The 45,822-nt window shown below is 62.5% G+C and carries 46 protein-coding genes and 1 pseudogene; 25 read left to right on the top strand and 22 right to left on the bottom strand.

Annotation, left to right across the window (positions count from 1 at the left end; translation table 11 throughout):
• Window positions 1-1,007 (top strand): Asp-tRNA(Asn)/Glu-tRNA(Gln) amidotransferase subunit GatB (gatB, locus tag ACTCHC_RS01000; RefSeq protein WP_463020580.1); only part of this gene is annotated, 1,007 nt, incomplete at its 5' end.
• A 182-nt stretch (window positions 1,008-1,189) separates the two neighbouring features.
• On the top strand, window positions 1,190-1,585 hold the full coding sequence (locus ACTCHC_RS00995; RefSeq protein ID WP_463020579.1) for a DUF4177 domain-containing protein: 396 nt from the start codon (window positions 1,190-1,192) through the stop codon (window positions 1,583-1,585).
• Here the strand turns inward: ACTCHC_RS00995 and ACTCHC_RS00990 are convergent, their stop codons facing one another.
• Entirely contained in the window at window positions 1,586-1,843 is a 258-nt protein-coding gene (locus ACTCHC_RS00990; RefSeq protein ID WP_463020578.1) for a BolA family protein, read from the bottom strand.
• Window positions 1,844-1,916: 73 nt separating this feature from the next.
• Here ACTCHC_RS00990 and ACTCHC_RS00985 point away from each other — a divergent pair, with 73 nt between their 5' ends.
• The gene (locus ACTCHC_RS00985) at window positions 1,917-2,549 is read left to right on the top strand and encodes a J domain-containing protein (protein ID WP_463020577.1); all 633 of its coding nucleotides are present in this window, start codon (window positions 1,917-1,919) and stop codon (window positions 2,547-2,549) included.
• Window positions 2,550-2,561: 12 nt separating this feature from the next.
• Here the strand turns inward: ACTCHC_RS00985 and msrB are convergent, their stop codons facing one another.
• The 4 genes from msrB to ACTCHC_RS00965 all read right to left on the bottom strand — a co-directional run bounded on the left by msrB (window position 2,562) and on the right by ACTCHC_RS00965 (window position 5,033).
• Window positions 2,562-3,032: a peptide-methionine (R)-S-oxide reductase MsrB gene (gene msrB / locus ACTCHC_RS00980; protein ID WP_463020576.1), complete on the bottom strand. Its 471-nt coding sequence runs from the start codon at window positions 3,030-3,032 to the stop codon at window positions 2,562-2,564.
• Between the two features lie 106 nt (window positions 3,033-3,138).
• Window positions 3,139-3,690: a fasciclin domain-containing protein gene (locus tag ACTCHC_RS00975; RefSeq protein ID WP_463020575.1), complete on the bottom strand. Its 552-nt coding sequence runs from the start codon at window positions 3,688-3,690 to the stop codon at window positions 3,139-3,141.
• A gap of 99 nt (window positions 3,691-3,789) precedes the next feature.
• On the bottom strand, window positions 3,790-4,491 hold the full coding sequence (locus ACTCHC_RS00970) for an anti-sigma factor (RefSeq protein ID WP_463020574.1): 702 nt from the start codon (window positions 4,489-4,491) through the stop codon (window positions 3,790-3,792).
• Window positions 4,488-5,033 (bottom strand): sigma-70 family RNA polymerase sigma factor, encoded by a 546-nt coding sequence (locus tag ACTCHC_RS00965; protein ID WP_463020573.1) that lies wholly within the window; start codon window positions 5,031-5,033, stop codon window positions 4,488-4,490. Before ACTCHC_RS00965 ends, ACTCHC_RS00970 begins: the two co-directional genes overlap by 4 nt.
• 174 nt (window positions 5,034-5,207) lie before the next feature.
• Between ACTCHC_RS00965 and cobS the strand changes: the two genes are divergently transcribed.
• The gene (cobS, locus tag ACTCHC_RS00960; protein WP_463020572.1) at window positions 5,208-6,179 is read left to right on the top strand and encodes a cobaltochelatase subunit CobS; all 972 of its coding nucleotides are present in this window, start codon (window positions 5,208-5,210) and stop codon (window positions 6,177-6,179) included.
• Window positions 6,180-6,229: 50 nt separating this feature from the next.
• Here cobS and ACTCHC_RS00955 read toward each other — a convergent pair whose 3' ends face one another.
• Window positions 6,230-6,820, bottom strand: coding sequence for an NADPH-dependent FMN reductase (locus tag ACTCHC_RS00955; protein ID WP_463020571.1), 591 nt, complete (start codon window positions 6,818-6,820; stop codon window positions 6,230-6,232).
• 173 nt (window positions 6,821-6,993) lie between these two features.
• On the opposite strand from ACTCHC_RS00955, the gene cobT reads away from it, so the two are divergent.
• The 3 genes from cobT to ACTCHC_RS00940 all read left to right on the top strand — a co-directional run bounded on the left by cobT (window position 6,994) and on the right by ACTCHC_RS00940 (window position 11,172).
• A complete protein-coding gene (cobT, locus tag ACTCHC_RS00950; RefSeq protein WP_463020570.1) occupies window positions 6,994-8,868 on the top strand; it encodes a cobaltochelatase subunit CobT in 1,875 nt (624 codons plus the stop codon).
• Window positions 8,869-8,921: 53 nt separating this feature from the next.
• On the top strand, window positions 8,922-10,727 hold the full coding sequence (locus tag ACTCHC_RS00945) for an aminopeptidase P family protein (protein ID WP_463020582.1): 1,806 nt from the start codon (window positions 8,922-8,924) through the stop codon (window positions 10,725-10,727).
• 100 nt (window positions 10,728-10,827) lie between these two features.
• A complete protein-coding gene (locus ACTCHC_RS00940; RefSeq protein WP_463020569.1) occupies window positions 10,828-11,172 on the top strand; it encodes a DUF427 domain-containing protein in 345 nt (114 codons plus the stop codon).
• Between the two features lies 1 nt (window position 11,173).
• Here ACTCHC_RS00940 and ACTCHC_RS00935 read toward each other — a convergent pair whose 3' ends face one another.
• The 12 genes and pseudogenes from ACTCHC_RS00935 to coxB form a co-directional block, all read right to left on the bottom strand.
• Window positions 11,174-12,862, bottom strand: coding sequence for a chloride channel protein (locus ACTCHC_RS00935; RefSeq protein ID WP_463020568.1), 1,689 nt, complete (start codon window positions 12,860-12,862; stop codon window positions 11,174-11,176).
• Between the two features lie 84 nt (window positions 12,863-12,946).
• Window positions 12,947-14,401 carry an FAD-binding oxidoreductase gene (locus ACTCHC_RS00930; protein WP_463020567.1) on the bottom strand — a complete coding sequence of 485 codons (1,455 nt, stop codon included), beginning with the start codon at window positions 14,399-14,401 and terminating at the stop codon, window positions 12,947-12,949.
• A 40-nt stretch (window positions 14,402-14,441) separates the two neighbouring features.
• Window positions 14,442-15,263 (bottom strand): MBL fold metallo-hydrolase, encoded by an 822-nt coding sequence (locus tag ACTCHC_RS00925; protein ID WP_463020566.1) that lies wholly within the window; start codon window positions 15,261-15,263, stop codon window positions 14,442-14,444.
• 59 nt (window positions 15,264-15,322) lie between these two features.
• Window positions 15,323-15,907, bottom strand: a complete 585-nt coding sequence (locus tag ACTCHC_RS00920; protein WP_463020565.1) for a GNAT family N-acetyltransferase — start codon at window positions 15,905-15,907, stop codon at window positions 15,323-15,325.
• The gene (locus ACTCHC_RS00915) at window positions 15,907-17,169 is read right to left on the bottom strand and encodes a M16 family metallopeptidase (protein ID WP_463020564.1); all 1,263 of its coding nucleotides are present in this window, start codon (window positions 17,167-17,169) and stop codon (window positions 15,907-15,909) included. The genes ACTCHC_RS00920 and ACTCHC_RS00915 overlap by 1 nt, the downstream gene beginning before the upstream one ends.
• On the bottom strand, window positions 17,166-18,554 hold the full coding sequence (gene thrC, locus ACTCHC_RS00910; RefSeq protein ID WP_463020563.1) for a threonine synthase: 1,389 nt from the start codon (window positions 18,552-18,554) through the stop codon (window positions 17,166-17,168). The genes ACTCHC_RS00915 and thrC overlap by 4 nt, the downstream gene beginning before the upstream one ends.
• A gap of 11 nt (window positions 18,555-18,565) precedes the next feature.
• A complete protein-coding gene (locus ACTCHC_RS00905) occupies window positions 18,566-19,237 on the bottom strand; it encodes an SURF1 family protein (RefSeq protein WP_463020562.1) in 672 nt (223 codons plus the stop codon).
• 101 nt (window positions 19,238-19,338) lie between these two features.
• On the bottom strand, window positions 19,339-20,142 hold the full coding sequence (locus ACTCHC_RS00900) for a cytochrome c oxidase subunit 3 (protein WP_463020561.1): 804 nt from the start codon (window positions 20,140-20,142) through the stop codon (window positions 19,339-19,341).
• A 23-nt stretch (window positions 20,143-20,165) separates the two neighbouring features.
• Entirely contained in the window at window positions 20,166-20,750 is a 585-nt protein-coding gene (locus ACTCHC_RS00895; protein ID WP_463020560.1) for a cytochrome c oxidase assembly protein, read from the bottom strand.
• Window positions 20,747-20,935, bottom strand: a complete 189-nt coding sequence (locus ACTCHC_RS00890) for a hypothetical protein (RefSeq protein ID WP_463020559.1) — start codon at window positions 20,933-20,935, stop codon at window positions 20,747-20,749. Before ACTCHC_RS00890 ends, ACTCHC_RS00895 begins: the two co-directional genes overlap by 4 nt.
• Window positions 20,935-21,869: pseudogene (gene cyoE / locus ACTCHC_RS00885) on the bottom strand (heme o synthase). Before cyoE ends, ACTCHC_RS00890 begins: the two are co-directional and overlap by 1 nt.
• A 55-nt stretch (window positions 21,870-21,924) precedes the next feature.
• The gene (gene coxB, locus ACTCHC_RS00880) at window positions 21,925-22,794 is read right to left on the bottom strand and encodes a cytochrome c oxidase subunit II (protein ID WP_463020558.1); all 870 of its coding nucleotides are present in this window, start codon (window positions 22,792-22,794) and stop codon (window positions 21,925-21,927) included.
• 171 nt (window positions 22,795-22,965) lie between these two features.
• Between coxB and tldD the strand changes: the two genes are divergently transcribed.
• The 5 genes from tldD (at window position 22,966) to ACTCHC_RS00855 (ending at window position 29,733) form a co-directional block, all read left to right on the top strand.
• The gene (gene tldD, locus ACTCHC_RS00875; RefSeq protein WP_463020557.1) at window positions 22,966-24,384 is read left to right on the top strand and encodes a metalloprotease TldD; all 1,419 of its coding nucleotides are present in this window, start codon (window positions 22,966-22,968) and stop codon (window positions 24,382-24,384) included.
• A gap of 110 nt (window positions 24,385-24,494) precedes the next feature.
• Window positions 24,495-25,634, top strand: a complete 1,140-nt coding sequence (dprA, locus tag ACTCHC_RS00870) for a DNA-processing protein DprA (RefSeq protein ID WP_463020556.1) — start codon at window positions 24,495-24,497, stop codon at window positions 25,632-25,634.
• A 174-nt stretch (window positions 25,635-25,808) separates the two neighbouring features.
• Window positions 25,809-28,313 (top strand): type I DNA topoisomerase, encoded by a 2,505-nt coding sequence (gene topA / locus ACTCHC_RS00865; protein WP_463020555.1) that lies wholly within the window; start codon window positions 25,809-25,811, stop codon window positions 28,311-28,313.
• An 81-nt stretch (window positions 28,314-28,394) separates the two neighbouring features.
• A complete protein-coding gene (locus ACTCHC_RS00860) occupies window positions 28,395-29,090 on the top strand; it encodes a CoA transferase subunit A (protein ID WP_463020554.1) in 696 nt (231 codons plus the stop codon).
• A gap of 13 nt (window positions 29,091-29,103) precedes the next feature.
• Window positions 29,104-29,733: a 3-oxoacid CoA-transferase subunit B gene (locus ACTCHC_RS00855; RefSeq protein ID WP_463020553.1), complete on the top strand. Its 630-nt coding sequence runs from the start codon at window positions 29,104-29,106 to the stop codon at window positions 29,731-29,733.
• A gap of 100 nt (window positions 29,734-29,833) precedes the next feature.
• Here ACTCHC_RS00855 and ACTCHC_RS00850 read toward each other — a convergent pair whose 3' ends face one another.
• Window positions 29,834-30,649, bottom strand: a complete 816-nt coding sequence (locus ACTCHC_RS00850; protein WP_463020552.1) for a lytic transglycosylase domain-containing protein — start codon at window positions 30,647-30,649, stop codon at window positions 29,834-29,836.
• Between the two features lie 373 nt (window positions 30,650-31,022).
• Here ACTCHC_RS00850 and ACTCHC_RS00845 point away from each other — a divergent pair, with 373 nt between their 5' ends.
• The 13 genes from ACTCHC_RS00845 (at window position 31,023) to ACTCHC_RS00785 (ending at window position 43,214) form a co-directional block, all read left to right on the top strand.
• The gene (locus tag ACTCHC_RS00845; RefSeq protein WP_463020551.1) at window positions 31,023-31,220 is read left to right on the top strand and encodes a Flp family type IVb pilin; all 198 of its coding nucleotides are present in this window, start codon (window positions 31,023-31,025) and stop codon (window positions 31,218-31,220) included.
• A gap of 208 nt (window positions 31,221-31,428) precedes the next feature.
• Window positions 31,429-31,617, top strand: a complete 189-nt coding sequence (locus ACTCHC_RS00840) for a Flp family type IVb pilin (RefSeq protein WP_463020550.1) — start codon at window positions 31,429-31,431, stop codon at window positions 31,615-31,617.
• Window positions 31,618-31,772: 155 nt separating this feature from the next.
• Window positions 31,773-32,633 (top strand): Flp pilus assembly protein CpaB, encoded by an 861-nt coding sequence (cpaB, locus tag ACTCHC_RS00835; RefSeq protein WP_463020549.1) that lies wholly within the window; start codon window positions 31,773-31,775, stop codon window positions 32,631-32,633.
• 213 nt (window positions 32,634-32,846) lie between these two features.
• Window positions 32,847-34,277 (top strand): type II and III secretion system protein family protein, encoded by a 1,431-nt coding sequence (locus tag ACTCHC_RS00830; RefSeq protein WP_463020548.1) that lies wholly within the window; start codon window positions 32,847-32,849, stop codon window positions 34,275-34,277.
• 5 nt (window positions 34,278-34,282) lie between these two features.
• Complete coding sequence (locus ACTCHC_RS00825) at window positions 34,283-34,942, top strand: OmpA family protein (RefSeq protein ID WP_463020547.1); 660 nt, start codon at window positions 34,283-34,285, stop codon at window positions 34,940-34,942.
• 237 nt (window positions 34,943-35,179) lie between these two features.
• Entirely contained in the window at window positions 35,180-36,442 is a 1,263-nt protein-coding gene (locus ACTCHC_RS00820) for an AAA family ATPase (RefSeq protein ID WP_463020546.1), read from the top strand.
• 29 nt (window positions 36,443-36,471) lie between these two features.
• Entirely contained in the window at window positions 36,472-37,905 is a 1,434-nt protein-coding gene (locus ACTCHC_RS00815) for a CpaF family protein (protein ID WP_463020545.1), read from the top strand.
• Between the two features lie 5 nt (window positions 37,906-37,910).
• A complete protein-coding gene (locus ACTCHC_RS00810) occupies window positions 37,911-38,879 on the top strand; it encodes a type II secretion system F family protein (RefSeq protein WP_463020544.1) in 969 nt (322 codons plus the stop codon).
• Between the two features lie 13 nt (window positions 38,880-38,892).
• On the top strand, window positions 38,893-39,882 hold the full coding sequence (locus tag ACTCHC_RS00805) for a type II secretion system F family protein (protein WP_463020543.1): 990 nt from the start codon (window positions 38,893-38,895) through the stop codon (window positions 39,880-39,882).
• Window positions 39,883-39,889: 7 nt separating this feature from the next.
• On the top strand, window positions 39,890-40,453 hold the full coding sequence (locus ACTCHC_RS00800) for a tetratricopeptide repeat protein (protein WP_463020581.1): 564 nt from the start codon (window positions 39,890-39,892) through the stop codon (window positions 40,451-40,453).
• A gap of 25 nt (window positions 40,454-40,478) precedes the next feature.
• Window positions 40,479-41,333 (top strand): tetratricopeptide repeat protein, encoded by an 855-nt coding sequence (locus ACTCHC_RS00795; RefSeq protein WP_463020542.1) that lies wholly within the window; start codon window positions 40,479-40,481, stop codon window positions 41,331-41,333.
• A 9-nt stretch (window positions 41,334-41,342) separates the two neighbouring features.
• Window positions 41,343-41,840 carry a prepilin peptidase gene (locus ACTCHC_RS00790; RefSeq protein ID WP_463020541.1) on the top strand — a complete coding sequence of 166 codons (498 nt, stop codon included), beginning with the start codon at window positions 41,343-41,345 and terminating at the stop codon, window positions 41,838-41,840.
• A 63-nt stretch (window positions 41,841-41,903) separates the two neighbouring features.
• Complete coding sequence (locus tag ACTCHC_RS00785) at window positions 41,904-43,214, top strand: ATPase (protein ID WP_463020540.1); 1,311 nt, start codon at window positions 41,904-41,906, stop codon at window positions 43,212-43,214.
• A gap of 9 nt (window positions 43,215-43,223) precedes the next feature.
• Here the strand turns inward: ACTCHC_RS00785 and ACTCHC_RS00780 are convergent, their stop codons facing one another.
• From ACTCHC_RS00780 to ACTCHC_RS00770, 3 genes are all read right to left on the bottom strand, one after another.
• Complete coding sequence (locus ACTCHC_RS00780; protein WP_463020539.1) at window positions 43,224-43,967, bottom strand: LytTR family DNA-binding domain-containing protein; 744 nt, start codon at window positions 43,965-43,967, stop codon at window positions 43,224-43,226.
• 123 nt (window positions 43,968-44,090) lie between these two features.
• Window positions 44,091-44,993: a bifunctional methylenetetrahydrofolate dehydrogenase/methenyltetrahydrofolate cyclohydrolase FolD gene (folD, locus tag ACTCHC_RS00775; protein WP_463020538.1), complete on the bottom strand. Its 903-nt coding sequence runs from the start codon at window positions 44,991-44,993 to the stop codon at window positions 44,091-44,093.
• Between the two features lie 64 nt (window positions 44,994-45,057).
• Window positions 45,058-45,663, bottom strand: a complete 606-nt coding sequence (locus tag ACTCHC_RS00770) for an MOSC domain-containing protein (RefSeq protein WP_463020537.1) — start codon at window positions 45,661-45,663, stop codon at window positions 45,058-45,060.
• Window positions 45,664-45,822 lie beyond the last annotated feature (159 nt).

Below are 45,822 nucleotides of genomic sequence, written 5' to 3'. Positions count from 1 at the left end.
TGATGGAAATCGTCAGCCGCCCCGACATCCGCGGCCCCGAAGAGGCTGCCGCCTATGTCGCCAAGCTGCGCCAAATTCTGCGCTATCTGGGCACCTGCGACGGCAACATGCAGAACGGCAACCTGCGGGCGGATGTGAACGTCTCGGTCTGCCGCCCCGGCCAATATGAAAAATATCAGGCCACCCAGGATTTCAGCCATCTGGGCACGCGGTGCGAAATCAAGAACATGAACTCGATGCGGTTCATTCAGCAGGCGATCGAATATGAGGCCCGCCGTCAGATCGCCATTCTGGAGGATGGCGGCCAGATCGTGCAGGAAACCCGCCTGTATGATCCCGACAAGGGCGAAACCCGGTCGATGCGGTCCAAGGAAGAGGCGCATGACTATCGCTATTTCCCCTGCCCCGACCTGTTGCCGCTGGAGATTGAGCAGGGCTGGGTCGATGATATAAAGGCCTCGCTGCCTGAACTGCCGGACGAAAAGAAGGCGCGCTTCGTGCTTGAATTCGGCCTGTCGGAATATGATGCCAGCGTTCTGACCGCCGACACCGCCAATGCCGCCTATTTCGAAGCCGTGGCCCAGGGCCGCGACGGCAAGCTGGCCGCGAACTGGGTGATCAACGAATTGTTCGGCCGCCTGAAAAAGGAAGAACACGACATCACCGAAAGCCCGGTCACGCCCGCCCAGCTGGGCGGCATCATCGACCTGATCACCAAAGGCGATATTTCGGGCAAGATCGCCAAGGACCTGTTCGAGATCGTCTATACCGACGGCGGCGATCCGGTGCAGATCGTGGAAAGCCGCGGCATGAAACAGGTCACTGACATGGGCGCGATCGAAGCGGCGGTGGATGAGATCATCGCCGCCAACCCGGCCCAGGTCGAAAAGGCCAAGCAGAACCCGAAACTGGCAGGCTGGTTCGTGGGCCAGGTGATGAAAGCCACCGGCGGCAAGGCCAATCCGGCGGCGGTGAATGATATCGTGGCGAAGAAACTGGGGCTATAGGGCCGACGCGGGCAACACCGGCCCGACCCGAAGGGAAAAGAAATGACGTTCCTGCCTTGTCACCTTGGCCGAAATACTCCCGCCAGAGGCATTCGCCGCCCGCAGGGACGCCTTGAAAGTCATGCGCCGAAGGCGCACATCATCAGGTTCCACCATCCCAGACTTACGCGCGGGGCGATTGAATGACACAATATGAATACAGGGTCGTGCCGGCCCCCACCCGATGCGACAAGATCAAGGGCGCGAAAACCACCGCCGATCGTTTTGCCCTGACGCTGGGCGGGCTGATGAATGATCTGGGGCGTCAGGGCTGGGAGTATCTGCGCGCCGAAACCCTGCCCTGCGAGGAACGCCGGGGGCTGACCGGGCGCAGCACCACCGAACAGAACGTGCTGATCTTCCGCCGTGCCCTGCCAGACCCTGCACAAACCCCCGGCGCCAGGCCTGCAATCAAGGCGGAAAACACCGCCCCCCCGCAAAAGCCGGCCGATGGCGATGGTGCCGTGACCCCTGCATTGGGGCCTGCCCGGACAAAAACCGTGCCACCACGGCCCGGCAAGGACATCAAGGCGAAATAATCAACCCTCGACCGTCAGCGCCAGCGCGTGAAGCCGGCCCATCACATCGGCCCCCAGCGCGGCATGCACCGCGCGGTGGCGCGCAAGACGGCCCATCCCGGCAAAACCTGGCGCGCGGATCACGACGCGAAAATGGCTTTCGCCGCCCTCGCGATATCCGGCATGGCCCCTGTGGTTTTCGCTTTCGTCGATCACCTGCAGCATTTCGGGGGCAAAGGCCGCGGTCAGCCTTGTGCTTATCTCGTCAGTCAGCGTCATTTTTTGCAATCACCCCTTCATTCCCCGGCGCAATGGTCTAAACTCTCAGGTCCGAGTCGATAAGGTGCTGACCATGTCCAGAAGCGATCCCTTCGGTTTCGATATATCCGTTTCGTCGGATAAAAAAAAGCGCACGCGCGGCAAGCGCGGCATGTCGGGGGCATTCGAAACCTCGACCCGGCGCTGCGAACATGCCGGCTGTGCCGAGCTGGGCCAGTATCGCGCACCCAAATCACCGGATTCCCTGGATGACTATTACTGGTTCTGCAAGGACCATGTGCGGGAATATAACCTGAAATGGAACTTCTTCACCGGCAGCACCGAAGAGGAATTCGAGGCCCAGATGGAAAAGGATCGCGTCTGGGAACGCGAAACCAAACCTTTTGGCAAACCGTCCGAGGAACAGCGCGCCTGGGCGCGATTGGGCGTCGATGACCCGCATCAGGTACTGGGCGAAAACGCTACGCGCAACCCCGGCAAGGGCGGCGGCACCGCGCGCCGCCTGCCCCCTACCGAACGCAAGGCCCTGGATATTCTCGAAGCCAAGGACCATTGGACCAAGGCCGAAATACGCAAGCAATACAAGTCACTGGTCAAGGATCTTCATCCTGACATGAACGGTGGAAACCGCGCCGACGAGGATCGCTTGCAAGAGGTTGTCTGGGCCTGGGACCAGATCAAGGAAAGCCGCAGCTTTCAGGGCTGATATCGCTGCCCCTCAGGCCGCGTTAAAGACCAGCGATACCCCGTTGATACAGTGGCGCTTGCCCGTCGGCTGGGGCCCATCGTCGAATATATGGCCCAGATGGCTGCCGCAACGGCGGCAATGGGCTTCGGTGCGCACGCCGAACAACGACCGGTCCGGCTTGGTTTCAACGGCGCCATCCAGTGCCTGCCAGAAACTGGGCCAGCCGGTGCCGCTGTCGAATTTCGTCGCCGCATCATAGACCGGCAGGTCGCAGCCCCGGCAGTGGAACAGGCCCGGACGCTTTTCATCGTTCAGCGGGCTTGTAAACGGGCGCTCTGTGCCTTCCTGGCGCATGACCTTGTATTCCAGATCCGTCAGCATCGCGCGCCATTGGGCATCGGTGCGGGTTACCTCGAATGCGCCTTCGGCGGCTGTCAGACGGGTGGCGGACAGGCCCAGCAGGCTGGCCGAGGTCAAAGAAAGAAAGGCTCTGCGTTGCATTGTCATATCCTTTGTAACGTCCCCGCCCGGTCAGTCTGACACAGGGCGGGGATGAAATCCCGGCGCGGGGGGCCTGCGCCGGGAAATGTGATCGTCCCGTGATGTCTTACATCTTGGGCAGCAGCACCGCGTCGATCACGTGGATAACACCGTTGGACTGCTCCACATCAGCGATTGTGACCGTCGCCTTGGTGCCGTTTTCATCTTCCAGAACGATCTTGTCGCCCATATAGCTGGCCTGCAGGGTGCAACCGCCCAGCGTGGGCACAGGATGCTTGCCGCCATCATCCTTGATCATGCCTTGCAAGGCATCGGACATCACGGCCTTGCCCACCACGTGACAGGTCAGGATCTTGGTCAGCATCTCCTTGTTTTCCGGCTTCAGCAGGGTTTCGACCGTGCCGTCAGGAAGGGCGGCAAAGGCGTCATTGGTGGGCGCGAAAACGGTGAACGGGCCGTCGCCAGCCAGCGTATCGACCAGCCCGGCCGCCTTGACCGCAGCCACCAGCGTGGTGTGATCGGCCGAATTGACCGCGTTTTCGACGATGTTCTTGTCGGCATACATCGCGGCACCGCCAACCATCGGATTTTCGGCGAAGGCACCACCGGCGGTCAGGGCCAGGGCAGAAGCGGCGAACAGGGTTTTGACGATTTTCATGGCATGTTCCTCTTATCTTGAACCGGACACCACGTCCGGAGATGCAAGGAGCCACGCGGGCGGCGCGATAAAAGTTGCATCACGCCGGTAACATTGTCTTCACAGGGTCGTGACCGGCCCCAATGCGACCACCGGGCCGGTGGCCTGGCCGGTGGGCGATCCGCCCGGCGGTTCATCGCTGATGGCCAATGTGGCCCCGCCGAACCGGTCGCGCAGATCGGACGGTACAACGATCTGGCCGCGCCGGTCGGCAGGCAGAACACCCAGCGATATCGGGGCCGCCCCGCCGGGGATCAGCCACAATTCATAGTCGCGCCCCTGCGCCGGGGCACCGGCCACGCGGTTGATCTGCAAAACCCCACGCGCTGGATCGAACAGCGCCGCGATCTGGACCGCGCCATCCTGCGCCGCCATCTGCGCCACATAGCGCGTGCCCTCGCCGGTGACGGGCGGCGGTGTCAGCCGGTCGTTCAGCATCAGTGCCAGCACCACGACACCGGCAATCGCCGCCCCGGCCATCCCGCGCCATAAGGTCAGGCTGGACCACAACCCGCGCCGGGCGGGCGCGCCAAACAGGCGCTGCTCCAGCCCGGTCTGCACATGGCGGGGTGGCGAAACTTCGGAAACCTCGCGCGTCAATGGGGTCAGGTCATGATCCCAGCCGCGCACCTCGGCCTGGAGGGCGGGCAGCGCGGCCATTTCGGCCTCAAACGCGCGCCGCTCGGACGCGGTCATCAGGCCCAGCGCATATTCTGCGGCCCGTGTCGCCTCGTCCTCGGTTATGTGTCGCGCATCGGTCATTGGGTCAGGCAATCCCGCAGTGTCAAAAGGCTGCGCCGCAGCCAGCTTCGCATCGTATTGACCGGCACGCCGTGGCGTTCGGCCAGTTCGGCATAGCTGTCACCGTTCAGATAGGCGCCGCGCACCGCGGCGGCCCGGTCGGTTTCCAGCGTATCCAGACAGCCGTCGATGGCCGCCCGTTCAGATGCGGCAACCACTTCGGCCTCGGGATCGGGGCGGGTATCAGCGATCTGTGCCGCCTGATCCAGCCCCGTCGTCATCGCCTGCGCCGCCCGGATCCGGTCGATCGCATGGTTGCGCGCAATCGTGATCAGCCAGGTCATCGGGCTGTAGCCCCCGGCGGAATACCGGTCGGCATTGTGCCAGACCTTGATGAACACTTCCTGCAACGCATCCTCGGCAGTGGCGCGATCTTTCAATATACGGATGCAAATACCAAAAAGTTTCGCCGACGTGTGCGAATACAGTGCCGAGAACGCCGAACGATCCCGCAGGGCCACCCGCGCGATCAGTCTTTCTATATCGGCCGGTGTCGTCTTCATCGTGGCGTGTCTTCCTGTCCTGTGCAGCATAGGCTGGCTTTGCGATGATTGAAAAGGGGCAAAGCCACAGGCCTTCCCCTTGCACCCCTGCGGGATATGTTCCACTAAACATCAAAGGAAAGGCGCAGGCCGCAAAGCGGCGCGCAAGACAGGTCGAAAAAGGCGGACGCAAGCATGGATATACACGCAAAACCCACCGAAGAAGTCTCGGTCCGCGAGGTGTTCGGCATCGACACCAACATGGTGGTCAAAGGATTTGAAGAGCGCACCGAACGTGTGCCAGAATTCGACAGCACCTATAAATTCGATCCCGATACCACGCTGGCGATTCTGGCGGGGTTTTCCCATAACCGCCGGGTAATGATCCAAGGCTATCACGGCACGGGCAAGTCCACCCATATCGAACAGGTGGCGGCCCGTCTGAACTGGCCCTGCGTGCGCGTGAACCTGGACAGCCATATCAGCCGGATCGACCTGATCGGCAAGGATGCGATCAAGCTGAAGGACGGCAAACAGGTCACAGAATTTCAGGAAGGCATCCTGCCCTGGGCCCTGCGCAACCCGACCGCCATCGTGTTCGACGAATATGATGCCGGGCGCGCCGATGTGATGTTCGTGATCCAGCGCGTGCTGGAGGTGGACGGCAAGCTGACCCTGCTGGACCAGAACAAGGTGCTGACGCCGCATCCCTATTTCCGCATCTTCGCCACCGCCAACACCGTGGGCCTGGGCGATACGACGGGCCTGTATCACGGCACCCAGCAGATCAACCAGGGCCAGATGGACCGCTGGTCGCTGGTGGCCACGCTGAACTATCTGTCGCATGATGCCGAAGCGGCGATCGTGCTGGCCAAGAATCCGACCTATAACACCGAAAAAGGCCGCCGCCAGATCAGCCAGATGGTGACCGTGGCCGACCTGACCCGCACCGCCTTCATGAATGGTGATCTGTCCACGGTCATGTCACCGCGCACGGTTATCGGCTGGGCACAGAACGCCACGATCTTCCGCGATGTGGGATATGCGTTCCGGCTGACCTTCCTGAACAAATGCGACGAACTGGAGCGACAGACCGTCGCCGAGTTCTATCAGCGCTGCTTTGATGAAGAACTGCCGGAATCGGCGGCCAGCATGAGCATGGCCTGACCTGTTCGCGCGCCAGGCCTGTTCGGCCGGCGCGCGAACCGTTTACCGATTCAGACGGCGCGCGCCGCCATCGTGGCCTTGGCCCACCAGGCCAGATCATCCAGCATTTCATTCGCGCTGGGGGTCAGCACCGGGGCGACCTCGGACATCGGCGCATCACCACCGCCCAGGGGGTGAACCTTCATCAACTCGCCACCGCCCAGATGCACTGCAGGGCGCAGCGGCACCATCTGCAACTCGACAGCGATGGTGCGCAGATGTTCGATCGCGCGCGCGGCCCCTACGCCGCCATAGCCGAAAGCGGCCATCGGTTTGCGGACCCATTCGTTATAGGCTTGGTCCAGCGCGTTCTTCAATGCACCGGTGATCGAGTGGTTGTATTCCGCCACGATGAAAATATAGCCGTCGAATTCCGCCAGTTTTTGTTGCCATTTCACCGCGCGCGGGTCAGAGCTGGGCATCCATTTGTTCGAGGCGGGCTCATTAAACAACGGCAGGTCGAAATCGCGCAGATCGACCAGTTCGAATTCCATGTCGTCGCGGGCCTGAGCGGTTTCCAACATCCATTGTGCGGGCTTGTCGGCAAAACGGGTGTCGCGGGTCGATCCGATGATGATGGCGATCTTCGGTTTCTGGGTCATGACTGTCTCCGGTCTGGTTGGTTTTGTCCTCTGTTCGATGTTGCCATCCTGCGTGCTGATAGCAAGGCCGCGCTCTGTGCACACGCGCGCAGCGCCTATGCGGCAGTGCAGCAAGATCATTTGCGGCCACGCCGCCCCTTGCCGCCCCGCCCGTCAGATGCTTTATCTTTTGCATGAACAAACCAACCGACAACCCCGCCGATCCGTTCAAGAAGGCCCTGGCCGAGGCAACCCGCGTGCTGGCGGATGACCCCGATCTTGGGGTCAGCTATTCCGTCGATCCGCCGGGGCTGATGGCGGATTCGGTGCGCCTGCCCCAGATCAGCCGCCGCATGACCCGCGACGAGGTTCTGCTGGCGCGCGGCACCGCCGATGCTTTTGCGCTGCGCCACAAATATCACGATACCGCCACCCATGCCCGCTATCTGCCGCAAGGCGAGATGGCGCGCGAGATGTACGAGGCGATGGAAACCGCCCGCTGCGAGGCCGTTGGCGCGCGCACCATGCCCGGCACCGCCGGCAATATCGACACCGTCATCGCCGCCGAAGCCGCCCGCAAGGGCTATGACGGAATCACCCAGGCTTCGGATGCGCCACTGGCCGCCGCCGCGGGCTATCTGGTCCGGCATCTGGCCACGGGCCGCCCCCTGCCCGCCGGGGCACAAAACGTGATGGACCTGTGGCGCGGTTTCATCGAGGAACAGGCTGGCAAGACATTGGAAAGCCTGGGCGGCACATTGTCCGATCAGGCCGATTTCGCGCGCTTCGCGCGGCAGATCATCGCCGATCTGGGGTATGGCGATCAACTGGGCGACGACCCAGACCAGCCCGATGAGGATTCCCAAGACAACGCCGATAACGAAGAAGACGAAGACAGCCCCGACAGCGCGGGCAATGAACCCGACCAGTCCGACGAAGCCGATGCCGACCCCGAACGCGACCAGGACGAAACCATGGACGGCGCCGAGGCGCAGGTTTCGATGGACGACATGGCCGATATGGAAAGCTCGGACGATGTCGAACTGCCCGATGGCGACATGCCGATGGAGCCGACCCCGGCCCCGCACCATTCCGATGCCGATCCCAATTACCAGGTCTATGCAACCGATTTCGACGAAGAGATTGGCGCCGAAGACCTGGCCGAGCCGGCCGAGCTGGAACGGCTGCGCGCCTATCTGGACACGCAGCTTGACCCGCTGAAAGGCGCGGTGGGTCGTCTGGCCAACAAGTTGCAGCGCCGCCTGCAGGCGCAGCAGAACCGCAGCTGGGAGTTTGATCTGGAAGAAGGCATTCTGGATGCTGGCCGTCTGGCCCGTGTGGTGGCCAACCCCACCACGCCGCTGTCGTTCAAGGTGGAAAAGGATACCGAATTCCGCGACACAGTGGTCACGCTGCTGTTGGACAATTCGGGATCAATGCGCGGACGCCCGATTTCGATTGCGGCGATCTGCGCCGATATTCTGGCGCGCACGCTGGAACGGTGTCAGGTCAAGGTGGAAATCCTGGGCTTTACCACCCGCGCCTGGAAAGGCGGGCAATCGCGCGAACGCTGGCTGGCAGAGGGCCGCCCGCAACAGCCCGGCCGGCTGAACGATCTGCGCCATATCGTCTATAAACAGGCCGATGCGCCGTGGCGCCGATCGCATCTGAACCTGGGCCTGATGATGAAAGAGGGCCTGCTGAAGGAAAACATCGACGGCGAGGCGCTGGAATGGGCGCATCGACGCATCACCGCCCGCCACGAGGCGCGCAAGATCCTGATGGTGATCTCGGACGGGGCGCCGGTGGACGATTCAACCTTGTCGGTCAACCCCGCGAATTATCTGGAAAAACACCTGCGCGATGTGATCGCCATGGTCGAGCGGCGCAAGGCTGTGGAATTGCTGGCCATCGGCATCGGGCATGATGTGACGCGCTATTACAGCCGCGCGGTGACGATCACCGATGTCGAACAACTGGCCGGGGCGATGACCGAACAACTGGCCAGCCTGTTCGATTCCAATCCGCGGGCGCGGGCACGCATGATCGGCATTCGGCGCGCCAGTTGACCGAAGACGCCTTCGGCGAGAGTATTTTTGCCAAGAAGATGGGCCAGACGATCATGTTTCAGACCTTTGACAGCCCGACCCGCCCTGCAGACGGCCCGCCCCGGCTGTCCCGCCTGCGGGCAGAGATGGCGCGCCGGGGGCTGGACGGGTTTCTGGTGCCGCGCGCCGATGCGCATCAGGGGGAATATGTGGCGCCGCGCGATGACCGGCTGGCCTGGCTGACCGGCTTTACCGGATCGGCCGGTTTCGCGGTGGCGCTGGCCGACCGGGCGGGGGTGTTCATTGACGGGCGATACCGGGTTCAGGTCAAGGCACAGGTCGACGGGGCGACCTTCACGCCGGTGCCCTGGCCCGAAACCGGGCTGGCGGACTGGCTGCGCGAGGCCTTGCCCGATGGGGGCACCGTGGGCTTTGATCCGATGCTGCACACGTTCGAGCAGATCGACACATTGGTGCAGGGGCTGAAAGGCAGCGGCATCACCCTCTCGGAAACCGACAACCTGATCGACCGAATCTGGGATGACCAGCCCGGCCCGCCCATGGGCGCGATCACCGCCCATCCCGATGCCCTGGCCGGGGCCAGTTCCGCCGACAAGCGCGCGGCGGTTGCCAACCAGTTACGGCAGGCCGGGCAACGTGCGGCGGTTCTGAGCCTGCCCGATTCCATCGCCTGGCTGCTGAACATCCGCGGCAGCGATATCGCGCATAACCCGGTGCCGCACGCCTTTGCCATCCTGCATGACGATGCGCGCCTGACGCTGTTCACCGAACCGGCGAAATGCGACGGCGATCTTGTGGCACATCTGGGGCCGCAGGTGACGCTGCGCCCGCCCGCGGCTTTCGGGCCCGGCCTGCGCAGCCTGACCGGCCCGGTGCGGGTGGACCGCGCCAGCGCGCCCTTCTGGGTGGCGGGCCAACTGGCCGAGGCCGGTGTGGATATGGCATGGGGGCAAGACCCCTGCATCCTGCCCAAGGCGCGCAAGACCAGCGCCGAGATTGCCGGCACCCAAGAGGCGCATTTGCGTGACGGCGCGGCAATGGTCGAATTTCTGGCCTGGCTGGCGATCACGGCGCCGGGCGGGCGGCTGACCGAGATCGACGTGGTGACCGAACTGGAACTGGCGCGCCGGGCAACCAATGCCCTGCGCGAGATCAGTTTCGACACCATCGCCGGCAGCGGCCCCAATGGCGCCATCGTGCATTACCGTGTTACCCGCCAGACCAACCGCGAGATCGCCAAGGGCGAATTGCTGTTGATCGACAGCGGCGGGCAATATGTCGATGGCACCACCGATATCACCCGGACCGTGGCGGTGGGCGATATCGGCGACGAGGAAAAGCGCTGTTTCACCCGTGTGTTGCAGGGCATGATCGCCGTATCGCGCCTGCGCTGGCCCAAGGGGCTGGCCGGACGCGATCTGGATGCGCTGGCGCGTTATCCGCTATGGCTGGCCGGGCAGGATTACGACCACGGCACCGGGCATGGCGTGGGGGTGTATCTGAGCGTGCATGAAGGCCCCCAGCGGCTGTCGCGCCTGTCCGAAGTGCCGCTGGAGCCGGGCATGATCCTGTCGAACGAGCCGGGATATTATCGCGAAGGCGCGTTTGGCATCCGCATTGAAAACCTGATCGTGGTGGAACCGGCCCCCGTCCTGCAGGGCGGGGACGACCGGGCGATGTTGCGCTTTGCAACACTGACCTGGGTGCCGATCGACCGGCACTTGATCCTGCCCGACATGCTGTCGGCGGGCGAGCGCGACTGGCTGAACGCCTATCACGCACAGGTGGCCGAAAAGATCGGGCCGCGCGTGTCGGTGCCTGCCCGGCAATGGCTGAAGGATGCGACCGCGCCGATCTAGCCATGGTTGCGAAAGCCGGGCCGGGGGCTGGCCTTTGTTACACGGAAATGTCATTAAGCTGCGTCTAGTATGGACGGGCTTCGACTGGGGGTATTGGAATATGGCCGATCACATTACAATCCGCACTGCGCCGGGCAAATGGGTGGTGCGTGCCGGGGGTGCGGTTCTGGGCGAAAGCACCCAGGCGCTGGAGTTGAGCGAAGGCGACATGGCCCCCGTGATCTATTTTCCGCGCGCCGATATCGCCATGGCGTTTCTGGACCGGACCGCGACCAGCACGACCTGCCCGCACAAGGGCGTGGCCAGCTATTATTCCATCGAGACCAAAAGCGTGACAATCAAGGATGCCGCCTGGTCCTATGAAGATCCCCGGCCGGAAATGGCGCGCATCAAGGATTACCTTGCGTTTTACGCCACTGACCGGGTCGCGGTCGAACAGCTGTAAATCAGGAATGTTCCTCGGCTGCGATGGCGGCCAGGGCGCGGTTATAGGCGGTCAGTGCATCGACATGGAACAGCGCGCCCAGCAGCGTGGCCGGGGCGTCATCGGTGGCGGGCGCCACGACCGGAATAAAGCTGTGGCCGGTTTCCTCGAACAGCGGCAGGGCGGTATCCAGCGTGGCGCGCGGGTTCAGGAACACGCCCTGCTCCATCAGCGCCAGGCATCCCTCGCGCGAGGCCGCGTCGGGGGCATCCGCCGCCCGCATCACCACCGAGGCCCGATACAGCGACAACAGATAGGCCTGCGGCCCGGCGGCAAGATGTTTGCCGCTGCGCTCCAGTTGCGTCAGGAAAAACGAACGGTGCACCAACCGCGAGGCCAGCGCCGTGGACAGCGACACCGCCACCATCACCGCCAGCCCGGTGCGCCAGTCGCCGGTCAGTTCGAACACGATCAGCGTGGTTGAAATCGGCGCGCCCAGCACCGCCGCCGCCACCGCCCCCATGCCCGCCAGCGCATACAGCGTTTCCGACCCAGAAATATCGGGGAACAGCGATGTCGCCACGATGCCGAAGGCCAGCCCCGACAATGCCCCCATCATCAGCGCGGGTGAAAACACGCCGCCGCCCATCCGGCCGGCCATGGTGATGGCCACCGCCACCGCCTTGACCAGCGCCAGCACGATCAGGTTCCAGAACAGCAACTGGCCGCTCAGCGCCGCCGATGTGGTTTCATAGCCGACGCCGATGATATGCGGAAAATAGATCGCGATTGCGCCCAGCATCGCGCCAGATACCGCCGGGCGCAGCCAGCGCGGCATATGTGTGGCGTCCTGCACGTAATTGCCCAGATCATCGGCCCAGAAGATCGCACGCATCAGCGCCACCGCCACCAGCCCCGACATGATGCCCAGCAACAGGAACGCCGGCAGTTCGACATAGACGATCAGGCTGCTGTCACCCGGCAGGATGAATTCGGGAAGGTCGCCCAGTGTCAGGCGCGAAATCACGGTGCCCGCGACCGATGCGATGACGATCGGCGCAAAGGCATGCACCGCGAAATGGCGCAGCACCACCTCAAGCGCGAACAGCGCCCCGGCGATCGGCGCGTTGAACGATGCCGAAACGGCCGCCGCCACCGCACATCCCATCAGGTCGCGCCCGGTCATGCCATCGGCCCCGATCCGTTCGGATACCCAGGATGATATCGTGGCCGCCAGATGCACCACCGGCCCCTCTCGCCCCGATGACCCACCCGAGGCCAGCGTGATCAGCGATGCCAGCGCCGAGGCGATACCGGCCTTCTGTTCGACCCGCCCGTTATGCAGCGCCGCCCCTTCGATCACATCGGCCACCGTGCGCACCCGCCCGTCATCGGTGAACAGGTTCAGGATCACCCCAACCGCCAGACCGCCGACGATGGGAATGGCCAACACCCAATACCATGGCAGATCGCGGGCAAAACTGTTCAGCATCCGCGGGTCTTCGACCCCGTAAAGCGCATGTTGCAGCACGCCGATACCCAGCCGGAACCCCATCGCCGCCAGCCCTGCCGCGATGCCGATCAGCAAGGCGATGAACCAGAATTGCAGTTGCGTCGGCCCCTTTTGGCGCATCACGCGCCAGCCCTGCGCCAGTTCGGCACGTGCGGCCTGCAGATGCGATGCCAGAAACCCGGTCAGCCGTTCGCCCAAGGCGCTGTCTTTCCTTCGGGCAGGGTTCGCCGCATGCCGCCCTGCCGCCCGTCAGGCAAGGCCCGGCATCCCAGTTCTAGGCGATCAGCGGCGCGGCGCAAAGCCCGCTGTTGCCGCGCCCTGTGCGCCCGCACGCAAAACCGCGCCGGGGTTCAGGATGCCGGCCGGATCAAGGGCCGCCTTGATCGCGCGCATCGCCGCCAGCTTGGTCGGGTCGCCATACTGTTCCAGATCGGCCACCTTCAGCCGACCGATCCCATGTTCGGCGCTGACCGATCCGCCCATTTCATGCACCAGATCATGCACGCATCCGGTAACGGCGCTGCGCAGCGGGTCATACTCCGCCCGGCCCCGCCCCGCCGCCGGGAAAATGTTGTAATGCAGGTTGCCATCGCCCAGATGGCCAAAGCAGTTGATGCGAAAATCACCGATCTGCGCCAGGGCCGCGCCCGCCTGAATGATGAAATCCGGGATCGCCCCCAGCGGCAAGGACACATCATGCGAGGCCACCGCCCCGATATGGCGATTGGCCTCGGGGATGGATTCGCGCAACTGCCACAGGGCGGCGTGCTGCGCGCCGGACTGGGCGATGATGCCATCGCTGACCAGCCCGGCCTCGGCGGCCTCGGAAAACAGGGCGTCCAGTTCGCCGGCCGGGTCTTGCCCCTGCCCCAGGCCCAGATCGATCAGTACCATCCAGTCGGGGCGCGCGGCAAAGGGCTGGCGGATATCGGGCATGGTTTCGGCCAGAAATTCCAGCCCCATCCGCCCGATCAATTCAAACGCGCTCAGCCCCGGCCCGATGCGCCGCCCGGCCATGGCCAGCAGTTCAAGGGCCGCAAGCGGGCTGTCGACCACGATCAGCGCGGCCCCCGTCGCCACCGGGCGCGGGTGCAGCTTCAGCGCGGCGGCGGTGATGATGCCCAGCGTGCCTTCGGACCCGATCAGCAGATTGCGCAGGTCATAGCCGGTATTGTCCTTGCGCAGCCGTGTCAGCCCGTGCAGCACCGACCCATCGGCCAGAACCGCCTCGACCCCCAGACACAGATCGCGCGCATTGCCATAGCGCAGCACATTGACCCCGCCCGCATTGGTGGCCAGCAACCCGCCGATCCGCGCCGACCCTTCAGAGGCCAGCGACAGCGGGAACAGCCGGTCGGCCCCGGCCGCATCGGCCTGCACATTGGCCAGAACCGCGCCCGCGCCCGCCAGCGCCACGTTTTCTTCGGGCAGCACCGTGATGCTGTTCATACGTTCCAGCGACAGGATCACCGCTGCGGGGCCATCCGGCATCACCTGCCCGCCCACCAGCCCGGTGCCGCCGCCAAAGGGCACGACCCCCACCCGCGCGGCATTGCAGGCGCGCAGGATGGTTGCAACCTGATCGGTATCGGCGGGTGCCAGAACCAGCCCGCCCTGCCCCTGATACCGCCCGCGCGGCTCTTCCAGATAGGCGGGCGTCAGCGGGCGAAACGCCGCCTGGGGCAAGGCTTCGCGCAGGGTGTCGGCAAAATCAGGGGTGACGGGGTTCAGGCTCATGCCTCCTTCCTGCCCCGCCGGGCGCGAGCGTGCAAGCCCGCTATTGCGGCGGGCGCAACAATGCCGGTTCCAGCACCATAACCGTCGGGCGTTGCGGCAGGCTGCGCAGCGAAACCTCCGCAAAGCTTGCCCCGGGCCTGTCAATGGCGAAGTCCGCCGAAATGTCCGCCACAAAACGATCAAGCGAGACTTCGCTGAACCAATGCATCGGAATGACGACCGAGGCGCGCAGCCGGGTCAGGACCTTGACCATCGTCGGCAGATCCAGCGTCAGGCCGCCATCGACCGGCGCCATGACCACATCCAGCCGACCAAGGGCAGCATATTGCGCGGGGTCAGGTTCGTGATGCAGATGGCCAAGATGGCCGATGCACAGGCCGGCGGCCTCGAAGACAAAAATGGAATTGCCGTTCTGGCGAATGGTCGCGCCACCGGCGCCGCGCACATCGGTTGGCACGTTGCGTATCAGCATCTCGCCCAGATCAAGGTAATGGTCGGCGGCCGCGCCATCCGTGGCCCAGCCCTGCAGGACATGGGGGATGGCCGGGTCGGGCACCGAAGTCCAGTGGCTGGAATGGGCGTTATTCATGGTCACGACATCGGGAATGAAATCCGCCGTGCCCAGAAACCCCGTGAAATCGGTGGCCACCCGCAGCCCCCCGGCAGTTTCGATCACGAACATCGAATGATCGACATAGTTGATCCGCACCGTATCGCGGTCAAGGGGCGCCCCGAAACTGGCATTATGAAGGTATTCAATGCCCGGCGCGGCATCCGCCAGCGCGATGCAATGGCTTGGCACACGGTCCTGTGCGGCCGCCGAACCGGCCAACACTGCAAAGACAAACGAAAGGCGAACCATCCCGACCCCCGGTTTTCCAGATCAGATGATAGCACGTTTTTTCGACTATCCAGCGATCATCAGCCGATTTCGGTCCGGCCCCGCCGGTCGCTGCGAAGATTGGCGTAAAGCACATGGTTGCGCCAGCGCCCGTTGATCTGAAGATAGCTTTGCGCAACGCCTTCATATTTGAAGCCGCATTTTTCCAGAACCCCGCGCGATGGGGTGTTTTCCGGCAGGCAGGCCGCTTCGACCCGCGACATATCCAGCACGTTAAAGGCATGATGCACGACAGCCTGGATCGCTTCGCGCATATATCCGTGCCGGGCATATTCCTGCCCGACCCAATATCCCAGCGTGCCCGCCTGGGCCGGTCCGCGCCGGATATTGTCCAGCGTGATCGCCCCCAACAACGCCTGATCGTCGCGCCGGATAAGGAACAGCGGCACGGCGGTGCCGCCCGCCAGCGCCCGCTGCGCCCAGTAAACCCGATTGGTGAACGCCTTGCGCGACAGGTGATCCGCGGCCCAGGAGGGTTCCCACGGAACAAGAAAATCACGGCTGGCCGCGCGCAGCGTGGTCCAGGGCGTGAAATCGGAATGCAGGGGCAGGCGCAGCGTCATCCGCTCGGTCTCGATCCGGACCTTTCGCCGCCGTGACAGCATCAGGCCGCAAGCCTGCCTTGCAGATCTGCCAGATGCGGCGCATGCGCGACCGGCCCATAAAGCGCCAGCGCCGCCTGCCCGCCGGTGACCAGCGCGCCTGCAAAATTGCGCACATCATCGGTCGTCACCGCATCAATACGCGCAATGGTTTCTTCCAGTTCCGGCACGCGGTCCCAGATCGCCACCAGCCGCGCCAGCCGTTCGGCGCGCGATGAGGGGCTTTCCAGCCCCATCAGCAGCCCGGCCTTCATCTGGGCGCGGGCGCGGGCCACCTCGGCCGCCGACATGTCCTGGGCAGAGCGGGTCAGTTCGGCCATGGTGATATCTGTCAGCTCGGCCAGTTGGCCCTCGCTGGTGCCGGCATAGAAGGTGATCAACCCGGTATCGGAATAGGCCCCGGCCTGGGCGAAGATCGAATAACACAACCCGCGCTTTTCGCGCACTTCCTGAAACAGGCGCGACGACATGCCCCCGCCCATCGCATTGGCAAAGATCTGCGCGGCATACATCGACGGATCGCGATATCCCGGCCCCTCAAAGGCCAGCGCGAAATGCACCTGCTCCAGCGGCTTGATCGCCCGCTGTTCGCCCCCGACAAACCGCGCCGGGCTGGCCTTGTGATGGCCCGCGGCGGGCAGATGGCCGAACAGGGCTTCGGCCAGGCGCACGATCTCGGCGTGATCCACGGCACCCGCCGCAGACAGGATCATCTGGTCGGGGGCATAATGTTCGCGCACGAACCCGTACAGATCCTCGCGCGAGAACCGGCTGACACTTTCCGACGGGCCCAGAATGGTTCGTCCAAGCGCCTGATCGGGAAAGGCCGCCTCTTGCAGCCAGTCGAACACCACATCGTCGGGCGTATCCATCACCTGCCCGATTTCCTGCAGGATCACGCCCCGCTCCACCTCTATCTCGGCGGGATCGAATACCGGGTTCAGAACAATATCGGCGATCACATCCAGCGCCAGCGGCACATCGGCCTCCAGCACACGCGCATAATAGGCGGTCATCTCGCGGCTGGTATAGGCGTTGATATAACCGCCCACATCCTCGATCGCCTCGGCGATCTGCAAGGATGTGCGCCGCGCGGTCCCCTTGAAGGCCATATGTTCCAGAAAATGCGCGATGCCGTTCTGTTCGGGCCGTTCATGGCGGCCACCGGCTGTCACCCAGATGCCAAGCGAGGCCGATTTCAGCCCCGGCATCTGTTCGGTTACGATACGAAATCCATTGGATAGCCTGTGAAGCTCTACGCTCAAGCGCGACGCCTTTCTTTTATGGTGGCCTCGATCACCGCCAGATCATTGGCGATGCGGGTCATCCGTTCCGGCCTGTCATACAGGTCGGCCATCCGATTTGGAAGGGGCGGGCGTTTGGCGGTTGCCGCCTCGACCGCGCCGGGGAACTTGGCCGGATGGGCGGTGGCCAGCGTGACCATCGGCACCTGCCCCAGATGTTCGCGCGCCACCTTGGCCCCCACGGCGGAATGCGGGCACAGCAACTGCCCCGTTTCGGCAAAGATATCGCGGATCGTGGCGCCGGTTTCCGCCTCGGATGCGCGGCCCGATGCGAACAGACCCTGCAATCGCTGCAATGCGCCCTGGCTGATCTTGAAGCCGCCCGTGGTTTTCAATTCATCCATCAACTGCGCCACCGCCGCGCCGTCGCGATCATAGACATCGAACAGCGCACGCTCGAAATTCGATGACACCTGAATATCCATCGACGGGCTGATCGACGGCTGCACGCCTTGGGTGACATAACCACCCGAAGACAGCGCCCGGTGCAGAATGTCGTTTTGATTGGTCGCCACCACCAGCCGGTCAATCGGCAACCCCATGCGGCGCGCGATATAGCCCGCGAAAATATCTCCGAAATTGCCCGTGGGCACCGTAAAGCTGACCAGGCGATGCGGCGCGCCCAGGCTGACCGCGGCGGTGAAATAATACACCACCTGCGCCAGAACCCGCGCCCAGTTGATCGAATTGACACCGGCCAGCCCGACAGCATCGCGAAAGGCGAAATCGTTGAACATATCCTTAACGGCGGCCTGACAATCGTCGAAATCGCCGTCCAGCGCCAGCGCATGCACATTGTCCTCGCTCGGCGTGGTCATCTGGCGGCGCTGCACCTCGGATACGCGGCCATGCGGAAACAGGATGAACACATCGACATTGCTCAGCCCGCGAAACGCCTCGATCGCCGCTGATCCGGTATCGCCCGATGTCGCCCCCACGATCGTCACCCGCTTGCCCGACCGCGCCAGCGAGGCCTGGAACAGCTGCCCGATCAGCTGCATCGCGAAATCCTTGAACGCCAGCGTCGGCCCGTGGAACAGCTCCAGCAGAAAATGATTGGACGCCAGTTGCACCAGCGGCGCACGGGCAGCATGGCCGAACCCGGCATAGGCCCGCGCGATGATGGCGCGAAATTCCGCGTCGCTGAAAGCATCGCCGATATAGGGGCGCATCACCGCAAAGGCCGCCTCCTCGTATGACACCCCCGCCAGCGCGGCAATGTCATCCGCCGCCATCTGTGGAATGGTTTCCGGCACATACAGCCCGCCATCGCGGGCCAGCCCGGTCAGCATCGCCTCTTCAAAGCTCAGAACCGGGGCTGCCCCCCGGGTGGAAACATATCGCATAGACCTGCCCTTCAGACGGTTTTACGTCTGATACGCCAGACCAGCAGCCCTGTCATCCCCGCCCAGACCAGCGCCAGCGAAAACCAGGTGATCGCATATTGCAGATGATCGTTCGGAATTCCGGCCGTATCGACCGGCTGCGCCAGCAGCCCCTCGATGGCAGGCGTCACCTCGCGCGTCACGATCAGCACCGGCTCCGTCCCCAGCACGGCCGCCATATTGGTCACGTCCCGGGCAAACCACAATTCCTTTTCCAGATCGGGCGCGGGCGTAAAACGGTCCACCTCCTCGGGCCAGTGCAGATTGCCCAGAACCGTCACCACCGCCCCCTGCAGGTCCGGCAGCACCGCCTCTTGCGGCAGAAATCCCAGATCGACCATCACCCGCCGCCCGTCGCCCAGCACAAAAACCCGGATGATGCGATGCCCCGGCCCGATATCGCGCAGACTGCCCAGAACCTGCAGCCCGTCCCCGATCAGCCCCTCGGCGCGCACGGGCAGATACTTGTCGCGCTGCGGATCGGGCGCGGCGGGCACGGCAACCAGCGCCGCACCGATGCGGGCCTCGATACCGGCCAGCATCTGCTGCTTCCAGTCCAGCCGCTGCAATTGCCAGACCCCCAGCGCCACCAATATCGCAATACCGCCCAGGCCCAGCAACAACGGAAAAGTCAGGCGCTTCATTCTTGCTTCCCTCTATTGCAAAAGGCGCGGGAATGTCCCGCGCCCTTATCGCTTATCCTTGGCCAAATACCCGCGCCGCAGGCACCGGCCCTTAGGGCCGGTTATGCACCGCCCCAGACATAGATCGCGGCGAACAGGAACAGCCAGACCACATCGACGAAATGCCAGTACCAGGCGGCAGCCTCAAAGCCGATATGGCTTTCGGGGGTGAAATCGCCCCGCATGACCCGGATCAGGCAGACAAACAGGAAGATCGTGCCGATGATCACATGCGCGCCGTGGAACCCCGTCGCCATGAAGAAGTTCGCGCCATAGATATTGCCGGCGAAACCAAAGGCTGCATGGCTGTATTCATAGACCTGGAAGAATGTGAACAACACCCCCAGCACAATGGCCAGGATCAGCCCGTTACGGATATCCTTGCGGATATTGCCATGCACCAGGGCATGATGCGCCCAGGTTGCCGCCGCGCCCGAACACAGCAGGATCAGCGTGTTGATCAGCGGCAGATGCCAGGGGTCGAAGGTTTCAATGCCGGCAGGCGGCCAGACACCATCCATCGCCGGGCTGTCGGGGCCCATGGGGTAAAGCGCGTGTTTGAAAAAGCTCCAGAACCAGGCGGCAAAGAACATCACTTCGGACATGATGAACAGGATGAAGCCATAGCGCAGACCGATGCGCACCACCGGTGTGTGATCCCCGGCCTTGTTTTCGCGGATCGTCTCGCCCCACCAGCCGAACATCACATAGGCCACACCGGCAAAGCCGATCAGCAGCACCCAGGGGCCACGGTCATGAAAGAACATGACCGCGCCGTAAAGCATGACAAAGGCCGCAACCGCCCCGGCAAAGGGCCATATTGACGGGTTGATGATGTGATAATCGTGGTTCTTTTCGTGCGCCATATGCTGTTCCCCCGTCAAAGACGTTAGTTAACGGTTGTTGTTTGACCCTGTTCCGCGTCCAGTTTTGCCTGGGCATCGTCGGGCATGTCGGTTTCGTGGAAAGTATAACTCAGCGTGATCGTGTGAACAAACTTCGCCTCGCGGTCCTGAACGATTTCGGGATCGACATAGAAGGTAACCGGCATCTGCACCCGCTCGCCCGGTTGCAGCACCTGCAGCGTAAAGCAGAAGCAGTCGATCTTGGTGAAATAGCCGCCCGCCGAATAGGGTGTCACATTATAGCTGGCCTGCCCGGCGATGGCATGATCGGTCGGATTATAGGCTTCGTAGAAGGCAAGCCCGGTCTCGCCGATGCGCAGCTTCATGGTGCGCTGCACCGGCTTGAATTGCCAGGGGAAGTCCCTCTCGACCGATCCGTCAAAGCGGATGGTGATATAGTCGTCCAGAACCTTGTCCGAACCCGCCGCAGCGGTCGCCGTCGTGCCGCCAAAGCCGGTCACCTTGCAAAACAGGCTGTAGGCTGGAACCGCGATCCAGGCCAGCGCGGCCATGACGACGACCACGCCAACCAGTTGCAGAACGGTTTTCGACTTGTTGTCGCGCATCATTCCCCCTGTCCGGCAATCGGTGCGGACTGAACGGCACGCCCCTTCACACCCATCGGATCTTCCTGCGACACCTTGACGATGGTCAGCCCGAAGACCAGCGCCACGAACAGGCCCAGCACCGCGCCCAGCCCCATATTCCGGCCAAAGCGGCGCTTGTGCAGCTCATGTTCCTCGCGAAAGGCCATCACCAGCCCCCCAGGCCGAAATCGGCCAGCCCAGACTGGACCATCAGCGCCACGAAATGCAGGAACAGATAGACCAATGACAGGCGGAAGAACCGCCGCTCGGCAGCGTAATTGTCAGCCTCGGCTGCGGCCTCGTCCCGACGCCAGACACGCACCGCCCCGATGACAAAGGCCAGGTTCAAAACGACCGAGGCCGCCAGATAGACCGGCCCGCCGATCGAGGTGACCGCCAGCCCCAGCGCCACCGGCGCCAGCAGCAGCGTATAGGCCAGGATATGCCCGCGCGTCACGCGCCGCCCATGGGTGACCGGCAGCATCGGCACCCCGGCACGGGTATAATCATCGTTCATGAACAGCGCCAGCGCCCAGAAATGCGGCGGCGTCACATGAAGACCAGCGCGAACATCAGAACGCTTTCGATGCTGACCCCGCCCGTTGCGACAGCCCAGCCGATCATCGGAGGAAAGGCGCCAGCCGCCCCGCCGATCACGATATTCTGCGGCGTCCGCCGCTTCAGCCAGATCGTATAGATAACCGCATAGAAAAAGATCGTGAATGCCAGCAATCCGGCGGCAAACCAGTTGGCCGCCAGCCCCAGCATGGCCACGGATATCCCCGACAAGGCCAGCCCCAGCGCCAGCGCGTCACCGGGGGAAACCCGCCCCGCGGGGACCGGACGGCGCGCGGTGCGTTTCATCACCGCGTCGATATCGGCATCCCACCACATGTTCAGCGCCCCCGAGGCACCGCCACCGATCGCGATGAACAGGATCGAAATGGCCGCAATGACCGGATGCACCGATACCGGCGCCACGAACAGTCCGGCCAGCGCCGTGAAGACGACAAGCGACATCACCCGCGGCTTGAGCAGCGCCACGAAGTCGCCAAAGCTGGCCTCGTCGGCGGGCCCGAAGACTTGGCTCGTATCGGTCATGCCTGTGCTCCTGTCCACAGCGGGGGCCGGGCGGGAATGCCCCGCCCGCGCGACCCTATTGCGCCGAGGCGACGGTCACGTTTTGCGGCACGCCGGCAAATTGCGCCCGTGCGCGAACCAGCCAGGCGTCGTATTGCGCCGGGGTCACGGCCTTGACCGTAATCGGCATATAGGCGTGATCCTTGCCGCACAATTCCGAACATTGCCCGAAATAGATGCCTTCCATGCCTTCGTCGACCTTGAACCACATTTCAGCCAGGCGCCCCGGAACGGCGTCCTGCTTGACACCGAAGGCGGGCATCGCCCAGGAGTGGATCACGTCCGAACCGGTCACCTGAATGACGACATTCCTGCCAGTCGGCACCACCATCGCGGTATCGGTTGCCAGCAGATACTGATCGGGGGTGTAGCCATGGGCGGCCAGTTCGTCTTTTTGCAACAGATAGCTGTCGAAGACGAATTCCTGATCGGGATATTCATAGGTCCAGTACCACTGGTTGCCGGTGATCTTGATGGTCACGTCGGCCTCGGGAATTTCCAGTTGCTTGAACAGAACCGGCAGCGAGAACGCACCGATGAACACCAGAATGATGATCGGAACGATGGTCCAGGCCACTTCGATCGGCGAATGATGGGTGAAGGTGGCCGGAGTCTTGTTCATCCGGCCGTTGTAACGCAGGATCACGATCGCCAGCAGCAACACCACGAATGCGGTGATCGCGGCAATGATAACAAGGATCATGTTATCCAGTCCATGCATGTCGCGGGCCAGTTCGGTTGCGGCCGGCTGATAGCCCATCGCGCCCTGTGTCGGCTGCCCGATCACCTTAAGCCCGTTCAAACCATCCTGAGCCATTGCCGCACTGGCCATAAGGCCCGTTGCACCTGCGGCCCAAAGGCCTGAAAGCAAAGTCGAAATCCGCATATCCATTCCCTGTAGCAAGGCGACCCGAAGCCGCCGAACGAAACCCGCTGACCGGAATCCCGTTGTGTTCCCGGCCCCAAAAACCATATTAGTGCGGATGAAACAAGCCATTGTTGTTGCGGCATAGGGCCGCGATTTGATCCACATCAATGCCGCAGATCGGAAATTCCCATGACGGATACCAGATTCTCGCCGTTCGACAATATGTTGGACCAGCAGGCCGCGCTGAAAGTGCTGCGTGGCGCCACCGCCGGGGCCGAGGACGGAGAACTGTTTCTGGAGCGCAGGCGATCGGAATCGCTGGTCTTTGACGACGGGCGCCTGAAAACCGCCAGCTATGACGCATCCGAAGGGTTCGGCCTGCGCGCGGTCCGGGGCGAGGCCGCCGGTTACGCACATTCGACCGAGATATCGGAAACAGCCCTGAAACGCGCCGCCGAAACCGTGCGGCTGGCGGTGGGCGATGGGGGCGGCGTGATGGCGCCCGGCCCGCAGCCGACCAACCGGCGCCTGTATACCGACGCCGATCCGATTGCCGGCGCGGGTTTTCCGGTCAAGATCGAAACCCTGCGCGAAATTGACGCCTTCGCCCGCGATCTGGACCAGCGCGTGGTGCAGGTTTCGGCGACGCTGGCCGCCTCTTTGCAGGAAATCTGGATTCTGCGCCCCGACGGGCAGTTGCTGCACGATACACGCCCCATGACCCGGCTGAACGTCTCGGTCATCGTCGAGGATGGCGGACGGCGCGAAAGCGGCGGGCATGGCGGCGGCGGGCGCAGCGGGCTGGACGGGCTGATCGACCCCACCCACTGGCAGGATACAACGCGCGAGGCCCTGCGCATCGCACTGGTCAATCTGGATGCCGTCCCCGCCCCCGCCGGTGTGATGGATGTGGTGCTGGGCGCCGGCTGGCCCGGCATCCTGCTGCACGAGGCCGTGGGCCACGGGCTGGAGGGCGATTTCAACCGCAAGGGCACATCGGCCTTTGCCGGGCTTATGGGCCAGCAGGTGGCGGCCCGCGGGGTGACGGTTGTCGATGACGGCACCATCCCCGACCGGCGCGGCTCGATCAGTTTTGATGATGAGGGCACGCCTTCGGGGCGCACCACCCTGATCAAGGACGGCATCCTGGTGGGTTACATGCAGGATCGTCAGAACGCACGCCTGATGGGGGTGGCCCCCACCGGCAACGGCCGGCGCGAAAGCCATGCCCATATCCCGATGCCGCGCATGACCAACACGATCATGCTGGGCGGCGATGCGGCCCCTGCCGATATCGTGGCCGGGCTGCGCGACGGGATCTATGCCGTGGGCTTTGGCGGCGGGCAGGTCGATATCACCAATGGCAAGTTCGTGTTTTCCTGCACCGAGGCGTATCGCGTGCAGAACGGCAGGATCGGCGCGCCGGTCAAGGGCGCAACCCTGATCGGCGACGGGCCTGCGGCGATGAAGCAGATCCGCGCCATCGGCAATGACATGGCGCTGGACCCCGGCATCGGCAATTGCGGCAAGGCCGGGCAATGGGTGCCGGTGGGCGTGGGCCAGCCGACGCTGATGATCGGCGGGCTGACGGTGGGCGGCGCGGGGTGATCCCGGTTCGAAGAATTTTTCGTGGCAGGGCTGAATTTCTTTCCCCGTTCACCCCCTGTTAACCCTTTTACGCGAAACATGGCCCCACGAATGAGCGGAGCCTTGCGAACGTGGACATCGAAACTTCCACCCACCCCCTCGCACCACCCACCCAGGAAGCGTCTGTAATCGCCTGGCTTCGTCTCATTCGGTCGCGCCGGGTCGGTCCGGCGACATTTTTCCGACTGATGGCCGAACATGGCAGCGCCGATGCCGCCCTGGATGCCCTGCCCGGCATTGCCCGCGCGGCAGGCGTTGCCGACTATGCCCCCTGCCCGGTCGATGCGGCCCAGCGCGAATTGGCCGCAGCCCGCACGGCCGGGGCGCGGCTGGTGGCCTTTGGCAGCCCCGACTATCCCGCCGCGCTGGCCGAAATCCCCGATCCGCCACCGCTGCTGTGGATACGCGGGCGGTCCGAATTGCTGCGCCGGCCGCAATTGGCGCTGGTGGGCGCGCGCAACGCATCATCGCTGGGCACGCGCATGGCGCGCAAACTGGCCGACGGGCTGGGCCAGGCGGGTTTCGTTATCGCTTCGGGTCTGGCGCGCGGCGTCGATGCGGCGGCGCATTCGGCGGCCTTGCCTACCGGAACCATCGCAGTCATGGCCGGCGGTGCCGATGTGATCTATCCTGCGGAAAACGCCGATCTCGCCGACAGGATTTCCCGCGAGGGCATGCTGGTCAGCGAACAGCCCATGGGCATGGCACCACAAGCCCGCCATTTCCCGCAACGCAACCGCATCATCGCCGGACTGTGCCGCGCCGTCGTGGTGGTCGAGGCCGCGGCGCGGTCGGGCAGCCTGATCACCGCGCGCGACGCGCTGGACCTGGGGCGTGACGTTCTGGCGGTGCCGGGCCATCCGTTCGATGCGCGGGCGGCGGGATGCAACATGCTGATCCGCGATGGCGCGGCACTGGTGCGCGACACCGGCGATGTCATTGCCGCACTGGCGCCTCTGGCAGAAGCGGCCCAGCCCGATCTGTTTGCCGAAATTCCGCCCGGACCGCCACAGCGCACGCAGCGCGCCGCCGATATCCACGCCCTGCACAACCAGATCCTGTCGCGGCTTGGCCCCTCCCCGCTGGCCGAAGATCAGCTGATCCGCGATCTGGCACTGCCGCCCGGCGATGTGACACCGGAACTGTTGAATCTGGAACTTGATGGCCGCATCCTGCGCCAGCCCGGCGGCCTGCTGTCACGTCTGCACTGAAGCCCTGCGCCCGGCCTGCCACCACACGGCATTGCACAACATCCGCATGCAGGCCCGACGGAGTGGCGCCGGATCAGGCGTAAAACCTGACATCGCCCCATGCATTGACATTCCGCCCGCCTGCCGCACATCTTGCGCCGCCACGGCCCCAAGCCGCGAGTCGAAAGGAAGTTCATGCCCGTTGTCGTTGTTGAATCGCCCGCCAAAGCCAAGACAATCAACAAATATCTGGGCCCAGACTTTACGGTTCTTGCCTCTTACGGCCATGTCCGCGACCTGCCGCCCAAGGATGGTTCGGTCGATACCGAACACGATTTCACGATGAAATGGGAAGTGGCCAGCGACAGCAAGAAGCATGTCAAAGCCATCGCCGACGCCCTGAAAGACGACAATGTCCTGATTCTGGCGACCGACCCCGACCGCGAGGGCGAGGCGATCAGCTGGCACCTGGAAGAGACCCTGCGCGCCCGCAAGGCCATCAAGAAAGACACGGCCGTTTCCCGCGTCGTGTTCAACGCCATTACCAAATCCGCCGTGACCGAGGCGATGAAAAACCCCCGCGCCGTCGATCAGCCGCTGGTCCATGCCTATCTGGCGCGCCGGGCGCTGGATTACCTGGTGGGGTTCAACCTGTCGCCGGTGCTGTGGCGCAAGCTGCCCGGTGCCAAATCCGCGGGTCGTGTGCAATCGGTCTGCCTGCGCCTGATCGTCGAGCGCGAGATGGAGATCGAGGCGTTTCGCGCCCGCGAATACTGGACCGTCAAGGCGCTGCTGGCCACGCCGCGCGGCCAGACATATGAGGCCCGCCTGACCGTTCTGGGCGGCAAGAAGCTGGATAAATTCGACATCGCGACCGACACCGCCGCCGAACTGGCGGTGCAGGCGGTAAACAGCCGCGATCTGGCGGTCAAATCGGTCGAGGCCAAGCCGGCCAGCCGCAACCCCAGCGCCCCCTTCATGACCTCGACCCTGCAACAAGAGGCCAGCCGCAAATTCGGTTTCGGCGCCCGCCAGACCATGAGCCTGGCCCAGCGCCTGTATGAGGCCGGGCTGATCACCTATATGCGCACCGATGGCATCGACATGGCGCCCGAGGCGGTAATGGCCGCGCGCGATGCGATCAAGGCCCGCTATGGCGAAAACTATCTGCCCAAATCGCCGCGCATGTATAAAAACAAGGCCAAGAACGCGCAGGAAGCGCATGAATGTATCCGCCCCACCGACATGACCCGCGATGCCGCCGCGCTGAAGATCAGCGACAGCGATCAGCGCAAACTGTATGATCTGATCTGGAAACGCACCCTGGCCAGCCAGATGGAAGCCGCCCGGATGGAGCGCACCACTGTCGATATCGCCAGTGCCGATGGCCAGATCGAATTGCGCGCAACCGGCCAGGTGATGCTGTTTGACGGCTTCCTCAAGGTGTACGAGGAGGGCCGCGACGATGTGGTCGTCGACGATGACGACAAGCGACTGCCGCAGATCGCCCAGGGCGAGCCCGCCGCCAAGCAATCAGTAACGCCCGAGCAGCATTTCACCCAGCCCCCGCCCCGTTACACCGAAGCGACCTTGGTCAAGCGGATGGAAGAACTGGGCATCGGCCGCCCCTCGACCTATGCCAGCATCGTGACCACCATCCAGGATCGCGGCTATGTGCTGAAGGACCAGAACCGCCTGATCCCCGAAGACAAGGGGCGGCTGGTCACCGCCTTTTTGTCCAACTATTTCCCGAAATATGTCGGCTATGAATTCACCGCCGATCTTGAGGATGAGCTGGACGACGTGTCGGCGGGCGACCGTGACTATATAGATGTGCTGTCGCGGTTCTGGCGTGATTTTTCCGCCGCCATCGCCGAAACCGCCGATCTGCGGATTTCCGAAGTGCTGGACAAGATCGACGAGGTTCTGGCCCCGCACCTGTTCCCGCCCCGCGACGACGGAACCGATCCGCGCGCCTGCCCCAAATGCGGCGCGGGCCGGCTGAACCTGAAAACGGCCCGCTCTGGCGGTGCCTTTATCGGTTGTTCCAACTATCCTGAATGCCGGTTTACCCGCCCCCTGTCCGGCCCGAACGGCGAAGACGCCGAAACGCTGGATGACAAGGTTCTGGGCCATGACGGCGAAGATGTGATTTCGCTGCGCAACGGGCGGTTCGGCCCCTATGTGCAGCGCGGCGAGGTCACCGAAGAAATGCCCAAACCGCCGCGTGCCTCGATCCCCAAGGGCTGGGACGTGGCGCAGATGGACTTGGACCGCGCGCTGATGCTGCTCAGCCTGCCGCGCCAGATCGGCCCGCATCCCGAAGACGGCGAACCGGTCGAGGCCAGCATCGGGCGCTATGGCCCCTATGTGAAACATGGCAGGGTCTTCGCCAATATCCCCGATGTGGACGAAGTCTTTACCATCGGCATGAACCGCGCGGTCGAGGTTCTGGCACAGAAGGCCGCGAAAACCGGGCGCGGGCGCACGGCCGCCAAGCCGCTTGCCGAACTGGGCGAACACCCCGATGGCGGGCCGATACAGGTTCTTGACGGGCGCTATGGCCCGTATGTGAAATGGGCCAAGGTGAACGCAACCCTGCCCAAGGATGTGGAACCGGGCGATGTGACGCTGGAAATGGCGCTGGAGCTTATCGCCGCGAAAAGCACCAAAAAAGGCGGGCGCAAGAAAAAAACCTGATGCCGCCGCGCCGCGGCATTTCATTGACTTCGCCGCCGCGCCGCGTCACAAACTTGAACCATCCGGCATAGGGAGTGGTTGATGAAAAAGATATACGCCAGCGCGTCCGACGCCCTCGACGGCGTGCTGTTCGATGGGATGCTGATCGCGGCAGGCGGGTTTGGCCTGTGCGGCATACCCGAATTGCTGATCGCGGCCATTCGCGATGCGGGCACCAGGGATCTGACCTTTGCATCGAACAATGCCGGGGTCGATGATTTCGGCATCGGCATCCTGCTGCAGACCAAGCAGGTGAAAAAGATGATCTCGTCCTATGTGGGCGAAAACGCCGAATTCATGCGCCAGTATCTGAGTGGCGAGCTGGAGCTGGAATTCAACCCCCAGGGCACATTGGCCGAACGCATGCGCGCCGGCGGCGCGGGCATTCCTGGCTTTTATACCAAGACCGGCGTCGGCACCGTGATCGCCGAAGGCAAAGAGGTGAAAACCTTCGACGGGCAGGATTATATCCTCGAACGAGGCATCGTCGCCGATCTGGCCATCGTCAAGGCCTGGAAGGCCGATACGACAGGCAATCTGATCTTCCGCAAGACCGCGCGCAACTTCAACGCGCCCGCCGCCACCTGCGGCAAGATCTGCGTGGCCGAGGTCGAAGAGATCGTGCCCGCCGGCAGCCTTGACCCCGACGCCATTCACCTGCCCGGCATCTATGTGCACCGCCTGATCCAGGGCGAACACGAAAAACGCATCGAACAGCGCACCGTGCGCGCGGCCTGAGGGAGAGAACAACATGGCTTGGGACCGCAATCAGATGGCCGCCCGCGCGGCAAAGGAACTGCAGGATGGCTGGTATGTGAACCTTGGCATCGGCATTCCAACGCTGGTGGCCAATTACATCCCCGACGGCATAGAGGTCACGCTGCAATCGGAAAACGGCATGCTCGGCATGGGCCCCTTCCCGATCGCCGGGCAGGAAGACCCCGACCTGATCAATGCGGGCAAGCAGACAATCACCGAATTGCCGCATACGGCCTATTTTGACAGCGCCACCAGTTTCGCGATGATCCGCGGCGGCAAGATCGCCATGGCGATTCTGGGCGCGATGGAAGTGGCCGAAAACGGCGATCTGGCCAACTGGATGATCCCCGGCAAGCTGGTCAAGGGCATGGGCGGCGCGATGGATCTGGTGGCCGGTGTCGGCCGCGTGGTGGTTGTGATGGATCACACCAGCAAGCATGGCGAAAGCAAGGTGCTCAAGGAATGCACCCTGCCCCTGACCGGCAAGGCGGTTGTCGACCGGATCATCAGCAATCTGGGCGTGCTCGATGTCGTGCCGGGCGGGCTGAAGATCGTCGAACTGGCCGATGGCGTATCCGAGGCCGACCTGCGCGCCGCGACCGAGGCCACGATCGTCAACTGATCGCCACCACGGAAAACTGCACAGGACGGGGCACGCATCCCGTCCCTGTCACCTTGGAAAAATACTCTCGGGGAGCGCGAGGGGCAGACAGCCCCTCGCCTCAGGTGCCGATGCGAAACACGCAGCCATCGCTGATCAGCTCGGGCGGGGTCTGGCACAACCCGCGCGCCACGGTCCAGGCGGCCAGCACCTTGGGCACATAATCGCGGGTTTCGGCAAAGGGCGGCACGCCGCCCTTGCTGCGCACCGTGCCCGGCCCGGCATTATAACTGGCCAGAACCAGAATAGGGTCCCGATCGAATTCCTGCATCAGCCGATCCAGAAACGCCACGCCGCCGCGGATGTTCTGCACCGGGTCCAGGCTGTCGGCGACGCCATATTGCTGGGCGGTGGCGGGCATCAGCTGCATCAGCCCGGTCGCGCCCGCACGGCTGACCGCCCGGTGCTGCCCGTCGCTTTCAACCATGATCACCGCCAGGACCAGCGCGGGCGACACCCGTGTGCCGACGGTGGCCTTCAGAATATCGACGCCATAGCGCGCGGCCACCTGCTGCATTTGCTGCAGGCGTGGCGCAGGCACCCGTGCGCCACCCGGCCCCTGCGTCAAGGCCCGCACCGCCGGCGCCAGCCGCCCCGGCCCGCTGGCGGCCAGATCGGGCGAAATGAGGTTCCAGTACCATGCCAGGCTGGAGGCGACCGGCGGCGGTGCCGGTTCATCCTCGGCGCGCGGCGGCAACGGGGCTGGCGCAACCGGGGCAATCGGCACGATCTGCACCAGTATCCGCCTGGCAGCACCCGGTTCGGGCGGCTTTATCCGTTTGGGCATCACGGTGGGATAGGGGCGCGGCTCTTGCGCGCCCACAGCCGGCGCCAGCAATAACAGCGCCGCCGCGAAAAGGAATCCTTGCCTCAACATGGTCCGGGTCCTGCTTTGCCCGTTGTGTTTTGCCAACTCTCTCAGGAAACCGTTCGCAAAACCATCCAAAAGCCCGCAACGGTCTGCAAATGTTTCCAATCGTGGCAAACCGGAATCACCGGAAATCACCATTGAAAGCAATAATTGAAATATTCATCATTTTTGTTTCGTTATTTTTCAATGAGTTAGATCTTTTATCAAGAGTTTTTAAACACTCTCTAAAATTGTCCAACCCCCGCCAAACTCTTGCCCCAATCCACCGGCAAATTCTTCCCATGCCAAGACGGGGACTGGGCCAACAAGAGGCCGGCCCGGGATGATCCGGCAAGGCGAAGTGTAACGAGCTATTAAACTTGAGAGAGAGGGACTACCAATGAAACTGTTCGAAATGATCAAGAATTTCCACAACGACGAATCCGGCGCAGTGACCGTTGACTGGGTCGTGCTGACCGCTGCTGTCGTTGGTCTGGGCTTTGCCGTTCTGACTGCTGCGCAGTCGGGCATGACGACCCTGGGCACCAACATCTCGACCGAACTGGGCACCGGCACCACGGTCAGCTCGGGCTTCTGATAGCCATATCGGTTATGATCTGCGAAACCGCGCCCTTCGGGGCGCGGTTTTACTTTGTGCATCACCCTTTGCAATGCGCAAAAGAACCAATAAACCAACATCTTTTTGCCACTTTCGATGCGCATGGTGGTATCAGGCAACCTTCGCTGCACGCACACTAATGCGCGCGACGCAGGTCAGTGGTGATGGCGTAATATCGGAGAGCGCGATGCGCGACTTTATCAAGACTTTCTTTGCTGATGAATCTGGCGCGGTCACTGTTGACTGGGTTGTGCTGACCGCTGCGGTCGTCGGTCTGGGTTTCAGTGTGATCGTCTTGATGAGCAACGGCACATCAACGATCGCCGACAACGCCGCCAATGTCCTCAGCAACAGCAGCCCCAGCACCGGCTTCTGATCCCTGCCCGGGGTTATTGTTGCAAAAGACTGTTCATTGTCATTCATTGTCCCATGTTTTGCCGCATTTCATTGCTATTGTTTCTGAAATGAGAGTCGATAAGGCCCCTGCCCCCGTGGCAGACCGGGCCCTTCGAAACAAAAAGGGGTAACGCGATGCGGATGGTTTTTGGGTTGGTGCTGCTGGTCGGTCTGGCGCTTGCGGGTTTCGCTGTCTACATGGCGCAGGGCTATATCTCGCAATATCAGATGGCGCTGGCGCAGGAACGTGCCGCCCGTCAGCAACAGGTAAAGCTGACCGAGATCTATATCGCCGCGCGGCCACTGCGCTATGGCGAGCAATTCACCATCGACGACGCCAAAAAGGTCAAATGGCCCCAGGAAGCGGTGCCCGAAGGCGCCTTTGGCAAGCAGGAAGACCTGTTTCCGGCAGGCGCAGAACAGTTTCGCACCGTGCTGCGCGCAATCGAGGCGAATGAACCCCTTCTGGCGGTCAAGCTGACCGAGCCGGGCGCTGACAGCGGCATCAATTCACGGCTGTCGGTCGGGATGCGGGCCTTTGCGATCAATGTCGATGTCAGTTCGGGCGTGTCGGGCTTCTTGCGCCCCGGCGACCGGGTCGATGTCTATTGGACAGGTTCGGCCGGCGGTAACCGCGAAAAGCGGCAATTCACCAAGCTGATCGAGGCCGGGATGCAACTGATCGCTGTTGACCAGACCGCAGATCAGGACCGCACCAGCCCGGTCATCGCGCGCACCGTCACGGTCGAGGCGACACCGCAGCAGGTGGCATCGCTGTTGCAGGCCCAGTCCACCGGCAAGCTGTCGCTGTCGCTGGTCGGCGCCCAGGATGACACCGTATCGGCCGCAGTCGAAACCGATCAGAACAAGCTGCTGGGCATCGAAGAGACAGACGAGAAGGAACAGGTTGTCGAAGCGCCAAAGGATCCGGTCTGCACGATCCGCACCCGCAAAGGGTCGGACGTGATCGTAACCGAAATACCCTGCACCAACTGAAAATCGGTGCAATAACAATACCAAACGCGGGTCGGCCCCTTGGTCCGGCCCGCGTTTGTGTTTCCGCAGGCTGGCCACATGTTGCGACTTATCCACATAACAATACCCCAGCAAGCGCTTGATTCTTGCAATAATTTGCGAATTGCAGCACAGTGCGTGTCAATTGGGCGAAAAAGACCCGTGTCTGAGGCGTGATCAGAGAGGCAGGATCACATGAAAATTGTACAGCTGTTAAGGGCTGCCCTTGTTGTGGCAGCCGCGTCCCTGGTAACCGCCCCGGCTGGTTTCGCACAGAACCTGCGGGTTATGGAAGGCGGGACGGCAACCACGCTGAAGGTGCCGATGAACCGCGCCGTCGTGGTCGAAAGCGAAGTGGTCTTTGCGGAACTGTCCATCGCCAATGCGGCGATTGCCGACATATCCACCCTGTCAGACCGGACGATTTACGTTCTGGGCCGCGAACCGGGCCGCACCACCATGACATTGCTTGGCCCCGACGGGCGCCTGATCGCCAATATCGAGGTGCAGGTCACCCCCGATATTTCAGAATTGAAGGAACGCCTGCGCGAGGTTCTGCCAACCGAGCCGATCGAAGTGCGCCCCGCCAATGACGGGCTTGTGCTGTCGGGGCTGGTGTCATCGGCCGCCTCGATCGACCGGGCGCTGGACCTGGCGCAACGTTATGCGCCTGATCGTGTATCCAACCTCATGACCCTTGGCGGCAGCCAGCAGGTCATGCTGAAGGTCCGCTTTGCGGAAATGAACCGTTCGGTCCGCAAAAGCCTGTCGGCCAGTCTTGCCGTCAACGGCATCACCGCCGGCGGCGATGTCGGCTATGTTGGCGGCAACGGCACCTATACCAACGGCAGCAACCTGATCAATCTGTTCGACGGCGATCCCACCACCAATATATCCCGCAGCGGCGAAGCCAATGGCGTGATGTCCTTTGGCATTGGCGCGGGCAGCGTCGAATTCGCGGTCTTGCTGGAGGCCCTTGAAACCAAGGGCTTCGTTCGCACCCTTGCCGAACCGAACCTGACCGCGCTGTCGGGCCAAAACGCCAATTTCCTGGCGGGCGGCGAATATCCAATCCCGGTCAGCAACGATTCAGGCAAGATATCGATCGAATACAAACCCTTCGGGATCGAGCTGAACTTCACCCCCCGCGTGGTCGGCAAGAACATCAACCTGCGGCTGGATGCCTCTGTCAGCGGCATCGACCCGACTGTTTCCTATTCCGATGGCGGTATCTCGGTCAGCGGTTTCTCGAAACGTTCGACCTCGACCACGGTTGAGATGCATGACGGCGAAAGCTTTGCCATTGCCGGCCTGTTGCAGGATGATTTCACCTCGCTGAACGGTCAGGTGCCCTGGCTGGGCGATATTCCGATCCTGGGCGCGCTGTTCCGCAGCTCGGAATACAAGCGCAATCAAAGCGAACTGGTGATCATCATCACCGCGCATCTTGTCAGCCCCACCAATGGCGAGGCCTTCGCCCTGCCCACCGACCGGGTTCGCCCGCCCACCGAAAGCGAATTGTTCCTGGGGGGCAAGGTTTCCGCCCCCAATACGCCGCGCAGCGGTGCCGCCGGGGAAGTGGCGCGGCAGGATTTCAGCGGTTCCTATGGCTATGTGATGGAGTGATCGACATGCGCGCCCCTCTTGCCCTTTTGTGCAGTGCCGGTCTGACCGTCCTGACAGCCTGTTCGCCGCAATCAGTGACGTCCCCCGCCGGGGCCTGGCTGGATGAAGGCGGGTTCGGCAATCCGACCATGAACAACACGCTGGTCATGACCGGCCAGCGAAACGCCGTGGTCGATCTGTCGCGCCGCTTTGCCGCCGAGGTGCCCAGCACCGTCAACTTTGCCTTCAACAGCGATGTTCTGGATGCCGAGGCCCAGGCCGCGCTGCAGGAACAGGCCAATTTCATCCGCCAGTTCTCGTTGGCGCGGTTCCGCGTCTATGGCCATACCGACAAAGTCGGCTCCGACGGCTATAACAAGGCGCTTGGCCTGCGTCGCGCCCGCGCCGTGGTGGCCTATCTGATTGGCCAGGGTATCTCCGCCGACCGCCTGGAGGCCGTGGTATCCTTTGGCGAACAGCAACCGCTGATCGTCACCGAAGGCCGCGAACGCCGCAACCGGCGCACCGTGACCGAAGTTTCGGGCTTTCTGAAAGCGCGCGAACAGACGCTGGACGGCAAATACGCCCTGTTCAACTATGACGAGTATGTCCGCAGCGCCTATGAGGGCCACAGCCCCGAGGTCGAGCGCGATCCCGAAGCCGCAAGCCCCAAGCGCGGCGAGTAAAAACAGCTTGCAATTCAAGCGAATGGGGCGCTTCCGGCGCCCCGTTTTCTTTTGAGGCTGAGGGGCGCATATCACCCAACAATTACGTTTTTTCAGCCCTAATGTTGCCCAGATTGCACTTCATCTTTCACAGGTGGACACCAAAGGCGCGCATCTGTGTCGCGCCGGGTGAGCGGATGGGGAGCGAGACGTCAGACGCATCTCATTCGTCTCGCCAAGAACAGAAGGATTGTGACAATGACGAGTAGCGCAGCACTACTGCCCGAAGCGGCACCGATCGTCGCCTGCACGGTTTCGCGCGACGTCCAGAACTTTGATCTGCTGATCGAGGACATGGAGGCCGAACTGGGTGAAGGCTGGGGCGATCTTTCCTTCGAGGATGCCGCCGCATTTTTCGATCAGCCCGATGCCGCCAGCCTGGAATTCGTGGCCATAGCCGTGGATGACCATGATGAGGAACGCCTGCCGCTTGTCGCCGAGCTGATCCGCAAGGCCAAGGACAACCGCATCGGGGTGATCCTTATCGCCGAAGAGGTCAGCCCGATGGTGTTGCACCAGTTGCTGCGGCTGGGGGCTGATGATTTTGTCCCCTATCCCCTGCCCGAAGGTGCGCTGCATGACGCCATCGAACGAATGCGCCAGCCCGCGCCGGCCGCCGCGATGGCTGCTGTCGATGCCCCTCAGGAAGCCGCCCCAGTCGCGCGCGCCTCGAAAGGCAATCGCAATGGCGTCGTCCTGCCGATTCACGGCCTGGGCGGCGGCGTCGGCGCCTCGACGCTGGCGGTCAACCTGTCCTGGGAACTGGCAACCGTCGCAAAGGCAGATGCGCCCAAGGTGTGCCTGCTGGATTTCGACCTGCAATTCGGATCAGCCTCGACCTATCTGGATCTGCCGCGCCGCGAATCGGTGTTCGAACTTTTGTCGGATACCGCCGCTATGGATGCCGAAAGTTTCATGCAGGCGCTGACCACCTTCAACGACAAGCTGTATGTGCTGACCGCACCGGCCGATATGCTGCCGCTGGACATGATAACGTCAGAGGATGTGAACCGGATCATCGACATGGCCCGGACCCAGTTTGATTTTGTCATCGTCGACATGCCCAAGACACTGGTGCAATGGACCGAGGCCGTGCTGCATCAGGCCCAGGTCTATTTCGCGGTGCTGGAGCTGGATATGCGCTCGGCCCAGAATGCGCTGCGGCTGGTGCGGGCACTGAAAAGCGAAGACCTGCCCTTTGAAAAGCTGCGCTATGTGCTGAACCGTGCGCCGAAATTCACCGATCTGTCGGGCAAAAGCCGCGTCAAGCGGATGGCGGAAAATCTGGATATCGACATCGAACTGCTGCTGCCCGATGGCGGCAAGCCGGTCACGCAGGCAGGCGATCACGGCCTGCCATTGGGTGAAACCATTCCCAAGGTGCCGCTGCGCCGGGAAATTCAGAAACTGGCCAAATCGCTGCATGAGCACGCTTTGAAATCGGCAGTCGAGGCCGAATGAACGCCCTGACCAAGTAAGGGACCATCCCGATGTTTTCGCGTTATTCCAAACCCAAACCCGGCGCGGTTGCGGTCAAGCCCGCCGCTGCCGCCTCCAGTCCGGCTGCCCATGCCGCACAGGCCGCGCAGAAACGCCCGGCCGTGTCAAAAAAAGTCGAGGCTCAGCCCAACCCCGCCGACAAGGATCGCAAGCGCAAGCAGCGCATGGGCGAAATCAAGTCCGAACTGCACAAGCGTCTGCTGGAAAACCTGAACCTTGCCGCACTGGAACACGCCACCGAGGCCGAGCTGAAATCAGAAATCCAGGCCATTTCCGCCGAAGCCCTGGAAGAGATGAGCGTCGTCCTGAACAAGGATGAACGCGTCACCCTGAACCAGGATCTTTTCGACGAGGTGATGGGCCTGGGCCCGCTCGAACCCCTGCTGAAGGATGACACGGTCAACGATATCCTGGTCAACGGCCCCCAGCAGATTTTCGTTGAACGCGACGGCAAGCTGGAACTGTCCGACATCACCTTCAAGGATGAAAAGCACCTGCTGCGGATCATCGACAAGATCGTGTCGGCGGTGGGCCGGCGGGTGGATGAAAGCAACCCCTATGTCGACGCGCGCCTGGCCGACGGATCGCGTTTCAACGCGATGGTGCCACCGGTGGCGGTGGATGGCAGCCTGGTGTCGATCCGCAAGTTCAAGAAGGAAAAGCTGGGCATCAACGATCTGGTGAAGTTCGGCGCCTTTACCGAAGAAATGGCGCTGTATCTTCAGGCCGCTGTCGCCTGCCGGCTGAACGTGATCGTGTCGGGCGGCACCGGGTCGGGCAAAACCACCACGCTGAACGCGCTGTCCTCCTTCATCGACGACAGCGAACGCATCCTGACGATCGAAGACACCGCCGAACTGCAGCTGCAGCAGACCCATGTCGGCCGGATGGAAAGCCGCCCCCCCAACGTCGAGGGCAAAGGCGCCGTCACCCAGCGCGACTGCCTGCGCAACGCGCTGCGGATGCGCCCCGACCGTATCATCGTGGGGGAAACCCGCGGCGAGGAAGTCATCGACATGTTGCAGGCGATGAACACCGGCCATGACGGATCAATGACCACGATCCACGCCAACTCGGCGCGTGACGGGGTCAGCCGTCTGGAAAACATGATCGCGATGGCCGGAATCGAAATGCCGCTGAAGGCGGTGCGCAGCCAGATCGCCAGCGCCGTCAACCTGATCGTTCAGGCAAGCCGTCTGCAGGATGGCAGCCGCCGCATGGTGTCGATCACTGAAATCACCGGCATGGAGGGCGAGGTCATCTCGATGCAGGAAGTGTTTCGCTATGAACGGCTGGGGCTGGAAAGCAACGGCAAGATCATCGGCCGCTTCAACGCCACCGGCGTGCGGTCCTTCTATTCAGAGCGGTTCCGGCAGTGGGGTTATGACCTGCCGCCATCGCTGTTTGAACCGGTCGGGGGATAATTCGGATGCAACTCAGCGCGGAACCAATCATCTATGGTCTGATCTTCGTCGGGGTTCTGGCGCTGGTCGAGGGCCTGTATCTGACGGTGTTCGGCAAGTCGATCCGGTTGAACAGCCGGGTCAACCGCCGGCTCGATATGCTGGAAAAGGGCACCGCCCGCGAAGAGGTTCTGGAACAGCTTCGCAAGGAAATGACGCAGCACATGAATGCCCGCGGGATACCGCTGTATTCGCTGCTGGCCGACAAGGCGCAAAAGGCCAATATCGCCTTCACCCCCAAGGCCCTTATGATGATCATGGGACTGGTGTCGCTGATCGCCTTTCTGGCCCTGACGATCGGCACCAGCACCAGCGTTTCGGTGCGCGCGTTGATATCTGTCGCAATGGGCGTGGGCGCGGTATTCTTCTGGGTCAACACCAAGGCCAAGAAACGCCTGTCGCTGATCGAGGAACAACTGCCCGACGCGGTTGAACTGATGGTGCGGTCATTGCGCGTGGGCCATCCCTTTGCCTCGGCGGTGAACATCGTCGCCAAAGAGGTCGCCGACCCCCTGGGCACCGAATTCGGCATGATCGCCGATGAAGCCGCCTATGGCCGCGACATTTCCGAAAGCCTGAAGGATCTGGCCGAACGCATGGGCATGCAGGATCTGCGCTTTCTGGCCGTGGCCGTGACCATCCAGCAGCAATCGGGCGGCAACCTGGCCGAAATCCTGGAAGGTCTGGCCAAGGTGATCCGCGCCCGGTTCAAACTGTTCCGCCGCGTCAAGGCCATCACCGCCGAGGCCAAGTGGTCGGGCATGTTCCTGTCGGCCTTCCCGATCGTGGCCATCATCGTGATCAGCGTTCTCAAGCCCGATTACTATGACGAGGTCAAGGATACCCCGCTGTTCATCCCCGCGGCGCTTGGCGTGGGTGTCTTCCTGGTGGTGAACGTTCTGTTCATGCGCATGATGGTCAATATCAAGGTTTGAGGACGGGCTGAAAATGCAGATATTCACGGCACTGCGCGATTTGCTGGTCGACCGGTTTGGCGAGTTGGGCCCGCTTTATGCCATGGGCATGCTGGGCGTTCTGTTCATACTGGCCACCCTGCCCACGTTGCTCAAGCGCAAGGAAGACCCGCTGGACCGCCTGAAACAGGGCGGCACCAGCCAGCGCAATTCCAACAAGGCCAAGCCCGAACGCTCTTTGCGCCACAATAACAAGTCCAGCGAAAAGCTGGACAAGTTCGCAACCTTCCTGGAACCCCAGAACGAGGAAGAACTTTCCGCCGCGCGTCTGAAACTGATGCGGGCCGGATACCGGTCCAAGGCGGCGGTGCGCACCTTCCACTTCGCCCAGTTCGCGCTGGGTCTGGGTTTTCTGTTCCTGGGGCTGCTTTATGCCATCGTGTCTTCGGTGACAGGTGAAATGACCACGCAGCAGATGGTGCTGTCGGTCATCATCCCCGGCGGGATTGGCTATTACCTGCCCAAATACTGGGTCGATCGACGCGTCGGAAAACGCCAGGAGGAAATCATCAACGGCTTTCCCGACAGCCTGGACATGATGCTGGTCTGCGTCGAGGCGGGGCAATCGCTTGATCAGTCGATCATCCGCGTGTCCAAGGAAATCCGGTCGGGCTTTCCGGCGCTGGCGCAGGAATATGAAATCATCGCCCATGAAATGAAGGCCGGCAAGGATCGTGTTCAGGTTCTCAAGGACATGGGCGAACGCTGTGGCGTGAACGATGTATCGTCTTTTGTGACGGTGCTGGTGCAATCGGCCACCTTCGGCACATCCATCGCCGATGCGCTGCGCGTTTATGCCAGCGAAATGCGTGACAAACGGGTGATGCGCGCCGAAGAAAAAGCAAATAAACTTCCCACAAAGCTGACGCTGGGCACTATGATGTTCACATTGCCGCCCTTGCTGATCATCCTGATCGGGCCTTCGGTTTATCGTGTGGCAAATATGGTGAATGTCGGCCAATAAGGAAAAGATGCGCGCTGGGTTGGGGATCATTGTAACGGCATTTCTATTGGCCGGCTGTCAGCAGACTGCCGGCCTTGCGCCTTTGAACCAGGGGCCGCCCCCACCGCCTGGCACCCCCCATATCACCCAGGCCGTGGACGGGCTGGTGGTGGGGCACCGGCTGATGGCGGCGGGCGAATATGAACTGGCGCTGAAAGCCTATTACCGGGCGGCATCCGAACAGGGCGTGACGGTTGATGTCCTGTCGGCGCTGGGGTCTGCCAATCTGCGGCTGGGGCGGCTGGGCCAGGCCGAAACCCTGCTGCGCGAGGCCATCCGGCGCGATCCCGGCTTCATCGCCGCCTGGAACAACCTTGGCGTCGCGCTGATGGAGCGCGGCGAAACCGGCGAGGCAAAACGTGTCTTCCAGACCGCATTCGCGCTGGATAGTGGCAATTCCGACGAAATTCTTGGAAATCTGCGCTTGGCTATCGCAAAAACCAAAAATTCTGCTTATGATGAGGCAGATAAAAATAAATTCGATTTGGTGCGGCGGGGCAATGGGCAATACCTGCTTTTGTCGACACCCTGAGGCAGAGCAGTAAAAGGACGCAAAAATGCGCCACCCTATTCTTGTATCGCTATGCGTTTGCGGTGCGCTGGCATTGTCTGCCTGCGGCCAGTCCCAGGAAGATGTCGAACGCGCCGTTCAGGATGTGATTTCCTCGGATGAAACCAATCTGAACGCCATCATGATGTCGGCCGCCGACCCCGAAGAGGCGGTCAGCTATTTCAGGAACGCCGTCGCCGCGGACCCGTCCCGCATCGACCGCCATCGCGGGCTGGCGCAATCGCTGATCCGCGCCAAGCACCCGATCGAAGGTGAAAAGGTCTGGGCCAAGGTCGTGTCGATGGAAGGCGCCACCGATGATGATCGCGTGGATTATGCCGATGCCCTGATCCGCGCCGGCAAATGGAAAGAGGCCGAGCAGGTTCTGGATGCCATCCCCCCGACACTGGAAACCTTCAAGCGCTATCGGCTGGAGGCGATGATCGCCGACAGCAACAAGGAATGGAAAAAGGCCGACAGTTTCTATGAAACTGCCGTGGGCCTGACCACCCAGCCGTCGAACGTGTTGAACAACTGGGGCTATTCCAAGCTGACGCGCGGCGATTATGCCGCCGCCGAACGGCTGTTCCTTGAATCGATCGGCTATGACCGCAATTCATTCACGGCAAAGAATAACCTGGTCCTGGCGCGCGGCGCACAGCGCAACTATCAGATGCCGGTGATCGAGATGACCCAGGTGGAACGGGCGCAACTGTTGTATACGATGGCGCTGTCCGCAATCAAGCAAGGCGATGTGACCATCGGCAAGGGCCTGCTGGAAGACGCGATCGAAACCCATCCCCAGCATTTCGACGAGGCCGCCCTGTCGCTGCGCGCGCTTGAACGCAACGTATCGCGCTAGGTCCGCATCATGCCCACATCCATGACAACCGCCCTTTGGTTCCTGCCTTTCGTCACGCCCATCGCGCTTTGGGTGGCCTGGTCGGACATGCGCACCATGCGCATTCCCAACAAGGCGGTCATGGCGCTGGTGATCGTGTTCGCCCTGGTCGGGCTCTTTGCCCTGCCGTCGCTTGAAACCTATTTGTGGCGCTGGCTGCATCTGGCGGTCATTCTTGCGTTTGGCTTCGTCATGACCATGGCCAGGATGATCGGGGCGGGCGATGCGAAATTCGCCGCCGCCATGGCCCCGTTCATCGCCCTGCCCGATGCCGGCGATTTCGCCATGCTGTTTTCGGCAACGCTGGTTCTGGCCTTTCTGCTGCACCGGGCCGCGCGCACGATGCCGGTGCTGCGCCGCGCCACGCCGGGCTGGGAAAGCTGGGAGCGCAAGGATTTTCCGATGGGTCTGGCACTGGGAACCGGGTTGGTCGCCTATCTGGTGCTGGCAATCATCCGCGGCCTGTAACGCCAAACTATTGCCACACCCGCGCGCTAGCGTCAGCCAGAACAACGCTGACCGAGGCCCGCAATGAACATCCAGACCTCTGCCGTCATGGCCCCCCCGGCCCCGCGGTCGCTGCCCGAAATGCAGCTGCCCATCGTCATGATGCGCGACATCCTGCTGAAAACCATGTTCCGCAAGAATGTGGAAATCGTGACAGAAATTGCCCGCGCGATCTGCCTGCCGGTTCCGGTGACACAGGAACTGGTCGATCTGGTGCGCAGCCAGAAACTGGTCGAGGCGACAGGCACCCTGCACGCCAATTCGGGCGGCGAGATGGGGTATCAATTGACAGATACCGGCAAGGCGCGGGCGCTGGATGCCCTGACGCAATCGGAATATTATGGTGCGATGCCGGTGCCGCTGGCGGTTTACGAAGAACAGGTCAAACGCCAGTCGATCAAGAATATCCAGTTGAACCGGGCGCAGCTGACTGGCGCGATGGGCCATCTGATCCTGCCGCCCAGCTTGCTGGACCAGCTTGGCCCCGCGGTTTCGGCCGGCCGTTCGATCCTGATGTATGGCCCGCCGGGCAACGGGAAATCGTCGATCTCGAACGGGATCAGGGATGCCTTGGGCGACAAGATCTATATCCCCCGCGCCATCGAATATGCCGGGCAGGTCATCACGGTCTATGATCCGATCGTGCATTCCGCCGCGCAGGAACAGACAGACGACCCGACATCGCTGCGTCGCTCTGCCGGGCGCTATGACACGCGCTATGTGCTGTGTGATCGGCCCACCGTGGTCACGGGGGGCGAATTGTCGCTGTCGATGCTGGATCTGGTCTATAACCCTACCGCGCGCACCTATCAGGCGCCATTGCAGCTTAAATCGACCGGTGGTGTCTTCATCGTCGACGACCTTGGCCGCCAGGCCGAACCGCCTCAGGCGCTGGTCAACCGCTGGATCGTGCCGCTGGAGGAAAGCCGCGATATTCTGGCGCTGCAATCGGGCGAGAAATTCGAAGTGCCATTTGATACGCTGGTGATCTTTTCCACCAACTTTCACCCCAACGAGATTTTCGACAAGGCCGCGCTGCGCCGGATCTTCTTCAAGATCAAGATCGACGGCCCCGGACAAGAAGATTTCCTGAAGATCTTCGCCCTGGTCGCGCGCAAGAAAAAGATGCCGCTGAACCAGGAGGCGCTGGTCTATCTGCTGAAAAGCAAATACCCCACCATCGGAAATATCTATGCGAACTATCAGCCGGTCTTCCTGATCGACCAGATGATTGCGATCTGCGAATTCGAGGGCATCCCCTATCAGATGACCCCCGATCTGATTGATCGCGCCTGGGCAAACATGTTCGTCAAGGACGAGGCCATCGTGCGCTAGGCTGTCTGATCAAACCAGCCCGCGCTCGGCCACGGCGGGGCGAAAGTTGCGGCTGACCGGCACCTTGCTGCCATCCTCGATCTGCAGGAATATTCGCCCGTTCTCGCATTCATTCCCGATGACCGCAGACGCGGCCACCCAGTGCGACCGATGCACCTGCAGCCCGTCAACGCCATCCAGTTCGGCGATGGCATCGGCAAAACGCATCAGCAACCGGGTTTCGCCCTTGTCGGTATAAAGCGAAACATAGTGATCATAAGCCGCGCAACGGATGATCTTGCCCCGCAGGTCGGGATCGACTCGTTCCATCAGCCGCGGCCCGGCGCCCTGGCGATGGTGCCACCCCCCGTGGATCAACATGCGAATGGCGCTCATCCCCATTCCCACCACGAAGATCAGCCCCATCATTTCAAGCGCCGAGGGCACCTGATTTCCCGTCCCCACCGAAAGCTGTTCGGTCAACAGTGTCAGCGGACAAAACAACAATACCGCAACGCTGGCGGCCGTTACGGTAGAAACGATCCAGTATCCGCGATCGCGCAGCCAGTATCGGACAACAACGCGTATGCCCAGGCCGATTGCGATGGACAGCCCCGCAACCACCCCCCAATACAGCACACGCCGCAGCAGGGAATTGCCTTGATAGGTGCCAAATGGCCCGGCATAGGCCGCCATCAGGGTGACAAGAACCCATACGACCAACGGGGTTGGCGACCAAAAGGTCGATTTCAGATCTTCTTTAAGAGACGTCATGAAAACTCACCAAAACACCAATATTACAAATATTACCAATTATTATCAGGGCTTACTCTCAGCGATACCGCAGACGAAATAACAAAAAGTTTACCGGAATAATCCCGGCTCGTCGCTGCGGAATTAAGCTGTCAGTCCTTCGGGTTCCCTCAGTCCCGATGCCCGGCAACAGGCCGTCAGCGTATTGGCCAGCAAACAGGCGATGGTCATCGGCCCGACGCCACCGGGAACCGGGGTAATCGCCCCGGCCACGGCGCGCACGGCGTCAAAATCAACATCTCCCGCCAGCCGGGTCTTGCCCGCGCCTTTTTCAGGGGCCGCGATGCGGTTCATACCCACGTCGATCACGGTTGCACCGGGTTTGATCCAATCGGCCTTGACCATTAGCGGCTGACCGACCGCCGCCACCAGAATATCCGCACCCCGGCACAGGGCAGGCAGATCGCGCGTGCGGCTGTGGGCCATGGTCACGGTGCAATTGTCGCGCAACAGCAATTGCCCCATCGGCTTGCCCACCAGGTTTGAACGGCCGATGACCACGGCGTTCAGCCCGGACAGATCGCCCAGCCGGTCGCGCAACAGCATCAGACATCCCAGCGGCGTGCACGATACCATCGCCCGCCCGCCGCTGACCAACAGACCCGCATTGATGACATGCAGCCCGTCGACATCCTTGGCGGGGTTGATACGCGCCACGATCTCGGTCTCGCTCAGATGTGGGGGAACAGGAAACTGACATAGAATTCCATGCACTTGCGGGTCATTGTTCAACCGATCAATCAGCGCATACAGGTCGGCCTGCGGCACATCGGCGGGCAATTTGTATTCCAGCGAGGTCATGCCCACCTCGACCGTCTGGATACCCTTGTTGCGCACATAGACCTGGCTGGCGGGGTCTTCGCCCACCAGAATCACCGCAAGCCCAGGCGTTATGCCATGATCGGCCTTCAACCGCGCCACATGATCCGCAATACGGGCGCGCAGGCCAGCGGCGAACGCCTTGCCGTCGATGATATCAGCACTCATGCATGGTCCTTTTTTTGGGGAATCTGCGGCAATGCCGATTTCTTATGACAGCGCCGCGACCATCTCAAGCCTGTGCGGCACCGGCGGCCTCAAGATGCCTCCAGGGGCGTTGCGCGGGAATATGCAGCACGACACTGTCCCCCACCGTCAGCAGTCCTTCGCGTTCAACCCAGGCTGTTATGCCGCGCCGACCGGTCGCGGCCGGCTTGAACCGCGCGCCCGCCCCCGCCAGATGGTCTTCGATCACCCGCGCGGGCAGTGTGCAGGCATGGTTTTCCATATCCACCGTCAGCGTCGCACCCGATGCGGCCTGCAATCGTGCGCCAGGCGGGATATGCGTGAAATCCGGGATGCCTTCGACCACCATCGTGGCGCCCAGCCAGGCCGGATCAAGGGCTTCGATCTGCATCGCGGCGGCGATCTGGTCCAGCTCCTCGGCCGAGAGAACCGAAAACTGGCGCACGTTGCGAATTTCAGTGCCCTTGGGATATTGCCCCGTCACCCGCGAACAGGATGGGCGGGTCAGCCCGCCATGCGATTCCCCTTCAGGGCCGCCAAAGGTGGCGCGCAGGCGCGTCAGCGGCCGGGCCGCCAGGGCGGCGGCACGATCCGGCACGGTGCCCAGCCAGGTGATGCGGCCGGTGAATTGCGTGGGTATCAGGGCGGGCATAGGTTACTCCTGTGGGCGGATCAGCGTAAAGAACACCCGCCGGAACGGGAACAACACGCTGCCATCGGGTTGCGCCGGATAATGGCGGGCCAGTTCGGTTTCATAATCGGCCAGAAACCGGCTGCGTTCCTGCGCCGACATCGCATCGCTGTAAGGGCG

It is taken from the genome of Actibacterium sp., assembly GCF_055134745.1.
Note: the sequence above shows the minus strand (reverse complement) of the source record. Positions and strands in the feature narration are given on the sequence as shown.

What these genes read in the sequence shown, in the direction of transcription:
- ACTCHC_RS00860 (WP_463020554.1), top strand. Translation starts at nt 28,395, where the DNA reads ATGAAAAAGATATACGCCAGCGCGTCCGACGCCCTCGACGGCGTGCTG.
- ACTCHC_RS00820 (WP_463020546.1), top strand. Translation starts at nt 35,180, where the DNA reads ATGACGAGTAGCGCAGCACTACTGCCCGAAGCGGCACCGATCGTCGCC.
- ACTCHC_RS00920 (WP_463020565.1), bottom strand. Translation starts at nt 15,907, where the DNA reads ATGCTGTCACGGCGGCGAAAGGTCCGGATCGAGACCGAGCGGATGACG.
- ACTCHC_RS00930 (WP_463020567.1), bottom strand. Translation starts at nt 14,401, where the DNA reads ATGAGCCTGAACCCCGTCACCCCTGATTTTGCCGACACCCTGCGCGAA.
- ACTCHC_RS00790 (WP_463020541.1), top strand. Translation starts at nt 41,343, where the DNA reads ATGCCCACATCCATGACAACCGCCCTTTGGTTCCTGCCTTTCGTCACG.
- ACTCHC_RS00815 (WP_463020545.1), top strand. Translation starts at nt 36,472, where the DNA reads ATGTTTTCGCGTTATTCCAAACCCAAACCCGGCGCGGTTGCGGTCAAG.
- ACTCHC_RS00780 (WP_463020539.1), bottom strand. Translation starts at nt 43,967, where the DNA reads ATGACGTCTCTTAAAGAAGATCTGAAATCGACCTTTTGGTCGCCAACC.
- coxB (WP_463020558.1), bottom strand. Translation starts at nt 22,794, where the DNA reads ATGCGGATTTCGACTTTGCTTTCAGGCCTTTGGGCCGCAGGTGCAACG.
- ACTCHC_RS00895 (WP_463020560.1), bottom strand. Translation starts at nt 20,750, where the DNA reads ATGATGCGCGACAACAAGTCGAAAACCGTTCTGCAACTGGTTGGCGTG.
- ACTCHC_RS00855 (WP_463020553.1), top strand. Translation starts at nt 29,104, where the DNA reads ATGGCTTGGGACCGCAATCAGATGGCCGCCCGCGCGGCAAAGGAACTG.
- topA (WP_463020555.1), top strand. Translation starts at nt 25,809, where the DNA reads ATGCCCGTTGTCGTTGTTGAATCGCCCGCCAAAGCCAAGACAATCAAC.
- tldD (WP_463020557.1), top strand. Translation starts at nt 22,966, where the DNA reads ATGACGGATACCAGATTCTCGCCGTTCGACAATATGTTGGACCAGCAG.
- ACTCHC_RS00845 (WP_463020551.1), top strand. Translation starts at nt 31,023, where the DNA reads ATGAAACTGTTCGAAATGATCAAGAATTTCCACAACGACGAATCCGGC.
- ACTCHC_RS00825 (WP_463020547.1), top strand. Translation starts at nt 34,283, where the DNA reads ATGCGCGCCCCTCTTGCCCTTTTGTGCAGTGCCGGTCTGACCGTCCTG.
- cobS (WP_463020572.1), top strand. Translation starts at nt 5,208, where the DNA reads ATGGATATACACGCAAAACCCACCGAAGAAGTCTCGGTCCGCGAGGTG.
- ACTCHC_RS00770 (WP_463020537.1), bottom strand. Translation starts at nt 45,663, where the DNA reads ATGCCCGCCCTGATACCCACGCAATTCACCGGCCGCATCACCTGGCTG.
- ACTCHC_RS00810 (WP_463020544.1), top strand. Translation starts at nt 37,911, where the DNA reads ATGCAACTCAGCGCGGAACCAATCATCTATGGTCTGATCTTCGTCGGG.
- ACTCHC_RS00975 (WP_463020575.1), bottom strand. Translation starts at nt 3,690, where the DNA reads ATGAAAATCGTCAAAACCCTGTTCGCCGCTTCTGCCCTGGCCCTGACC.
- ACTCHC_RS00850 (WP_463020552.1), bottom strand. Translation starts at nt 30,649, where the DNA reads ATGTTGAGGCAAGGATTCCTTTTCGCGGCGGCGCTGTTATTGCTGGCG.
- ACTCHC_RS00925 (WP_463020566.1), bottom strand. Translation starts at nt 15,263, where the DNA reads ATGGTTCGCCTTTCGTTTGTCTTTGCAGTGTTGGCCGGTTCGGCGGCC.
- ACTCHC_RS00785 (WP_463020540.1), top strand. Translation starts at nt 41,904, where the DNA reads ATGAACATCCAGACCTCTGCCGTCATGGCCCCCCCGGCCCCGCGGTCG.
- ACTCHC_RS00830 (WP_463020548.1), top strand. Translation starts at nt 32,847, where the DNA reads ATGAAAATTGTACAGCTGTTAAGGGCTGCCCTTGTTGTGGCAGCCGCG.
- ACTCHC_RS00800 (WP_463020581.1), top strand. Translation starts at nt 39,890, where the DNA reads ATGCGCGCTGGGTTGGGGATCATTGTAACGGCATTTCTATTGGCCGGC.
- ACTCHC_RS00985 (WP_463020577.1), top strand. Translation starts at nt 1,917, where the DNA reads ATGTCCAGAAGCGATCCCTTCGGTTTCGATATATCCGTTTCGTCGGAT.
- ACTCHC_RS00940 (WP_463020569.1), top strand. Translation starts at nt 10,828, where the DNA reads ATGGCCGATCACATTACAATCCGCACTGCGCCGGGCAAATGGGTGGTG.
- ACTCHC_RS00995 (WP_463020579.1), top strand. Translation starts at nt 1,190, where the DNA reads ATGACACAATATGAATACAGGGTCGTGCCGGCCCCCACCCGATGCGAC.
- ACTCHC_RS00955 (WP_463020571.1), bottom strand. Translation starts at nt 6,820, where the DNA reads ATGACCCAGAAACCGAAGATCGCCATCATCATCGGATCGACCCGCGAC.
- ACTCHC_RS00795 (WP_463020542.1), top strand. Translation starts at nt 40,479, where the DNA reads ATGCGCCACCCTATTCTTGTATCGCTATGCGTTTGCGGTGCGCTGGCA.
- ACTCHC_RS00900 (WP_463020561.1), bottom strand. Translation starts at nt 20,142, where the DNA reads ATGGCGCACGAAAAGAACCACGATTATCACATCATCAACCCGTCAATA.
- ACTCHC_RS00890 (WP_463020559.1), bottom strand. Translation starts at nt 20,935, where the DNA reads ATGGCCTTTCGCGAGGAACATGAGCTGCACAAGCGCCGCTTTGGCCGG.
- ACTCHC_RS00970 (WP_463020574.1), bottom strand. Translation starts at nt 4,491, where the DNA reads ATGACCGATGCGCGACACATAACCGAGGACGAGGCGACACGGGCCGCA.
- ACTCHC_RS00840 (WP_463020550.1), top strand. Translation starts at nt 31,429, where the DNA reads ATGCGCGACTTTATCAAGACTTTCTTTGCTGATGAATCTGGCGCGGTC.
- thrC (WP_463020563.1), bottom strand. Translation starts at nt 18,554, where the DNA reads ATGCGATATGTTTCCACCCGGGGGGCAGCCCCGGTTCTGAGCTTTGAA.
- cpaB (WP_463020549.1), top strand. Translation starts at nt 31,773, where the DNA reads ATGCGGATGGTTTTTGGGTTGGTGCTGCTGGTCGGTCTGGCGCTTGCG.
- ACTCHC_RS00965 (WP_463020573.1), bottom strand. Translation starts at nt 5,033, where the DNA reads ATGAAGACGACACCGGCCGATATAGAAAGACTGATCGCGCGGGTGGCC.
- ACTCHC_RS00805 (WP_463020543.1), top strand. Translation starts at nt 38,893, where the DNA reads ATGCAGATATTCACGGCACTGCGCGATTTGCTGGTCGACCGGTTTGGC.
- ACTCHC_RS00905 (WP_463020562.1), bottom strand. Translation starts at nt 19,237, where the DNA reads ATGAAGCGCCTGACTTTTCCGTTGTTGCTGGGCCTGGGCGGTATTGCG.
- ACTCHC_RS00990 (WP_463020578.1), bottom strand. Translation starts at nt 1,843, where the DNA reads ATGACGCTGACTGACGAGATAAGCACAAGGCTGACCGCGGCCTTTGCC.
- msrB (WP_463020576.1), bottom strand. Translation starts at nt 3,032, where the DNA reads ATGCAACGCAGAGCCTTTCTTTCTTTGACCTCGGCCAGCCTGCTGGGC.
- ACTCHC_RS00945 (WP_463020582.1), top strand. Translation starts at nt 8,922, where the DNA reads ATGTTTCAGACCTTTGACAGCCCGACCCGCCCTGCAGACGGCCCGCCC.
- cobT (WP_463020570.1), top strand. Translation starts at nt 6,994, where the DNA reads ATGAACAAACCAACCGACAACCCCGCCGATCCGTTCAAGAAGGCCCTG.
- folD (WP_463020538.1), bottom strand. Translation starts at nt 44,993, where the DNA reads ATGAGTGCTGATATCATCGACGGCAAGGCGTTCGCCGCTGGCCTGCGC.